The sequence below is a fragment of the Acrocarpospora corrugata genome, assembly GCF_009687845.1.
GTDB classification, from domain to species: domain Bacteria; phylum Actinomycetota; class Actinomycetes; order Streptosporangiales; family Streptosporangiaceae; genus Acrocarpospora; species Acrocarpospora corrugata.
This window is the reverse complement of sequence record NZ_BLAD01000046.1, coordinates 1-56,328: the sequence shown is the minus strand read 5'-3', so window position 1 is coordinate 56,328 and position 56,328 is coordinate 1. Positions and strand designations below refer to the sequence as shown.

The window sequence follows — 56,328 nt, the reverse complement described above, 5'->3', positions numbered from 1 at the left end:
GCGATCGGCACCGGAACCCTGCGGTGCCCGATGCCGAGCGCGTCGAGCCGCTCGACCAGGCCGGGCATCGCGTCGGCCCGGCCGGTCACCACGATCGAGCGGGGCGCGTTGACCGCGGCCAGCGACAGGGACGCGGGCAGCAGTGGGACGACGGTCTCCGCCGCGGCGAAGACCGCCAGCATCGCCCCGCCGCGCACCCGGTCCAGCAGCCGGCCGCGCGCCCCGACCAGCGCCGCCGCGTCCGCCAGGCTCATCGCGCCGGCGACGCACGCCGCCGCGTACTCGCCGAGGCTGTGCCCCAGCAACGCCTTGGGCCGCAGGCCGGTCGAGAGCAGCAGTTTCGCGGTCGCGTACTCCATCGCGAAGACGGACGGCTGGGCGAGGGACATGCCGTCGAGCGCGGCCTGGGCGGCGGCGGGGTCGTCGGGGGTGTCGCACAGCAGCCAGCGGATGTCGGTGCCGGTGCTGACGGAGAACTCCCTGGCGCACTCGTCCATGGCCGCGCGGAAGACGGGGAACCGGTCGTACAGGCCGGTGGCCATCCCGGGGTGCTGGTTGCCCTGGCCGGTGAAGAGGTAGCCGACGCTGACCAGGCTCCGGCTGGGCGTCGGCGGCCCGAACGCCGAGGGCGTGGCGAGTTCGGCGGTGCCGTGCACGACGGCGGCCGAGCGGTGTTCGCGCGGTTCGCGGCCGTGCCGCAGGGTGTGCGCGACGTCGCGGACGTCGGTCTCCGGACGGGAGCGCGCGTGCTCGGCCAGCCGGTCGGTGAGCTGGTTCAGGGCGTGCGGGGTGTGCGCGGAAAGGGGGACGATGACCGGCAGGTCGGGCGCGGGCCGGCTGTCGTCGGCCGGGGGAGCCTGTTCGAGCACGACGTGCGCGTTGGTTCCGCCGACGCCGAACGCGCTCACCGAACCCCGGCGCGGCGTGTCCGTCGCGGGCCAGGGCCGCAGCGTGCGGTTGATGTAGAAGGGGCTCTGGTGGAGGTTGAGGTCGGGGTCCTCCTGCTCGCAGTTGATGCTCGGCGGGAGCTGGCCGTGGTACAGGGCGAGCGAGGCCTTGATCAGCCCGGCGACTCCGGCGGCGATGTCCACGTGCCCGATGTTCGGCTTGAGCGTGCCGAGCGCGCACGAGCCCGGGTCGCCGGGGCCGAACGCGTGGGTCAAAGCCTCGACTTCGATGCGGTCGCCGAGTTCGGTGCCGGTGCCGTGGGTCTCGACGTACTGGATGGTGCCGGGGGTCACGCCCGCCGCGGTGTGCGCGGCGCGGATGACGTCCGCCTGCCCGCGCACGCTCGGGGCGGTGTAGCCGACCTTGCGCCCGCCGTCGTTGTTGATCGCGGAACCCTTGATCACCGCGTAGATCGTGTCCCGGTCGCGGACGGCGTCGCCCAGCCGCTTCAGCACCACGACGCCGACCCCGTTGCCCGGCACCGCGCCCCCGGCGTCCTTCGCGAAGGCCCGGCAGCGCCCGTCCGGCGACAGGATGTCGTGCGGGCTGTAGCGGTAACCGGACTCCTGGGGCAGCGCGATCGAGGCGCCGCCGGCGAGCATCAGGTCCGCCTCGTGCCGGAGCAGGCTCTGCGCCGCCATGTGCACGGCCACCAGGGAGGTCGAGCAGGACGTCTGCATGGCGATGGCGGGGCCGCGCAGACCCAGGCGGTAGGCCGTGCGCGTCGCCACGTGGTCCTTCTCGTGGCCCACCAGCGTCATCATCTCGCCCAGGTTGCGGATGAGGTCGGGGTGCCCGGCCACGTTGCGCGCCAGGTAGTGGTTCTTGCCCGTGCCCGCGAACACGCCGATCGGGCCCGGAGCCGTGTCCTGGGTGTATCCGGCCTGCTCCAGAGCTTCCAGGGCGCACTCTAGGAACAGCCGCTGCTGGGGATCGGTGAACTGGGCCTCGCGTGGCGGCATGCCGAAGAGGCCGGCGTCGAAGTCCTCGACGCCCGGGATGATCCCCCGCACCGGCACGTAGGCCGGATCGGGCTCGGGGTCCAGCCGGGTGAGGCACTCCCGGCCGGCGGCGATGTTGTCCCAGAACTGGGCGGCCGTCTCGGCGCCGGGCAGGCGCAGCCCGAACCCGATGATCGCGACGCTCATCGGTTCGCTCCTCTCAGGTGCTCCGCCAGCTCCTGGACGGTCGGGTACTGGAAGATGTCCACGATGCGGAGCGGATGACCGGGCAGCTTCGTGCGCAGCCGCGCGTGCACCCGACCGGCCAGCAGCGAGTCCCCGCCGACCTCGAAGAAGGGATCCCGGACGCCGAAGTCGGCGGTGCCGAGCACCTCGGTCCAGACGCCCGCGATGACGTCCTCGAACTCCCTCTCGCCGTGGGGAAGGGCCGGTTCGTGATCGCTCGCGGGGGCTGTGACCCGCCGTTCGAGCTCGGCGACGTCCACCTTGCCGTTCGAGGTGTACGGCAGGCGGTCGGTCACCACCCAGAGCGGCGGCACCATGTAATGCGGCAGCTCCCGGCGGAGCTCGTCCCGCAGGCGGGCCACCAGGCCGTCCGCCGAGTCCGCCACGACCGCGGCGAGCAGCCGTTTGGACCCGGCGTCCGCGCCCACCACCACGACGGCGACGTCCCGCACCTCCTCGCGCCGGCCCAGCCGGTCCTCGATCTCGGCGAGCTCGATCCGGTAGCCGCGCACCTTCACCTGGCGGTCCAGCCGGCCGTCGAAGTGCAGCCGCCCGCTCGTGTCCCAGTGCACCAGGTCGCCGGTCCGGTAGAAACGCTCCCGCTGCCCCCCGGGGACCACGAACGCCCGCGCGGTCTCCTCCGGCGCGCCCAGGTAGTCCACCGCCAGTCCGCTGCCGCCGAGACACAGCTCGCCGGTCCTGCCCGGCCCGACCGGCTCGCCGTCCTCGCCGAGAACCAGGGCGGACGTGCCCGCGATCGGCCGGCCGATCGGCACCGGCGTTTCCACCTCGGCCGGGCTCGTCATGGGATGCACGGTGGAGAAGGTGGTGTTCTCCGTCGGCCCGTACGCGCTGACGACGGTCAGTCCCGGATGGCGGGCCAGCAGGGCGCGGACCGCGTCGGCGGGCACGACGTCGCCGCCGGTGAACACCTGCCGGACGCCCGCGAACCCCTCGATCGCCTCGCCCGCCACGACCCGGAAGAGCCCCGCGGTCAGGAACGCGACGGTCACCCCGGCCTCGCGCAGGAACGCGGCCAGCTCGCCCGGCGAGACCGGCCCGTCGGGGTAGACCTCCACCGTCGCGCCGGTGGCCAGCGCGCAGAAGATCTCCAGCGTCGAGGCGTCGAAGGACAGCGGGGCCAGCCGCAGGATTCGCTCGCCTGGCCCCGTCCGCAGGTAGCCGGCGCCGCGTACCAGGCGGACGACCCCTCGGTGCGGAATACGAACGGCCTTCGGCACGCCGGTCGAGCCCGAGGTGAACGTGATGTACGCGATGTCGCCGGGGTCCCGGTGTGCCCACACCCGGGCGGATCCGGTGGCGGGCCCGTCGGTGACGGTGATCGGCTGGACGGGCGCGCACGGGGCGGGGGCCGCCCGGACGACGGCGCGGGCCGAGGCGAAGTCACCGATCACGGCCTTCGGCCGTACCCTGTCCAGCATCGAGGTGAGTCGCGCGGCCGGAAGCGTGCCGTCCACGGGGACGTAGACGGCGCCCACGCTGAGTACGGCGAGGACGGCGACGATCTCCTCCACCGAGCGCGGCACCGCCACGACCACGTGGTCGCCGGCCCCGACCCCGGCGGCCAGCAGCCGACCGGCCTGCGCCTCGACCTGGCCGAGAAGCTGCGCGTAGGTCAGGGTCAGGCCGCGACCCACATCCCGGACCGCGGGCAGACCGGAGAAGTCGGCGCCCGCCTTGACGATCAGCTCGCCCACCGAGGCTTCGGCGTCCACCTCGGGCCCCCACGTCGACAATTCCTTCATCGCTCCACCCCCGGAGTCCAAATGCCGTTCATCGCCTGCACGATGTGGTGCCTGTTGTCCGGGTCGCGCAGGTAGAAATGTCCACCCGGAAGGAAATCCATGGAGAACGCGCCGGTGACGTGCTTCTCCCAGCCGGCCAGCCGGTCGTGCAGGTCGTGCTCGTCCGCGCCGCTCAGCACGCGCAGGTCGCAGGGCAGCGGTTCGCGGTCCCGGAAGCCGTGGGTCTCCATGGCCGTGTAGTCGGCCCGCATGTAGGCCGCCACGATTTCGAGCAGTTCAGGGTTGTCCAGCACCTCGGCGGGAATCGCGTCATGCCGCCGGTGCAGGGTGCGCAGCAGGTCGGCGTCCGGCAGCTGCCGCGCGTCCGGCTCCCGCCTGGCGAGGTCCGGGCTGGGAAAGGAGGACACCCACAGCCAGTCGGGCGTCCTGAGTCCGCGAGCGCGCAGCGTGTGCGCGATCTCGAAGACGAGCAGCGCGCCGAAGCTGTGGCCGAACAGGCCGAAGGGCAGGTCCAGCGCCAGGGAGTCCGCCTGCTCGGCGACCAGGGCCGTCAGCTCGGTCAAGGCCGGTTCCGCGAACCTGGTGCCGCGTCCCGGCCGCTCCACGCCGGCGATCCGCACGTTCTCCGCCAGGCCGGCCCACTCGCGGAACTCCCCGGCCGAGCCCCCGGCGTGCGCGAAGCAGTAGACCCGCGCGGTCATGCCCGGTCAATCAGCTGGAAGATCTTCTGGCGGGCCGCCGGGCTCCGCAGCAACTCGCCCGACGGCACCTCCACGCGGACGGGCGAGCACTGGGCCGCCGTCCACCCCGGAGCAGGTCCCCGGTCGCTGTCACCGCCGACGACGAGCGAGACCGGCGTCACGGGCATCGGGACGGCCGCCTTCTCGGTCGCGAAGAGGAAACCGAACCAGGCGTCGTACCGCAGGGTCAGCATCGAGACGCAGGTCTCCACCTCGGCCTCGGACATGCCCTCGGCCGCGAGCTTCCCGGTGAGGTCGCCGGTGAGCGTGCCGAGCACGGAGGCGGGGGAGATCTCGGCGGGCGGTTCGCCGCTCGTGCCGAGCCCCGCGCGCAGGTTCGCCAGCTCCTGGCCGATCATGTCGGTGGTGAGCCAGGTCGGCTCGACCAGGATCACCTCGGGCCGCTCCCCGAGCCGGTCCGCCAGCGCCAGCGCCAGCGTCGCCGCGCTGCAGTAGCCGAGCACGGCGGCGGGCGGGCTCGCCAGCTTCCCGATCTCCCCGGCGTACAGGGCGGCCAGCTCGGCGATGCTCAGGGCACCGTGAATCTCCAGGTCCTGTACGGCGTCGACGCGGTAGACCGCCCGTCCCGACCCCGGAACACCCATCAGGCCGGTCATCGTGTCGGCGACGGAGAACATGGCGAAATCCACCACTATGACCGGCGGAAGATCGCCCTCTACTATCTTCTCCAGCATCCGATTTCCTCCCGTAGCGCTATGCCGGGGCCTCGGCAGCGCGAGAGCGTCGGAGGTCGGCGCGGACACTGTCGCACCGGGCGCTGAAGCACTGCTGAAACGCCGCTTCAGCCGCGTTCCAGGGCGCGGTGCGAGATTCATCCCCCCGCCCGCTTTCGTTGGAGGATGCTTCCTTGCCGCGCGAGTTCGACACGATCGTCATCGGCGCTGGATTCGCCGGGATGTACATGCTGCACCGGCTGCGCGCCCTCGGCTTCACGGCCCTCGTCGTGGAAGCCGGCGAGGACGTGGGAGGAACCTGGTACTGGAACCGGTACCCCGGCGCTCGCTGCGACGTGCAGAGCCTGGAGTACTCCTACTCCTTCTCTCCAGAAATCACCCGGGAGTGGAGTTGGAGCGAGCGTTACGCCGCCCAACCGGAAATCCTGCGCTACGCCAGGTACGTCGCCGACCGGCTGAACCTGATCGAGGACATCCGGTTCGGCACGCGGGTGACGGCCGCCGGCTACGACGACGGCCGCTGGACGGTGACCACCGACGACGGCGACGTCCTGCGCGCGACATACCTGATCACCGCCGTCGGCTGCCTGTCCGCGGCCAACGTGCCCGGCCTGCCCGGCCTGGACACCTTCGACGGCCACTGGCACCACACCGGCCGCTGGCCCCACGAGGGCGTCGACTTCACCGGCAAGCGGGTCGCCGTGGTGGGCACGGGCTCCTCCGGTATCCAGGTCATTCCGGCCATCGCCGAACAGGCCGCCCACCTGACGGTGTTCCAGCGCACGCCCAGCTTCAGCACCCCGGCGGTCAACGGACCCCTGGACCCGGCCCAGGAACGCTGGTTCCACGACAACCGGGGGCGGGCCCGGACCTCACCCGGCGGATTCCTGATCGAGTACGGCGACCGGTCGGCCTTCGACGTGAGCCCGCAGGAGCGCCAGGCCGAGTTCGAGCGCAGGTGGACCCAGGGCGGAGTCGGCTTCCTGGCCGGCTTCTACGATCTCCTGCTGACGGAGGAGGCCAACCAGCTGGCCGCCGACTTCGTCCGGGACAAGATCCGCGCCCTGGTGACCGACCCGGCGACGGCCGAACGCCTGATCCCCACCGGCTACCCCATCGGGCTCAAACGACTGTGCCTGGACACCGGCTACTACCCGACCTACAACCGCCCCAACGTCACCCTGGTGGATCTTCCCGTCACGGAGGTCGTTCCCACCGGGATCCGCACCGCCGAGGCCGCGCACGAGGCCGAGGTCATCGTCTTCGCCACCGGTTACGACGCCATCACCGGAGCCCTGCTGGCCATGGACATCCGGGGCCGGGACGGGCTGAGCCTGCGGGACGCGTGGGCGGCCGGGCCGGGCAGCTACCTGGGCCTGATGAGCGCCGGGTTCCCCAACCTGTTCACCATCACCGGCCCCGGCAGCCCTTCCGTGCTCACCAACATGATCGTCTCGATCGAGCAGCATGTGGAGTGGATCGCCGCCTGCCTCGGCGACCTGCGGCGCGACCTCGGCCCGCGAGCCGTGATCGAAGCCGGAGCCGGGGCCGAGGCGGCCTGGATGGAGCACGTCAGGGAAATGGCCGAGTTCACCCTCTACGCCAAGTCCGAGAGCTGGTACTCCGGCGCGAACATCCCCGGCAAGCCGAGGGTGTTCCTGCCCTACGTGGGCGGCCTGGGCAACTACCGGGCCAAGTGCGACGACGTCGCCGCCCGTGGCTACGAGGGGTTCATCCGCACGTGAAAGATCCCCGGTGGGCCGGAAGGATCCGGCCCACCGGGGCGGGTCTTACGGGACCGCCGGGTAGTCCGTGATGTACACCGGCGCACCGATCTTGGTCGTGTCGGCCGCTTCGCCCACGCCGTTGACGACGTGGTCGATGATTCCGGCGCTCAGGTTGACGGTCATGATGTGGTGCAGCTTCACGCCCGGCGTCTGCGGGACCTCGAAGCCGTTCTCGGTGTGGATCGACGGGTTGTTCTGGTTGAAGACGTAGACCCCACCGCCGTAGAGGAGGTGCCTCTTCACGTTCCTGGCCACCTTGTAGGCGGCATAGCCCTCGACGTCGCCGTCCATCCAGTCGGCCTGGGTCGGCGGGTCGTACGGCAGCTCGTTCTGGTAAAGGATCGTCGTGCCGTCCTCACCGTTCCAGATGGTGTTGTGCCGCTGGAAGTGCTCGACGAACAGGCCGGTCGCGGTCACGTGGTCGCCGTTGATTATCACGCCGTTGCGGCCGTCGTTGGTGTTCCACCGCTGGGTGTCGGTGAAGCCTTCGACACCGTGGTCGGCGCGCCACACCCAGGTGTGGTCGATGAGCACGTGGTCGCTGTTGACCTCGAGCGCGGTGTTGGTCCTGCCGACGTGCGGTCCGCCAACGCGGAAGTACACGTCGGCCAGAGTCGTCGGGTTGTCCGCCGAGCTGTGGCTCCTCTTGTCCTTCTTGCCCACCTTCAGCAGAACCTGCGACTTCTTGAGACCCGCGTCGATGGTCACGCCGGCGACGATCACGCCGGGGACGTCGTCGACCTCGATCGGGGTCGAGGCGTTGACGGCGGTGAGCGTGGCGTGCCCGATGCCGAGGACGACCGTGTTCGGGCGCTCGATATCGATGCTCTTCTCGATGTCGTACACGCCGGGCGTGAGCAGCAGGTGCTTGCCGCGTTCGAGCTCCTTGTTGATGTCCTTCACCGAGTCCGACGGCTTCGCGATGAAGAAGTCGCTGATCGGCAGCGTGTAACCCGGGGTCATGCCGTTGGCCCACGTGATGCCACGTGTGCCCGTCTGGGCGGCGGGTACGCGGACGTTGTAGTTGCCCTGCGCGTCAACGAACAGGTAGGGCTTCTCGCGGCTGACGGGAGTGGTCTCGAGGGTGGTGTACGGCGGGCTCGGGAAGGCGGTCTCGGCCGGGGCGCCGACGACGCCCGCGAAGACCTGGTTCCAGACGGCGTTCGACCAGCCGGCGACCTCGCTGTTGCGGGTCAGCCACTGCTGCTGCGATCCGTTCGTGACGGAGGGCAGCTTGGAGTCGGCGATGAAGCCGCCGCTGGCGTACTGCGGGCCGGCGGTGCAGTAGTCCATCAGCGACAGGTTGCCGCCGCTGATGTTGAGACGGCGCAGCGAGACCGCCTGGGAGACGGCCCAGAAGTTGGCCGAGGAGCGGCAGCCGTCCTGGCCGGCCGCGTTGACGTTGATCGACAGGTTGGACAGGGTGCGCCAGAAGTTGACGAGCGCCAGGCAGTTGCCGGTGCCGCCGTCCGCCAGGCAGCGGTTGTAGACCTCGACCTTGCCGTTGATGACGACGTCGGTGGGGGAGGCGCCCAGGCCGGAGATCTCGGTGTAGTAGCCGACCTTGATCTGGAGCGGCTGCGCCGCGGTGCCGTACGTGCCGGGCTTGAAGAGGTAGGCGTGGCGGGTGGTGCCCATCTCGTTGTTGACCTGGGCGGTGTGCGCCGCGTCGAGCGTCGCCTGGATCGTGCCGACGGGCATGCTCGGGTCGAAGATGGTGACGTTCGGCCCGAAACTCGGCGCGCCGTCGTTCGCCGTCGCGGCGGTGGCGGGGATTCCCGCCGTCATGACGGCGGCCGCCAGGACGACACCGAACGTGAACGCCCTACTGACCTGCAGGCGGCGCGGGTGCCGCCTCATAACACTGTCGTCGCCGGGTGACTGGGTCGTCATACGGTTCGTCCTTTCCGCTGCGGGCGCAGCAGGGGCCAATCGGGGGGTGAGAACCTGCGACCGGCGGCCGACATCGCCGGAACATTGAGAGCGCTCTCTTACAGGTGGCAAGGCTTGTTTCAAGGATTGAAGTATTGTCAGACGTTTCTATCGCGTGAACTGGCCGGAGCACAAGGGCACGGACGGGAACGGTTCAACCCTTCCGGAAACGTCAGATGAACTGTGGATATATCGGGCCAAAAGTCCTATGCAGTAGGGACATCGAGTCTCGGGACGTGGACGTTCCGGCGGAATCGGGTGAGTGGCGGCTAGGGTTGCAAGGGCCGGTAACCCATGGTGAGAGTGGACGATGACGACCTTCGATGAGCTTTACTCGCTGCTGTCCGAGAGGGCGGTCACCCGGCCGGAAGGCTCGGGGACCGTGGCCGCTTTGGACGCCGGCGTCCATGCCATCGGGAAGAAGATCGTGGAAGAGGCCGCCGAGGTGTGGATGGCGGCCGAGTACGAATCCGCCGATCGCGCCGCCGAGGAGATCTCGCAGCTGCTGTATCACCTGCAGGTGCTGATGGTGGCGCGCGGGATCGGGCTGGACCAGGTCTACAAGCATCTGTAGGACTCCACCCGGAGTCCGGCAACCAGGTGGACCAGGTCAAGACCATTCCGAAGGGCCAAGCCAATGCTGCGTCTAGCCGTACCGAACAAGGGTGCTCTCACCGAGGCCGCCCAGACCATACTCAGAGAAGCCGGCTACCGGCCGCGGAAGGACAGCAAGGAGCTGGTGGTCGTCGACCCCGACAACTCCACCGAGCTGTTCTTCCTGCGCCCGCGCGACATCGCCGTGTACGTGGGGGAGGGCACCCTCGACGCCGGGATCACCGGCCGGGACATGCTGTTCGACTCGGGCGCGCCGGCGGAGGAGGTCGTGCCGCTGGGGTTCGGGCGCTCGACCTTCCGGTTCGCGTCCACGCCCGGCGTGTACTCCGGGGTCGAGGACCTGATGGGGAAGCGGATCGCCACCTCGTACGCGGGCCTGCTCGGCAAATACCTCGCCGAGAAGGGCGTCGACGCCCGGGTGATCAAGCTGGACGGCGCGGTGGAGACCGCGCTGCGGCTGGGGGTCGCCGACGCCGTCGCCGACGTGGTGGAGACCGGCACGACCCTCAGGAACGTCGGGCTTGAGGTGTTCGGCGAGCCGATCGCCAAGTCCGAGGCGGTGCTGATCAAGCAGGTCGGCGCGGCCGACAACCCCGGCTTCCAGCAGTTCGTCCGGCGCCTGCAGGGCGTCCTGGTGGCCCGCGACTACGTGATGATGGACTACGACATCCGGGCGGAGCGGATCGAGGAAGCGATCGCGATCACGCCGGGGATGGAAGGCCCGACCGTCTCCCCGCTGCACCGGGAGGGCTGGGTCGCGGTGCGCGCGATGGTCCCGCGCAAGGGCCACCAGATGATCATGGATCAGCTCTGGGACCTGGGCGCGAAGGCCATCCTGGTGACCGACATCTACGCCTGCCGCCTGTGACCGGGGTCCGTCAACCAGGTGACACGAGCGGGTAATAGCGCGGACAATCGTCACTGTGAGTAGTGGCGCGGGTGTGAGCCGTAGGCGGGTTCTGTACGGCGGAGCGGTCCTGGCGGGCGGCCTCCTGGCAGGCGCGGGATTCGTCGGCGGCGTCGCCGTCGGATCCAGCGACCGGCCGGAGCTACCGCCGGAGCGCACCCCGCGGACCCCGGAGGAGGCGTGGCGGCTGCTCATGTCCGGCAACGAGCGCTGGGCGTCGGGAGGGTCGATCCACCCCAACCAGGACGTGGCCCGCCGGATCGAGGTGGCCGGCGGGCAGACGCCGTACGCGGTGGTCGTGTCGTGCATCGACTCGCGGGTGCCGCCGGAGATGGTGTTCGACGCGGGCGTGGGCGACGTGCTCGCGGTCCGCACGGCGGCGCACACCGTGGATCCGCTGGTCACGGCCGCCATCGAGTACGGGCCCGAGGATCTCAGGGCGCCCCTGGTGGTGGTGCTCGGGCACCAGCGGTGCGGCGCGGTGACGGCCGCGGCGCAGGCGCTCAGCAAGCAGGACCGGCTGCCCGGCGGCATGCAGCACATCGTGCTGGCGCTGCGGCCCGCCTACCTGCGGATGACCGGGCGCGGGCAGGTGATCGTGGACCCGCTGCTGGTGGAGAGCATGGTGCGCGACCACACGGTGACCGTGGCCCGGCGGCTCAGCCGCGATCCGCTGCTCGCGCCGCGGATCCGGGCCGGCGGGCTGCGGGTGGTGGGGGCGTACTACTCGCTGGAGACCGGGCGGGTGTCCCGGATCGTCTGAGCGGTCACACCTTCGCGGGCTGGGTGTTGGCGACGTGGCGGATCAGGTCGCTGACGTGGACGATGCCCAGGCAGCGGCCGACCTCGTCGACCACCACCAGGTCGTCGTAGACGCGTTCGGACTCCCGGCCCGCGAGTTGCATGGCGGCGATGGCGGGGGTGGTCTTGGGGACCAGGCGGGCGCTGTCGGCGATCCGGTGGGCGGGTTTCCTGGCGTGCAGGGCGTGGCCGTACGCGCCGGCCATGAAGAGCAGGAAGCGGCTGCGGTCGATCATGCTCTGCGGGCGCTGGTACTCGTCCACCAGGACGACGCTGGTGATCGACGATTCCGAGCCGAACGCGTTGACGACGTCTTCGGCGCTGGCGCTCTGGGCCAGGGTCATGGCCGGGAGCAGGAACTCCTGGACGCGCGGGCCGAGCAGGGCCGCCATCGGGGTGGCCTCCGGGATGGGGACCGGGACGTGCACGCGGCCGTGGGACGGCTTCCAGTCGTGCGGGGCCAGCAGCGGCCCCTGGGCGAGGCGGATGCCCCAGCCCCGGATGGCGCCGAGCTGCGATTCGTCCCGGATGCCGGGGGCGAGGACGTGGGCGCCGATGCCGCGGGCCATCGTGACCATGGATTCGGCCAGCGCGCCGCGGCGGTTGTCGCGGGGGATGCGGTCGACGAGCTGCGGCGAGATCACGATCACGTACGGCGAGGTGTCGGCCAGGATGTCGAGCGGCAGGTGGGTCACGCCCAGGCTGCCGAAGGCCATCAGGTAGCCGGCGGCGCGCAGGCCGTCGACGCCGGCCATGAGGTGGCCGCGGTCCGCCACGTGCAGATCGCCCTCGATGACCAGGATGACCTCGCGGGGCCGCCGCCCGCCGGCGCGCATGGCCTCGTGCAGCGGCGCGAGCCCGCCCGACCCCGCGACCACGGCGGCGGCCGGGATGGACAGCACGAGCGGCAGCCGCGCCTCCTCGTCGGTGGCGGCCTGCACGGCGTTCACGGTGGCCGTGATGTCGGCGGGATCCGCGCCGTACCGGCCTTCGGCGGTGACCTGAACCGCGATCACACCACCGGAGTCGAGGTCGACGACGGGGGTGAAGGAGACCGCGGGGCCACTGGGAACGCGAGTCTGGGCGTCCTCGTAGCCGGGGGACCCGGCCGCCGGCACGGCGGACCAGGCGGGGATGTACCCCGACACGGTGAACGGCCCGGAGGGCGAGTGTTCCGCCGACGGCGGAGAGGTCGCGACCGGCGCCGAGAGGGGTATGGGAACCGACACGCTTGAATTCTGGTCTCCTGGCAGGTACGGAACCCGCTCTGTGAATTGAAGTTCACCGACATTTCCCCATTTGTTGCGATGAAACCCCAGCTGGCCTTTGACCAGTTTGAGCCTGCGGCTGCCATGGCTGTGCTCGTGTCTCGCGTGCGCTGGATAATGGCTCGCAGTCGTCGGCGCCGTCCTCGTAGGATCCTCGCCATGCCAGCCTTCGCCGCGGACGATGGAACCGCTCTCGCCTACCACGTCCTCGGAGAGGGCTCCCCGGTGATCTGCCTGCCGGGCGGCCCGATGCAGGACTCCGGCTACCTCGGTGAACTCGGGGGCCTTTCCGCGCATCGGCAGCTGGTCATGCTGGACCCCCGGGGCACCGGCCAGTCCGCGACCCCGGCGGACACCGCCTCCTACCGCTGCGACCGGCTCGTCGACGACGTCGAGGCCCTGCGCGAACACCTCGGCCTCGACCGGCTGGACCTGCTCGCACACTCCGGCGGCACGAACCTCGCGGTGCTGTACGCGGCCCGGCACCCGGAGCGCGTCAGCAAGCTCGTCCTGGTCACCCCGAGCGCCGCGGCGGCCGGCATCGCGGTCACGGGGGAGGCGCGGCTCGAAGTCGCCCGGCTCCGCAAGGGCGAACCCTGGTTCGAACCCGCCTTCGCCGCGCTTGAGGCGATCGTGGCCGGCACCGCCACCGAAGCCAGCTGGACGGCCGTCGACCCGTTCTTCTACGGCCGATGGGACGAGGCGGCCCAGGCCTACCAGGCGGGCCACGACGCCCACCGCAACGACGAAGCCGCCGCCGTGTACGGCTCCGAGGGCGCGTTCGACCCGGCCGCCACCCGGGCGGCGCTGGCCGTTTTCAACGCGCCGGTGCTGGTCCTCGCCGGAGCGGTCGACCTGAACACGCCGCCGAGTGTCGCGGCCGAATTCGCCGCGCTGTTCCCGAATGCCGAGTTCGCCGTCCAGCCGGAAGCAGGCCATTTCCCCTGGCTCGACGACGCGGACCGCTTCGTGGCGGCGACCGCGACGTTCCTCGGATAGAAGACCGAGCGCCCTCGCGCGAGCGCATTCGGCCGTTTCGGTCCGTGGAGCTCGCCCCATATTCGCCACTCGCGCGGTATGGCAAGGTCGCGGCGCCGGGTCGCTAGGCTGGCTTCTCATGACGGCGAGGCCCGCGGCGGGCGGTGGCAGATGGGTCTCCGTCGGGCCGGAACGAGTCCACCGGTGGATCCGCGGCTTCGCCGACCGCCACGGGGAGCCGTCGGTGGCGGCTTCGCCGGAGCTCGTGACCTTGTCCGCGCCGGACGGCTCGGTCGCCGAATGCCATGTCCCGTTCCCGCCGCTCGCCCATGACGGTGACGCGATCGCCGGACTCGTCGCGCACGCGAACCAGCCGAGGCGCGTGGGCGTCCTGCTCGTCAGGCTCGGCGGATACGCGGCGGGCGTGTTCGAAGGCGATCGGCTGCTGGTCTCGAAAGTGGGCGCGCGCCTGGTCCACGGCCGGAGCGCGGCCGGTGGCTGGTCGCAGCACCGGTTCGCCCGGCGGCGCGAGAAGCAGTCCACCGAGGCGCTCCAGGCCGCCGCCGACGTCGCCGCGCGGGTCCTGCTGCCGCACGCGGGCAGCCTGGACGCGCTCGTCGTCGGCGGGGACAAACGGGCCATCGACGAACTCCGCGAGGATCGCCGGCTGGCCGCGCTGTTCACGCTGGAGCGGGAACCGTTCCTCACCGTCCCCGACCCGAAGCTCGCCGTCCTGACCGAGACCCCGGCCCTATTCCGGGCGGTCCGAATCAGGATCATCGACGGCCCCGCGTAGTCACAGCACGAACCGGAAACTTCACTATTGACCCATTCCGCAGTTGTCTGACATCTTACAACACATGCCGAATGGCTCACCCTCCATCCCCCCAGGACAGCGGCTGCCTCTCTCCGGGGAAGTGCGGAGTCTGCTCGTGGCGCAGATCGCCGACGGATGGCTGCAACCCGGGCAGCGCCTGCCCTCGGAACCGGCGCTGGCCACCCAGTACGGAATCAGCCGCCCCACGCTGCGGGAGATCCTCAGCGGCCTGGAAGCGGACGGACTGGTACGGCGGAGGCACGGAGTGGGGACTTTCGTGGCACAGCGCCACCCCCAGGTGGAAAGCTCCCTCGACCTGGACATCGGCGTCACCGAAGCCGTCCTGGCCGCCAACGCGACCCTGGGCATAGAGGTGGTGAGCGCGCACGAGGAGACCGCACCCGGCTGGCTGGCAGAGGCGCTGAACCTCAAACCCGACGACCGGGTCCTCTCGGTCGAACGGATCATCCGCGTGGACGGCGTCCCCGCGGCCCACGGCCTGGACGTCATACCGCTGGAGGTCCTGGAGCGCTCCGGCTCCCCGGCGTACGACGGCGGGTCGATCTACCGATTCCTGGAACGCGACTGCGCAATCCACCTGCTCGGCGGTGTCGCGGCCGTGTCGGCCACGGTGGCCGGCACCCGGCTGGCCGCCGCGCTCGGATGCCGTCGCAACAGCCCGCTGCTCCGTCTCGACCAGGTCGAGAAGTCGGCGGACGGGCACCCGGTGCTGGCCTCCCGCGAGCACTACGTCCCCGGCGTTTTCCACCTCACCGTACGGCGACTGCGCCACGGCAGGCAGGACCTGTTCGACCACGGCTCCGGCGGGCGGAACGCCGGCCGGAGCGGCACTTAGCCGGGAGACCCTCACCCGGCCTGCACATCCGAGAAAGGGTGATTACATGATTCCGAAAAGTGACGATCGGGGGCTTCAGGATGGATTGACGGACGACGAGGAACTCCGGTCCTTCGGCTATGAGCCGCAGCTGGACCGAACCATGGGCCTCATGAGTTCGCCCTCCATCTCGATCTCCTGCATGTGCATCACCGCGGGAATCTTCACCACCTACGCCTACTCACTGGGGATGATCGGACCGGTCTTCGACTGGACCTTCCTCGTCGCCGCCGGGCAGATCCTGGTCGCGCTGGTGCTGGCCGAACTCGCCGGGCGCATGCCGATCAGCGGATACGCCTTCCAGTGGACCAGCCGCCTGATCAACTCCCACTACGGATGGTTTCGTCGGCTGGGCCGGTCTGATGGCCTTCATCCCGGGTTTCACCGGCCTGAACTTCGGCCTGGCGCCGATCCTTCAGGAGCGGCTGGGCCTGGAGATCAACCCCACCAGCACCCTGATCGTCGTCGTGCTGGTCACCTTCACCCAGCTCGTCATCAACCTGGTCGGCGTGAAGATCGCCGCCAAGATCAACAACGCCGCCGCGTTCGTCGCGGAGCTCGGCTTGTCCATCGTGCTCACGATCATCCTGCTGGTCGTCGGGTTCGTCACCAACCCCGTGCAGGATCTCAGCTTCCTGACCACGTCCTCGGTGCAGGGATCCGGCTTCACCGGCGCCCTGCTGATGTCGGGACTGCTGGCGATCTGGGTGCTGACCGGCTTCGAGGGCGCGGCCGACCTGGCCGAAGAGACGAAGCTGGCCAAGAAGCAGGTGCCACGGGCGGTGATCGCCGCCCTGATCGTGTCGCTGACCATCGGCTTCTTCATGATCGTCGCGCTGACCATCAACATCGGCAGCCTGCGGGAGGCCACCGGCGCGGAGGTCCCGATCACGCACATCCTGCGCGGCGCCCTCACCATCGGCGCGGTCATCTACGCGTCGGCGCACAACCGGCTTTCGACGACGACCTCGTTCAGCCTCGGGGCCTGGGCCACGCCGGTCCGGTGGACGGCGTTCCTGTGGTCGCTGTTCGTGGTCGGCGAGCTGGTGATCCCGGAGGCCAACCGGCAGACGGCCCTGATGGCCGGGATCTTCTTCGTGATCGCCGCGATCTGGTACGCGACGGTCCTGCGCGCCGGATCAGGCGGGGCCAGGCGGGGATTCCGGCGGCCGTCGCCGGCCGGGAAACGCCACCACAACGATGACGCACGTGGGGCGGCGGCCCCCCGCCGCCGCCCCGGACCGAAAGGTTAGATTGTGACTCGCTCCATCCAGAGCTTCGTCCGGCCCGGCTTCGCCGACGCGGCGCCGTACAACGCGACCCACCACGACTTCGCCTGGCGGCGCCGGGAGCTCGCCCGGATGATGTCCAACGAGTGCCCGATCCCGCCGTCGCCGGCCGTGCTGCGCGCGGTCGCGGACGCGATGGCGGTCGGGCATCTGTATCCGTACTCGGGGCAGGACCTGCGGGCCGCGGTCGCGGCGCACTGCGGGGCGCCGGTCGAGTCGGTGGTGCTGGGCAACGGTTCCACCGAGATCCTCGACGTGCTGACCCGGGTGCTGACCGGCCCGGGGGACGAGACCATCATCCCGACTCCCACGTACGCGTTCTTCGAGACGCAGTCCCGGTTGTGCGGGAGCACGCCGGTGTTCGTCCCGCTGACGGAGGCGTGGGAGCTGGACGTGGACGCCGTGCTGCGGGCGATCACCCCGCGCACGAAGATCATTTTTCTGTGCAGTCCGAACAACCCGACCGGGAAGGGCTGGACGGTCGAGCAGGTCGAGCGGCTCGCGGCGACCGGGATCCCGGTCATCATCGACCAGGCGTACCTGGAGTGCGGCTACGGCCAGTCCTTCGCCCACCTGGTCGCGGACCATCCGAACCTGGTGACCACGCGGACGATGTCCAAGGGCTTCGGCCTGGCCGCGCTCCGGGTCGGGTACGCGATCGCGGACCCGTGGCTGGCTGACGTCGTCGAGCGGGTACGGATCCCGTTCAGCGTCAGCCTGATGGCGATCTGGGGCTGCCTGGCGGCCTTCGCCGAACCCGACGAGCTGGAACGACGCCGCCGCCACATCAGCGGCGAGGCCGACCGCCTCTACAAGGGCCTCCAGGCGATGGACGGGGTCACCGCCTACCCGTCCGAGGGAAACTTCGTGCTCGCCGACATCTCCGGCACCGGCCGGGAAGTCCTGCCCGTCGTCGACGCAGTCCTGTCGCAGCGCATCCTGATCAGGGCGATGAGCGCGCACCGGCTCCGCGGCTCGCACCTGCGCGTCACCGTCGGCACCGAGGAACAGAACGACCGCTTCCTCGACATCCTCCCCGCCATCCTCGGGACCGGCTCATGAGGATCCTCGCGTTCGACGTCGGCACCAGCGGGGTCAAAGCGGTCGTCACCGACACCGAGGGCCGCCTGCTCGACAGCGCCTTCTGCTCGTACGGCCTCCGCGCCAAGGAGAACGGCTGGGTCGACCAGGACCTGGACGACATCCTCACCGCAACCCGCCACGTCGGCCGCACCCTGGCCGACCGCAACGCCGGCATCGGCGGGGTGAGCGTGACCGCGCAGATGTTCAACCTGGTCCCGGTCGACCCGGCCGGGCGGCCGCTGCTGCCGATGCTCAGCTGGCTGGACCAGCGCTCAGCCGGCGAGGCCGCCGCGCTGGCGGCGCGCATGCCGCCGGACCTGCAGTTCGAGCGGCTCGGCGCGGTGGTGTCGGCCAAGGACATCCTGCCCAAGATCCTCTGGCTGCGGGACCGGGAACCGGAGGTCTTCGGCCGCGCCTTCAAACTGCTGGACTGCAAGGAAGCCGTGGTCATGTGGCTGACCGGCCGGGCGGTGGTCGACCACGCCGGGGCGTCGGCGTACCGCCTGTACGACCAGGTCCGGCGCGACTGGGACTGGCCGCTCTGCCAGGAACTCGGCATCCCGGTCCAGCTGCTCCCCGAGATCAGAAGGGCCACCGACCTCGCCGGAACGATCCTCGACCCCGTCGCCGAACAACTCGGGCTGCCTCCGGGCGTGCCGGTGGTGGTGGGCGCGGGCGACGTCCCCGCCAGCCAGGCCGGCTCCGGCGCGGTCGGCTCCGGCGACGTGCACGTCAGCCTGGGCACCGCCATCTACTTCGGCGTCACCATGGACCAGCCCGGCCGCGACCCCGCCCGCCGGCTCGGCGCGCTCGCCCACGTCGACTCCGGCCGGTGGATCCTCTGGCTGGAGATCGCCACCGGCGGCGCCGCCCTGGCCTGGATCGCCCGCACCCTCGGCCTCGACCCCGAGGGCCGGGTCGACTACGACCGGGTGGACCGCCTGGTGGCCGGCTGCCAGGACCAGATGCAGGACCTGATCTTCGCCCCCTGGCTGAGCGGCGAACGCGTCCCCGTCTTCGACGACCACGCCCGCGCCGCCTTCGTCGGCCTCGGCCTCGCCCACGGCCCCGCCCACCTGCTCCGCGCCGTCATGGAGGGAGTGGCCTTCCAGATGCGCTGGGCCCTCGAATACGGCCACCAATTCGGCCAGGACCTGGCCACCATCCGCGCCGTCGGCGGCGGCACCATCGGCACCCAGTGGCTCCAGATCATCGCCGACATCCTCGGCCGCCCCCTCCACACCATCACCAACCCCCAGGACGCGGGCGCCATCGGCGCCGCCGCCTGCGCCCTGGTCGCCCTCGGCCACTGGCCCGACTTCACCCCCCTGAAAGCCCGCGCCACCATCGACACCACCTACCAGCCGGACCCTGCCCGCGCTGAGACCTACACCCGCCGCTACGCCACCTACCTCCGCTTATACGAGGCCCTCCACCCCCTCTACCACCGGGAGACGCCATGAAGCCGCGCCCTCACCAACCGGCGCCGCGCCGCCTCATCCACCCCCTCTACCACCGGGAGACGCCGTGAAGCCGCGCCCCTCCAACCGGCTAGCGCTGTGCGGCTGCCTCGTCATCCATCGGGAGGCGTGATGGGTGGGCGTGGTGTGATCTTCGATCTGGATGGCGTGCTGGTGATGTCGGAGTTCTTGTGGGAGGAGGGCTGGACGTCGTTCGCGGCTGAGCACGGGTATGCCTGGACGCCGGATGACACCCGCTCCTGCCAAGGGATGAGTGTCCCGGAGTGGGGGGCCTACCTGGGCGGACGGGCTGGGGCCGATCCTCGGCTGGCAGCTGACGCGGTTGTCGCGTTCGTCGCCGGGGCCTATGACTCGGGCCGGGTGAGCCTGCTGCCGGGGGCGGAGAAGATGGTCGCCGCGGTCGCCGGGCGGGTGCCGATCGCGCTGGCCTCGTCCGCGCCGCGCACGATCATCGACACCGTGATGGGCACGATGGGCCTGGGCCGCTACTTCCGGGTCACCGTCTCCAGCGCCGAGGTGCGGGCCGGCAAACCCGCTCCCGACGTGTACGCCGAGGCGGCCCGCAGGCTTGGTATCGATCCCACGGCCAGCTACGCCGTCGAGGACTCCAGTAACGGGGTTCGTTCCGCCGTCGCGGCCGGGCTCACCGTCCTGGCCATCGAACACGCGCGATATCCGCTGGCCGAGGACGCCGCCGCGCTGGCCGCCGCCGTCTGCCACTCCCTCGACCAGGTCCTGGACCAGCTCACCGCACTGCTGGAGGTCGATCCATGACATATGTCTTCAATTCCGAAGCCGGGTTCAAAGACGAGTTCCTCGCCGGACTCACCGCCGCATATGGCCGCTACCTGCGAAAAGTCCCCTCGGCCTCGGGCGTGATGTCGGTGTCGGCCCCCGTCCGGGGCCGGGCGTCGGTGCTCATCGGCGGCGGATCCGGTCACTATCCCGCTTTCGCCGGACTCGTCGGCCCCGGCCTGTGCGACGGCGCGGTCGTCGGAGACGTGTTCACCAGCCCTTCCGCCGAACACGTGTACCGGTGCGTCAAGGCGTTGGACGGCGGCGCGGGCGTCCTGCTGTCCTTTGGCAACTACTCCGGCGACGTCATGCACTTCGGCACGGCCGTCGAACGCGCCAGACGGGAAGGCGTGGACGCCCGGATCGTCCTGGTAACCGACGACGTGGCCAGCGCGCCCGGCGACCGGCGGCAATCACGCCGGGGACTCCCTGACCCTGTGCTGGCTCGACGACACCATCGAGCCCTACCTGAACACCCCCGCCACCGCACCCGGCTACCGAACCGGACAGAGCACACCAACCGACCTCACTGGGCTCGCGGCCCACGCCGCGCTCGGCCCAGGCACGGCGCTGACCACATCCGGCTACGAGGATGACCGAGCTCTCGGCGGCGGCTTCGCCGCACCTGCCGGCCCCGCCGACCTCGCCACACCCGCCCTTGCCAACTATGCCGCGCCCGGAATCCCTGCCTCATCGGCCGGGAGGGTGGACGCCGAATTGGCCGCGAGAGCGAACGCCGATCCGCCGCGTACGGGCTGCGCCGAAGTGGTCACCGCCATGATCACCGAGATGGCGGCGGCGATCGAGGCCATCGAACCCGAACTGGGCCGCCTGGACGCCGTCGCCGGGGACGGCGATCACGGAGCCGGGATGGTCCGCGGCTTCCGCGCGGCTGTCGCCGCCGCCACGACGGCGGGTCTGATGGCGGTGACGTGCTCGCCGCCGCCGGAGCCGCGTTCAGCGAGGCGGCCGGTGGCGCCAGCGGCGCGCTGTGGGGGGCGGGGCTGTCCGCAGCCGGGGAAGAGCTCGCTGCGCGCACCGCCCCGGAGGCCGCGCCGGGTGTCCGGCGTCCAGAGAGTCCGGAGTTCGGAAAGGTAACGGTCGCCGACGTGCATGCCGCTTTGGAGGCCGCGCCGGGAGCCCGGCTTCTGGAGGGTCCTGAGTTCGGAGGCGCAACGGTCGCTGACGTTCACGCTGCCCTGGAGGCCGCGCTGGCCGCCGTCACCACTCTCGGCGGTGCGGTGGCCGGGGACAAGACGATGGTGGACGCGCTTGCCCCGTTCGTGGCCGCGTTCGGGCGGTCCCGCCACACTTCCCTGACCGCGGTCTGGCGGGAGGCCGCGGACGTCGCCGCCGAAGCCGCCGCCGGCACGGCCGGGCTGGCGGGCCGGAAGGGCAGGGCGGCTGTGCACGGAGTGCGGAGTGTGGGCACTCCGGATCCGGGGGCGGTGTCGCTGGCGGCGGCGCTGGGGGCCGGGGGAAAGGTGCTGGAACGTGTTCTGGAGGAGGGCCGGTGAAGATCGCGATGGGGGCCGACCATCTGGGGTTCGCGCTGAAGGAGACCATCAAGGCGCATTTGGGCGCGCTCGGGCACGAGGTCGTGGACTTCGGCGTCCCGGACGTGCAGGAGGTGGATTATCCGGATATCGCGGTTGAGGTCGCGCGGGAGGTGGCGGCGGCGGCCTTTGACCGGGCGGTGCTGGTGTGCGGGACCGGGATCGGCATGGCGATCACGGCCAACAAGGTGCCGGGGGTCCGCGCGGCCTCGGTCAGCGATCCGTACTCGGCGGAACGGGCGCGGAAGTCGAACGACGCGCAGGTGCTCTGCCTGGGGGCGCGGGTGGTCGGCGCGGAGGTGGCGCTGCTGCTGGTCGACCACTGGCTGGCGGCCGAGTTCCAGGCCTGCGGCTCGGCCGCAAAGTGGCCAAAATGAACGCGCTGGACGCCGAACGCGCGTCCTGAACACCCCTCCGTCACGGTCCACGATGTGGCTGATCTTCGGGGTGGGCTCCGGTCTGCCCCTACAATTGCCCCATGGGCACTCCCGATTGATCGACCCCCGCCATCGGGTTCCTCAGCCACGTCTCACCGGAGTGTTCCTTTCATCATGATCATTGCTACTGACGTCGAACTACGCGCGGGCTCACGCCTGCTCATCGAGAAGGCCAGCTTCCGGGTCAACTCGGGGGACAAGATCGGTCTGGTCGGCCGGAACGGGGCCGGGAAGACCACGCTGACCCGGGTGCTCGCGGGTGAGGGCATGCCCGCCGCCGGGTCCGTCGCCATCACCGGGAACGTCGGCTACCTGCCGCAGGACCCCCGCACCGGCGACCTGGAGGTGCTGGCCAGGGACCGGATCCTGGCCGCGCGCGGCCTGGACGAGGTCATCCGCGACCTGCGCGCCGCCGAACTCGGCATGTCCTCTGCCGACACCCGCGTCAGGGACAAGGCGGTGCGCGCCTACGGCCGGCTGGAGGACCGCCTGCACGTGCTCGGCGGCTACGCGGCAGAGTCGGAGGCCGCCTCGATCGCGTCCAGCCTCGGGCTGCCGGACCGGGTGCTCAAGCAGCCGCTGGAAACGCTCTCCGGCGGCCAGCGCAGGCGGGTGGAACTGGCCAGGATTTTGTTCAGCGGAGCGGAGACTCTCCTGCTTGACGAGCCGACAAACCACCTCGATGCGGACTCAATCGGGTGGCTTCGTGATTTTTTACGATCACACCAGGGCGGCTTGATCATTATCAGCCACGATGTTGGTCTACTTGAAGCGACGGTAAACCGCGTTCTGCACCTGGACGCCAATCGCTGCGTGATCGACACGTACAACGTCGGCTGGAAAGCGTATTTGGCGCAGCGGGAGACCGACGAGAAGCGCCGCAAGCGCGAGCGGGCGAACGCGGAGAAGCAGGCGTCGGTGCTGATGTCGCAGGCCGACAAGATGCGGGCCAAGGCGACCAAGGCCAAGGCGGCGCAGGACATGACCCGCCGGGCCGAGCGCCTGCTGTCGGGCCTGGAGTCGGAGCGCCGCTCCGACAAGGTGGCCAAGCTGCGCTTCCCCGCGCCCGCGCCGTGCGGCCGGACGCCGCTCACGGCCGTCGACCTGTCCAAGTCCTACGGCTCGCTGGAGGTCTTCACGGACGTGGACGCGGCCGTGGACCGGGGCACCCGGGTGGTCATCCTGGGCCTGAACGGCGCCGGCAAGACCACGCTGCTGCGCATCCTCGGCGGCCTGGAGAAGCCCGACACCGGCGAGGTCCGTCCAGGTCACGGGCTCAAGATCGGCTACTACGCGCAGGAGCACGAGACGCTCGACCCGGAGCGGACCGTGCTGGAGAACATGCGGTCGGCGGGGCCGGACCTGGCCGACGTGGACCTGCGCAGCACGCTCGGCTCGTTCCTGTTCACCGGCGACGACGTGAACAAGCCCGCCGGGGTGCTGTCCGGCGGGGAGAAGACCCGGCTGGCGCTGGCCACCCTGGTGCTGTCGAGCGCCAACGTGCTGCTGCTCGACGAGCCCACCAACAACCTCGATCCGGCCTCCCGGGAACAAGTGTTGTCGGCGTTAAGGTCCTATTCTGGGGCGATTGTGCTAGTCACGCATGATGAAGGGGCGGTTGAGGCCCTGCAACCGGATAGGGTGATCTTGCTACCTGACGGAATCGAAGACGCGTGGAGCGCCGAATTTTCCGATCTTGTGGCACTCGCCTGATCTTAATTTTGTCGGGTACGGATCTTTTCCCTGGGAGTAGGTAGCCGATCCCGCCGAAATGACTGATCATGGCGTGAGTAACGCTGCGGAAGTCTGGCACTACAGGAGGTACTCGTGGCCGAGACTCTGAAGAAGGGCACCCGGGTGACCGGGGCCGACCGTGAAAAACTGGCCAGCGATCTCAAGAAGCGCTATGCCGCGGGTGAGAGCATCCGGGCACTGGCCGCTTCCACCGGCCGGTCGTACGGGTTCATCCACCGCATCCTCTCCGAGTCCGGTGTGACTCTGCGCGGACGCGGCGGGGCGACCCGAGGCAAGTCCAAGCGCTAGATCCGCCTCACAGTAGCGACCGCAGCCGCTCAGCCCCGTAGGTCCAAGAGCGGCCGCGTCTGAGAAGCCGAACTATGTTCGGTAAACTCGGACGCGACCGCAGGGAAGGGGATGTCGGTGACTGTGGACGCGAGTCTTGGGGGGAGTGCGGAGACCGTCTCGGCGAGGGAGCTCGCGGAGATCGGACTGCGCTATGAGGTGGACGGCGAGATCGCGACGATCACGCTGGACCGGCCGGAGAGGCGAAACGCGCAGACTTTCGCCACTTGGTCGGCCCTGGCCCGGATAGGGGAGAACCTTCCGGATCAGGTGCGGATCGTCGTCGTGAAAGGCGAGGGGCCGTCCTTCTCAGCGGGCATCGACCTGCGCATGTTCACGCCGGAGGGGGTGCCCGGGCAGGGCTCGTTCGCCTCGGCCGCGTCTCTTGAGGAAACCACCTTCGAGAGACGGATAGCGGACGCTCAGCGCGGCTTCCTGTGGCTGCGCCGCCCGGACATCGTCTCGATCGCGGCCGTGCACGGCCACGCGATCGGCGCGGGCTTCCAGCTCGCGCTCGCCTGCGACCTGCGGGTCGTGGCCGATGACGTGAAATTCTGTATGAAGGAGCCCGCTCTCGGGCTCGTTCCCGACCTGACCGGCACCAAGCCGCTGGTCGATCTGGTCGGGCTGCCCCGGGCCATCGAGCTGTGCCTGACCGCGCGGGTGGTCGGGGCCGACGAGGCGGTCCGGCTCGGCCTGGCCGAACTGGCGGTCCCGCCCGGGGATCTGGCGCGGGCGGTGCGGGATCTGGCGGACGCGCTGCTGGCGACCGACCGCGGCGCCGCGACGGCGACCAAGCGGTTGCTGCAGGGCGCCCAGGGGCGGAGCCTGGAGGAGCAGGCCGCCGCCGAGCGGAAGGAACAGGTCATACGACTCAGAACACTGTTCGCTCCAAGCTGAGCCGGAATCAGGGAACCCCTCAGCAGGTTGTCTGATTACGTGATTACAACGCTGGGGCGGCGACTATGGCGATGATGGGCGGGGGCTATGGGCCCTCGGTGATGCGGTCCATGCGCCGCGACAAGTCCGTGATGCAGGAACGCCTCAAGCCGGGCACTGTCCGCCGGATCGGCCGGTACGCCGGCGCGTTCCGCCTGCAGATCGCGGCTTTTCTCGCGTTCGTGGTGGTGGACTCGATGATCGTGATCGCCAACCCGCTGCTGGTGAAGACGATCATCGACACCGGCATCCCGCAGAAGCGGGTCGACCTGGTGATCTGGCTGGCCCTGGCCATCGCCGGCCTGGCCGTCCTGGACGCGGCCCTGAGCATGGGCGAACGCTGGTTCTCCGCGCGGATCGGCGAGGGCCTGATCTACAAACTGCGCACCGAGGTCTTCGACCACGTGCAGCGCATGCCGGTGGCCTTCTTCATGCGCGCCCAGACCGGCGCGCTGGTGTCCCGCCTCAACTCGGACGTGATCGGCGCCCAGCGGGCGATCACCAGCACCCTGTCGTCGGTCGTCTCCAACGTGATCGGCCTGATCATCGTGATGATCACGATGCTCATCCTGTCCTGGCAGATCACCCTGGTCGCGCTGGCCATGCTGCCGATCTTCGTGATCCCGGCCAAGCTGGTCGGCCGCCGCATGTCGATCCTGACCCGCGAGCAGATGCAGCTGGACGCCGAGATGGGCTCGGTCATGACCGAGCGCTTCAACGTGGCCGGCGCCATGGTCGCCAAGCTGTACGGCCGCCCCGACGAGGACGCCGTCTACTTCGGCGAGCGCGCCGCCCGGGTCCGCGACCTCGGCATCACCGTCGCGATGGCCGGCACCGTCTTCCGGATCGCGCTCGGCCTGATCGCCGCCCTGGCCACCGCCCTGGTGTACGGTTTCGGCGGCGTCCTGGCCATCGGCGACACCTTCCAGCTGGGCACCCTGGTCGCCATGTCCGCCCTGCTGATGCGCCTGTACGGCCCGCTGACCAGCCTCTCCAACGTGCACGTGGACGTGATGACGGCCCTGGTCAGCTTCGACCGGGTGTTCGAGGTGCTGGACCTCAAGCCGATGGTCGCCGAGAAGCCCGAAGCCCGCGCGATCCCGGCAGGACCGGTCACCATCGAGTTCGACGACGTGCGCTTCCACTACCCGGCCGCCGCCGAGGTCTCGCTGGCCTCGCTGGAGACAGTGGCCAGGCCCGAGTCCGGCGAGCCCGCCCAGGTGCTGAACGGCGTCTCCTTCACCGCCCGCCCCGGCGAGCTGATCGCCCTGGTCGGGCACTCCGGCGCGGGCAAGACGACCACCACCTCGCTGGTCTCCCGGCTGTACGACGTGAACGAGGGCGCGGTCCGCCTCAACGGCGTCGACGTCAGGGACGCCACGCTGGCCAGCCTGCGCGACACCGTCGGCGTGGTCATGCAGGACGCCCACCTGTTCCACGACACGATCGGCAACAACCTGCGCTACGCGCGGCCGGACGCCAGTGACGAGGAGGTCTGGGAAGCGCTGCGGGCGGCCCAGATCGCGGATCTGATCCACAGCCTGCCCGACGAGCTGGAGACCGTGGTCGGCGACCGGGGCTACCGGCTGTCGGGCGGTGAGAAGCAGCGCATCGCGCTGGCCCGGCTGCTGCTGAAGGCCCCGGCCGTGGTGGTGCTCGACGAGGCCACCGCGCACCTGGACTCGGAGTCGGAGGCCGCCGTGCAGAAGGCGCTCAAGATCGCGCTGCGCGGCCGGACCTCGCTGGTGATCGCGCACCGGCTGTCCACCATCAGGGAGGCGGACACGATCCTGGTCATGCAGGACGGCCGGGTCGCCGAGCGGGGCGCGCACGAGGAACTGCTGGCCAGAGGCGGGCTCTACGCGGAGCTCTACCGGACCCAGTTCACTGTTGCGGTCAACGAGAAAGCCGTCCCATAGACAGCCGCGTGGTCGCCGATCGGCCGACGCGCCGCTGCGGCTGCCCAGATCACGACTTTCTCATTGATACCCCAGCCGCTTGAGCTCCTCCCTGGCCACCTTCTCCACGATCTTCACGTCGGCCGGGCCGAGGCGGCGTCGCCAGGTGCCGACGTTGGGGGCGCGGGTGCCGTACAGGGCGATGGTGGAGATCTTGGTGTCCAGGAATTCGGAGACCGTGTCGATCGAGCCGGCGGGGGAGCGGTGCAGGTCCTCGTAGCGGATGGTGAGGAGCTGGCCTGCCGGGAGTTCCTTGCGCAGGACGGCGCTGAGCCGGATGGCGGCGCGCCAGCGCAGCGCGCTCTTGCCGGCCGTGGTCATCTCCTTCCAGCGGTCCCGGTGCGCGGCCGCGTTCACGCCCAGGAACGGGTTGGGGAACTCGGTGTCCTCGGCCAGCATGTGCGGCTTGAACCAGGCCATCGCGGCCGGGTCGGCGAGCATGTCGGCGACCACGTCCCTGCCGTCCCTGATCAGCTGCACGAACCGGGCGTCGGGGAAGGCCTGCAGCAGCACCGGCGCGCTGTACAGCAGGTCGGGGCTGGCGTCGCCGAACCTGGCCAGGGTGCCCGAGCCGATCTCCTCCAGCGCGCACGGCCCGGCGCCGACGATGCCGCCCGCCTCCCGGCACGGCGCCGCGCATTCGGCGCAGGCGCCCGGGATGATCTGCCACGCCTCGGCGAGCACGTCGCGGAGCACGCGGGGAGCGCCGCCGCTCCTGGCGATGGACGGCTTGCGGGCGAAGGCGTACACCACGCGCGCCACCGGCGCGCGGCCCATCGTGAGATGGAAGCCCGGCGAACGTTTCAGGGCGCGGGCGAGCAGGTCCGCGCCGGAGTGCGGGGCGCCGAGCACGAAGACCGGCTGTCGGACCTTTACGCCGTTTACCACCAAGATGTGGGTCGGATGTCGCATAGGTGAGCCCTAGTCTGACACCCTTTGGGGGGTGCACGAACGCACCCCGCCGCGGCTGGCTCCCGGCGACACCGTAGCCCTGGTCGCGCCCTCCGGGCCGATCGATCCCGAGCGCCTCTGGCGCGGCCGCCGCGTCCTCACCGACCTGGGGCTGAACGTGGTGCTCGGCGCCCGGATCTTCACCCGGCGCGGGTACCTGGCCGGGCCGGACGTGGCCCGCGCCGCCGATCTCCAGGAGGCCTGGTGCGACACCGAGGTCGCCGCCGTGATCTGCGCCCGCGGCGGGTACGGCGCCGGCCGCCTGCTCGACCTGATCGACTGGGACGCGATGAAGTCGGCCGGATCCAAGATCCTGGTCGGCTCCAGCGACATCACCGCCCTGCACCTGGCGTTCGCCCGGCGGCTCGGCCTGGCCACCGTGTTCGGGCCGATGCCGGCCTGCGCCACGCTGGCCGACCCGGAGGGGCCGGAGCCGTACTCGCTCGGGCATCTGCACACGACGCTGTTCCACGGGCACACGCCGACGGCGGTCGCCGGGGACCATGTGATGGTGCCGGGACGGGCGGTCGGGCCGATGATCGGCGGCAATCTGACGCTGCTGGCGGCGATGTGCGGAACGCCGTACGAGATGCGGGCGGAAGGGCATATCGTGCTGCTTGAGGATGTGGGGGAGGATCCGTACCGGGTTGACCGCATGCTCACCCAGCTGGCGCAGAACGGGGCGTTCGACGGGGTCAAGGGCTTCGCGCTCGGGTCCTGGGTGGACTGTGGGAACGTGCTACCGGTCCTGGCCGAACGGCTGATGCCGCTGGGAGTGCCGATCATCGCGGGGCTGCCGATCGGGCACGGATCACCACAGTTCAGTGTGTGGCTGGGGACGGATGGGGTTATTGATACCGAATCGTGCTCTCTGACTGGCCTCATTAGCGACATCGACAAGGCACCCTGAAGCTGGCTTTTCCAACAAGCCCTTTTCAACTGAAACGCGGAGGGATGGGTGCCTTGGGTCTGTTGCGGCGGCTGCGTGGTCGGATCCGGCCAGGACAGCCCGAGCAGCCCGTGCGGCCCGAACCCCGGGCAGCCGAGGACGTGGACCTCGACTCGCTGCTCGGACTCGTCGTGGAGACGATGGGCTACACGTGCGCCTTCGAGAATGACGGCACCTCGCTGCTCATGGGCGACCGTGCCGGGGACGGCTCTGGACCCGTCCGCACCGTCAACCTGGTCGGGCTGCGCCGTGAGGCCGCCCGGCGGTCCCGCGAGGACTGGCCGGTGCTGGTCTCCGAGCACCTGTCCCGGGCGATCTCCGGCGAGCCGTTCGACGCCTGCAACCTGCCGCGGATCAAACCGCTGCTGCGCACCCGGGTGCACGCCGCCGACGACCCGTCGATCCCGGACCCGTCCAGGATCATCGGCCGCCACCTGAGCGCCGACCTGATCGAGGTGCTCACCATCGGCGGCAGGCCGGTCCGGCCGGAGGAGGCGTTCTGCTGGCCGATCCCGCCCGCCGAGGCCCTCGACGTCGCGCTGGACAACGCCCTCGCCGACGAGCGCCTCACCGCCGAGCACCTGAACCTCGGCGGCGTCAACGTCCGCCTGCTGACCGCGCCGACCGCCGTCGCCCACCTGCGCCGCCTGCCCGCCCCCGCCGACGGGGTGCTGGTCGTGCTGCCGCACGCGGGCGCGATCGCGGTCCACCCGGTCGAGGGCATCGGCGTGGTACGGGCGCTGGAACGGCTCCGCGTCTACGCCCAGCGCGAGTTCGACGAGCGGCGCGCCCACGGGCTCAGCCCGCACGTCTACTGGTGGTACCAGGACCGGCTCACCCGCATCCAGGCCGACCTGGTCGCCCAGGACGGCCAGGTCCGGCTGGTGGTCACGCCCCCGGCCGAGTTCGCCCGGCTGCTGGCCCGGCTGGCCGGCGGGGCTAACTGAGCGCCTGCGCGGTGTGGATCAGCGGGACGTGGCTGAACGCCTGCGGGAAGTTGCCGACCAGGCGGCCGTAACGCGGGTCGTACTCCTCCGCGAGCAGGCCGACGTCGTTGCGGAGCGACAGCAGGCGTTCGAACAGCTCGATCGCCTCCTCCTTGCGGCCGATCCTGGCCTTCGCCTCGGCCAGCCAGAAGCTGCAGGCCAGGAAGGCGCCCTCGCCGCCGGGCAGGCCGTCCACGGCGTTGGCCTCGGCGATCGGGTAGCGCAGGATGAAACCGTCGCTGCTCAGCTCGCGCTCCACGGCCTCGATGGTGCCGACCACCCGGGGATCCTCCGGCGGCAGGAAGCCCATCATCGGGATCAGCAGCAGCGCCGCGTCCAGCTCGCGGGAGCCGTAGGACTGGGTGAAGGTGTTGCGGCCGGGGTCGAAGCCCTTGCGCAGCACCTCGGCGTGGATCCGGTCGGCCAGGGCACGCCAGCGGCCGGACGGGCCTGACCGGCTCAGCTCCTCGACCAGGCGGACGGCGCGGTCGGCGGCCACCCAGGCCATCACCTTGGAGTGCACGAAGTGCCGCCGGGGGCCGCGGACCTCCCACAGGCCCTCGTCGGGCTGGTCCCAGCCGGATTCCAGGAAGTCCATCATCTTGCGGGTGAGCTGCCAGGCGTGCTCGTTGGGGGGCAGGCCGTGGCGGCGGGACTGGTAGAGGCTGTTGATCACCTCGCCGTAGACGTCGAGCTGGAGCTGGTCGACCGCGCCGTTGCCGATCCTGACCGGGCGGGAGGCCTCGTAGCCGGGCAGCCAGTCCAGGGTGGTCTCGGGGAGGCGGCGTTCGCCCGCCACGCCGTACATGATCTGGAGGTCCTGCGGGCGGCCCGCGATGGCGCGGAGCAGCCATTCGCGCCAGGCGCCGGCTTCCTCCAGGTAGCCGGACTGGATCAGGGCGTCCAGGGTCATCGAGGCGTCGCGGAGCCAGCAGTAGCGGTAGTCCCAGTTGCGGACGCCGCCGACGTCCTCGGGCAGGGAGGTGGTGGGGGCGGCCACGATGCCGCCGGTCGGCGCGTAGGTGAGGGCCTTGAGGGTGACCATGGAGCGGACCACGGCGTCCCGCCAGGGGCCGCCGTGGCTGCCGGAGGCCACCCATTCGGTCCAGAACGCCTCGGTCTGGCCGAGCTGGTCGATCGGGTCGATCCCCTCCGGGCGGGGCTCGTGCGACGGGTGCCAGGTGAACACGAACGTCTGGCGCTCCCCGGCGGAGACCCGGAAGGTCGCCTTGTGCTTGTAGTCGCCGCCCTTCAGCGGGATGGTGGAGTGCAGCCAGACCGAGTCGGGGCCGCCGATGGCCTGCAGGTGGCCGTCGGTGCGGCGGACCCACGGCACGATCCGGCCGTAGTCGAACCTGATCCGGAGCTCGGTGCTCATCTCCACCGTGCCGGACACGCCCTCCACGACCCGGACCAGGTCGGGGCTGACGTGCCGGGGCGGCATGAAGTCGATCACCTTGACGGTGCCGCCCTGGGTGTCCCAGACGCTCTCCAGGATGAGGGTCTCGCCCCGGTAGGCCCGCCTGGTGGCCGGTCCGCCGGAGCTGGGGCCCAGCCACCAGGAGCCGTGCGACGCGTCGCCGAGCAGTTTGGCGAAGCACGCGGGGGAGTCGAACCGCGGCAGGCACAGCCAGTCGATCGAACCGTCCCGCCCGACCAGGGCAGCCGACTGCATGTCCCCGATGAGGGCGTAATCCTCGATCCGCATGCTCGCTACGCTACACGCTGTAACCGCATGAACAGCTGAGTCAGCGGCCCGATCGCGGCGGCGAACGCCAGCGTGCCGATGCCGACGGTGCCGCCGAGCAGCCACCCGGCGATCAGGACGGTGACCTCGATGAGGGTCCTGGCCAGCCGGATCGACAGGCCCAGCCTGGCCAGGCCGGTCATCAGGCCGTCGCGGGGCCCCGGGCCCATGCCCGCGCCGATGTAGAGGGCGGTCGCGAAGGCCACGGACACGATCGCTGCCACCAGGAACAGCCAGCGCAGGGCCAGGTCGCCTGGGGTGGGCGCGAGCCAGATGGTGGCGTCGGCGAACAGGCCGAGCAGCAGGACGTTGCTGATCGTGCCGACGCCGGGCTTCTGGCGGAGCGGGATCCAGAACACCATGACGAGCGCGCCGACCACGATGATCCAGGTGCCGATCGTCCAGCCGGTCCGTACGGCCAGGCCCTGGTGGAACACGTCCCACGGGTCGTTGCCGAGGGTGGACTCGACCTGGAGGCCGATGCCGGCGCCGTACAGGGCGAGGCCGGAGTAGAGGCGGATCAGCCTGGCCGGCAGGGAAGCGGTGCGAATCGAGAGCTCAGTCATAGTGCCTCGATCCTCCCTGCCCCGGCTTGCCGGTTAAAGGGCCAATTTGGCGAAATGGCCTTACATTGGGCGCATGGAGATGAGCGCGGGGCACCTGGCCCGCCTGGTCGAGGTGCCGCCGGACGCGCGGCCCTACTACCGGGCCCTGGCGGCGGCCGTCCGCGACCGCATCCTGGACGGGCGGCTGCCGGTCCGGGTCCGGATGCCCGCGGAACGCCAGCTGGCCGAGACGCTCGGGGTGAGCCGGACCACCGTGACCACCGCCTACGACCGGCTGCGCGGCCAGGGCTACCTGGAGAGCCGCCAGGGCGCGGGCAGCTGGTCCGCCCTGCCCGACCCCAGCTCCTGCCTGGACAACCCGTGGTCGAAGGCCGACGACGGCGGCCTGCTCCCGCTGCACGCCGCCGCCCTGCCCGCCTCCGGCTTCCTCGGCGAGGCATTCGCGCACGCCGGCGAGAACTACCACCGGTTCACCCTCGGCCTGGGCTACGACCCGGTCGGCCTGCCCGCCCTCCGGGAGGCCGTCGCGAAGCGCTACACGGAGCGCGGCCTGGCCACCAGGCCCGACCAGATCATCGTGACCACCGGCGCGCAGCAGGGCATGCACCTGCTGATGACGCTCCTGGCCGGGCCGGGCGACCCGGTCCTGCTGGAGTCCCCGACCTACCCGCACGCCATCGACCTGGCCCGGCTGCGCTCGGCCAGGATCGTGCCGGTCGGCGTCCCCGCCGACGGCCGCCACCTGGACCTGCTGGTCAGCGCGGTACGGCAGTCGGGGGCCCGGCTCGCCTACCTGATCCCCGACTTCCACAACCCGACCGGCCACCTGATGACCGCCGACGACCGGGCCGGTCTGGTCGCCGCCGCCCGGCGGCACGACGTGACCGTGATCGTGGACGAGACCTGGGCAGAACTCGCCATCGACGACCCCGCGCAGCCCCCGCCCACCGCCGTCTTCGACACCGACGGACGGGTGATCTGCGTCGGCTCCGCCTCCAAGCTCTGGTGGGGCGGCCTGCGGATCGGCTGGGTGCGGGGGAGCGCCGCCCTGGTCCGCCGCCTGGCCACGCTGCGCGCCTCGGTGGACATCGCCAGCGCGCTGTTCGAGCAGCTCGCGGTGGCGCGCCTGTTCGAGCGCATCGAGGAGACCAGGGCGGAACGGCGGCGGATCCTGGCCGCCGCCCGCGCCGCCCTGGTGGCGGCGCTCCGCCGCGAGGTCCCGGAATGGAGTTTCCGGATCCCCGGCGGCGGCGGTTCGCTCTGGGTCCGGCTGGACGCCCCGATCGCCACGCCGCTCGCAGAAGCGGCCGCCGTCGCCGGGGTACGGCTCGCGCCGGGCCCCTGGTTCGGCGTCGACGGCACCCTGGAAGGCCACCTGCGGCTGCCGTTCACCCAGCCGCCGGACGTGCTGGCCGACGCCGTGCGCCGGATCGCCGCGTCCAGGGGGATGGTCGGCCGCCGCCCCCGGGCCTCGCTCATTCCGGCGCTGTGACGCCCCTGGCCAGCGGCGCCCGCCAGGAGTAGCGCATCGCCAGCATGCGCAGCGTGAAGGCCAGCAGGGCGGCGGCCAGGGTGGCGGCGAAGTCGTACACGCCCAGCCGGGACAGCACGGCCATCAGGGCGGCGCCGACCATGGCGGGGACGGCGTAGAGCTGCCGGTCGTACAGCAGCGTCGGGGTCTCGCCGGACAGCAGGTCGCGCAGGATGCCGCCGCCGACCGCGGTGCAGACGCCGAGCAGCACCGCGTGCGGCGCGGACAGGCCGAACAGCAGCGCCTTCTCGGTGCCGACCGCGCAGAACAGGCCGAGCCCGGCCGCGTCGAACACCAGGATGGCGGGCATCAGCCGGGTCACCTGGGGATGCCAGAAGAACACCACGGCCGTCGCCGCCACCGGCACCAGCAAATAGCCGACGTCGCGGAACGCGGCGGGCTGGATGCCGATGAACAGATCCCGCAGCACGCCGCCGCCGACGGCGGTGAAGAACGCCAGGACCGCCATCCCGACCACGTCCAGCCGCTTCCGCACGCCCTGCAGCGCCCCGGAGATGGCGAAGACGAAGATCCCGGCGAGATCGAGTACAGGTGTCACCGGAGAATCATCCCATCACCGGGTCTATGCCGGAAAATTCTCGCCGAAATGGGGGGTTGTCAGGGATTGCTTACACATGATGCGATGCAGGCCACCTGTACGCACACCCGGAGGAGCGGAATGGCGAATCCTCAGGTCCTTGAGGAGCGCGCGGCGATCGAGCGGGACATCGCCGGCCGGACCATCTGTCAGCAGCTCGCGGAGACGGCCGAGCGATATCCCGACTCGCCCGCCTATTCCGACCCGGTGGAGGGCGGCTGGGCCACCCTGACCTTCGCCGAAGCCCGGCAGCGGGCGCTGGAGATCGCGGCCGGCTTCGCGGCCCTCGGCCTGGCGCCCGGCGAGGCCGTCGCGCTGATGATGGTCAACCGCAGCGAGCACGTGCTGGCCGACCTGGGCGCGGTGCACGCCGGCGGCGTCCCGGTCTCGGTCTACAGCACGTTCGCGCCCGACCAGGTCTCCTTCGTGGCGCGGGACGTCGGCGCGAAGATCGTGGTGCTGGGCGGGCCGCGCGAGTTAGCCCGCTGGGAGCCGGTCCTGGCCGAGCTCCCCGGCATCACGAAGATCATCATGCTGGAGGGCGCGACCGGCGACCAGCTGTCCTGGGCCGACTTCCTGGCCCTCGGCGCGGCGGCGCTGGCCGGCGACCCGGACGCCAACGAAGCCCGGTGGCGCGCGGTCGGCCCCGAGGACACGCTGACCGTGCTGTACACCTCCGGCACCACCGGCATGCCGAAGGGCGTGCCGCTGACCCACCGCAACGTGCTGTTCGAGGTGGCCGCCACCGACCGGATGACCTCGCTGCCCAGCCAGGGCACCCAGATCTCCTACCTCACCTACGCGCACATCGCCGAGCGGGCCCTGTCCCTCTACCTGCCCCTGTTCAAGGTCTCCCACGTGCACTTCTGCACCGACCTGGCCAATCTCGGCGCCACCCTCGGCGCGGTCAAGCCGGTCATGTTCTTCGGAGTGCCCAGGGTCTGGGAGAAGATGATGGCCCGGCTCCAGGCGCTGCTGGCCACCCAGCCGGAGGAGCAGCAGGAGAACGTGCGCGCCGCGATGGCCGCCGGGCTCGCCTACGTGGAGGCCGGCCAGCACGGCGGCGTGCTGACCCCCGAGGTCCAGGCCGCCTACGAGCAGGCCGACGCCGCGCTGCTGGCCATCATCCGGATGATGATCGGCTTCGAGAACGCCGGCTGGCTGGCCACCGCCGCCGCCCCGATGCCGCTGGAGGTCCAGCGCTTCTTCGCCGGCCTCGGCCTCAAGGTCCTCGACGTGTACGGCATGACCGAGACCACCGGCGCGTTCACCGCCAACAGCCCCGACAGCTACCGCCTCGGCACGGTCGGCCGCGCCGAGCCCGGCGTCGAGGTCAGGATCGCCGAGGACGGCGAGATCCTCACCCGCAGCCCGCTCAACACCGCCGGCTACCTCAACCGCCCCGAGGCCAGCGCCGAACTGCTGGACGAGGACGGCTGGCTGCACACCGGCGATGTCGGCTCCGTCGACGCGGACGGCTTCGTCCGGATCGTGGACCGCAAGAAGGAACTCATCATCACCGCCGGCGGCGAGAACATCTCCCCCGCCAACATCGAGAACTACCTCAAGGAACACGCCCTCATCGGCCAGGCCCTCGCGTACGGCGACAGCCGCCCCTACCCCGTCGCCATCCTCACCCTGGACGGCGAGGTCGCGCCCGGCTGGGCCCAGGCCAACGGCATCGCGTTCGATTCGCTCGCCGAGCTGGCCGAGCATCCGGACGTGCTCAAGACCGTGGAGGCCGCCATCGAGGCGGCCAACGAGAAGCTCGCCCGGGTGCAGCAGGTGAAGAAGTGGCGGCTGCTGCCGGTGGAGTGGACGGCGGAGACCGAGGAGCTCACCCCGAGCCTGAAGCTCAAGCGCCGGGTGATCCACGCGAAGTACGCGGAGATCATCGACGACATGTACCGGGACTGATCCCGGCGGGGCCGCCCTGCACCAGGGCGGCCCTGTTTGTTTGCCATTCGGGGCGTGTGTCGGGTCCGATCCCATTGCCGGGCGTTGCCTAGCGTTCTGCGCCATGACGAGACGAATGCTCGCGACGCTGACCGCCGTCATGACGCTCGCCTGGCCCGGGGTCCCGGCCGAGGCCACCGAGCCGGAACTGGCGATCAGCTCCATCAGTTTGCGCCCGGACGAGCCGGTGGTCCGGGCCACCGGGTCGGTGCGGCTGGTGATCGACGTGGTGGCGCGGGGGGCGCATGGCGTACGGGGGGTGACGGTCCTGGTCGAGCCGGGGCGCCCGCCGGCCGGCGCGAAGACCGTGACCGCCGCCGAGGCGCCCGCACTGCCACCGGCCAAGCCGGTAGTCCCACCGGCCAAGCCCGCCGTTCCGGTGGTTCCACCGGCCAAACCGGCCGTTCCGGTGGTTCCGGCGGTCAAACCCGCCAAGCCCGTCGTTCCCGCGGTGCCGCCGGTCAAGCCCGCCGCCGGGTACGCCTTCACGGCCTCCGACGCCACCGTGGTCCGGCCGCCGGTGGGGTTCCACCGGTTCCGGCTGGCGGGGGACGGCTGGGAGACCTGGCGGTTCAATCCGCGGGTGGGGCTGTCTCGGTGGTATCCGAGCGGCGTGTGGACGGTCGGGGCGACGGCGGTCGATCGGGCCGGTAACGAGGTCAAGGCGTACACGACGTTCAACCTGCGGCGGGAGACGGCGCTGGAGGGGTTCGCGGTGAGTGAGAAGAAGCGGGTCCGGGTGTCGGGGACGCTGACCCGGCTGGATCCGTACGGGCTGGTCGCGCACCGGCCGTTCGGCCGGCAGCCGCTGCTGATCCGGTTCCGCGAGGAGGAGAGCGAGGGTGAGAGCGAGGGTGAGAGCGAGGGTGAGAGCGAGGGCGAGTGGCGGACGGTCGGGAAGGCCAAGACGCGACCGGACGGTTGGTTCGACCGGAAAGTCCCCAAGGCCGGAGATGGCGTATATCGGGTGGAATTCGCGTCTACCACGCATTATGCGGGCGATGTCAGCCCCGGACGCCGCCCACGGCGTAATTAGACGCACGAGACGCGGATTCCGTTGCCAGATTGTGATCAGTATTTAGGTGTCTTGGACGCAACTTTTCCCTGTCTGGATGCGTCTATGACGTAGGCGCGGTCTACCTCAGATCGCGTGTGTTAACGGGGAGAGGAAGCACCCTCTATGGTCAGACGAATGGCAACCGCCTTAGTGGCGGCCACCGTGGGCGCTGCGGTGCTCTCGGTGGCGGGACCCGCGTACGCGGACCCCGGCCCTAATGATGGGCACCATCCCGGGCCCGACCCGAAGATCACGAGCATCGTGGTCAACCCCAGCGAGGTGGTGCTCACGCGCCACCGCGACTCGGCGACCGTCTCGGTCACCGTCAAGGGCGTGGACCTCAAGTCCGCGCAGGTCTACTTCCTTCCCAAGGGGCACCATTGGGGCGGCGGAGACAACGACGGCGGCCACGGCGGCAACGACGGGCCGTGGGGTCAGAAAGATGACGCCGAGAAGAACGTGATGTACAAGCCGACCTGGTTCTCGGAGACCTACTCCAAGACCATCGGCTGGAACGACACGGTCGGCTCGTGGAGCGTGCGCGTTGTCGCCTGGGGCGTCAACGGCCGGAAGGTTTTCGGCGACAGCTCGTTCTTCGTCAAGCACAACACCTGGACTCCGCCGAGGAGTCCGAAGGGGACCCGGTTCGTGGGCTTCAACGCGAGCCCCGAGCCGGTCAAGCAGGGCCGCAAGCTGACCCTGTCCGGTCGCCTTCAGGTCGCCCAGTGCTACGGCGACCACTACTACAAGTGGGACAGGGCGCGAGTCGAACTCGATGGCAGCAGCAGCTCCGGCTCCTGCTACGAAAGCCGTAAGTACTGGCACGACTGGTACAAGCTCGGCTGGGAAGACATCGATGTCTACTTCCTGCCCAAGGGCTCGCACAAGTGGCGCTACGTCGACACGATCGAGACCAACCCTGACGGCACGTTCTACACCAAGGTCAAGGCGCTCAAGTCTGGCAACTGGGGCGTCCGCTTCGAAGGAAACCGCGACCTCGCGGGCTCCGAGGCGTACGACTACGTGAAGGTCGTGAAGTAAGCGGTCTCGCTTTCCGGCAACAGGACGGCCCGGTCTCCCGTGGGGGGCCGGGCCTTCCTGCTGGGGGGCTGCCGCACGTATATTGAACCCCAAAGTTATAGAACCTAGGGGTTATAAGAGTATGGACCAGCTCGACGCGACCTTCGCGGCCCTGGCCGACCCCACCCGCCGCGCCATCCTGGCCCGGCTGGCGGCCGGGGAGGCCACGGTGACCGAACTGGCCGCGCCGTTCGCGATGAGCCAGCCCGCGATCTCCAAGCACCTGAAGGTGCTGGAACGCGCCGGTCTGATCTCCCGCGGCCGGGACGCCCAGCGCCGCCCGTGCCGGCTGGAGGGCCGCAGGCTCAGGGTCGCCACCGACTGGCTCGCCGACTTCCACTGCGGAGACGCAGGCGACTCAGGCCAGCATTGCGACGGCGGCCCGGAAGACGCCGGGCAGGGCGTGCGCGGCCGGGACGATGAGCTGGGCGGTCGGCCGGGCGGTCCTGGCCGCGAGGAGCGCCGCGGTTAACGCCCGATGCTTGACCGACAGGCGCCGCCAGCGGCGTTCGTAGGCGTCCTGCCTGCCTTCGGTGAGGCAGCCGACCAGCGCGTCGGCCGACCGCAGGGCGAGCGACAGGCCCTCCCCGGTGATGGCGTCCACGTAGCCCGCGGCGTCGCCGACCAGGAGCACCCGCCCGGCCACCCGGGCGGTGGCGCGCTGCCGGAGCGGGCCCGCGCCGCGGACCTGGGTGGAGTCGCACCCGTCCAGGCGGGCGGCCAGGGCGGGGAACTCGGCCAGGTGCTCGTGGTAGGGGCGGCGGAGCGAGCTCAGCACGGCCACGCCGACCAGGTCGGGGCCGACGGGGGTGACGTAGGCCTCGCCTTCCGGGGCCCAGTGCACCTCCACGAAGTCGGTCCACGGTTTGATCGCGTAGTGGCGGCGCAGGCCGTACCTGCGGACTCCGGAGAAGGGGCGGGACAAGCCGGTCATGGTCCGGACGGGGGAGTGCAGGCCGTCGGCCGCGACGAGCCAGCGGCCCGTCAGCCCGGCCGCCGCCACGTGGCCGGGGAACTGCCGTAACTCCTCGATCCGGCCGGTCACCACCTCGACGCCGAGGCCGGCCGCGCGGGCGGCGAGTGCGGCGTGCAGGGTGGTACGGCGCACGCCCAGGCCGCTGCGCCCGCCCGGGAAGCCGGCGGCGACGTCGTGCCGCCCGTCCAGGTAGCGGATGCCGCGCAGCGGGTGGCCGGCCACGGTGACGCCGAGGGCGGCCAGCGCCTCGGCGCCGGTCGGCATCAGGCCCTCCCCGCACGCCTTGTCGATCGGGCCGGTCCGCGGCTCGACCACCACCGCCGTCAGCCCGGCCAGCCTGGCCCTGATTGCCGTGGCCAGCCCGGCGGGGCCGCCGCCCGCCACGATCAGGTCGATCACGTCGCGGCGAGGCGTAGCGCGGCCTCCTCGCACCGGATCCTGACCACCATCAGCACCGCGTTCAGCACGGTGAACACCAGCGCGGTCACCCAGGCGGTGTGCGTCAGCGGCAGCGCCGCCCCCTCCACGGCCACCGCCACATAGTTCGGATGCCGCAGCCACCGGTACGGCCCGCCGGTCACCAGCGGCAGCCCAGGAACCACGATCACCCGCGTGTTCCACTGCCGCCCCAGCGTCCTGATGCACCACCAGCGCAGCCCCTGCGCGGCCACGACCAGGGCCAGCATCGGCCAGCCGAGCCACGGCAGGAACGGCCGGCCGGTCGCGTACACCTCGGCCAGGCAGCCCGCCAGCAGCCCGGTGTGCAGCGCGACCATCCACGGATAGTGCCCCTGACCGGACACGACGGCGCCGCGTCTCCGGCTCCACGCCTCGTTGCGCCGCGCCACCACCAGTTCGGCGACCCGTTCCACCCCGACCAGCAGGACCAGCAGCGTGTACCACATGTCGGCCGTCCTACCAGGTCAGCAATACGAGTTCGGAACAGAAGCCGGGGCCCATCGCGATCAGCAGCCCCGGCGTGCCCGGCGGCGGGCGCAGCGCGATGGTGTCCCTGAGCACGTGCAGCACCGACGCCGAGGACAGGTTGCCGATCGAGGCCAGGGAGCGCCAGGTGACGTCCAGCGCGCCCGGCGGCAGGTCCAGGGTCTCGCTCACCGCCTCCAGCACCTTCGGCCCGCCGGGATGGCACACCCAGGCCGACACGTCCCCGACGGTCAGCCCGTGTTCCCCGAGGAAGCCGCGGACGTCGTCGCCCAGGTAGTCCCTGGCCACGTCGGGCACTCCGGCGTCGAGCACGACCCGGAACCCGGTGTCGGTCACGTCCCAGCCCATCACGTGCTCGGAGCCGGGGTACAGGTGGCTGCGGGTGGACACCACGCCCACCGGGGACGTCCCGGCGCGCGCGTCGCCGACGGCGACCACGGCCGCCGCGCCGTCGCCGAACAGGGCGCCCGCGACCAGGTTGGCGGGGCTGATGTCGCCGCGCTGCAGGGTCAGCGAGCACAGCTCGACCGAGAGCAGCACGGCCACCTGCTCCGGCCAGCCGCGCAGGTAGTCGTGCAGCCGGGCGATCCCGGCGGCCCCGGCCACGCAGCCGAGCCCGAAGACGGGCACCCGTTTCACGTCCGGGCGCAGCCCGAGCCGGCCGGCCAGCCTGGCCTCGATGGACGGCGCGGCGATCCCGGTCACCGAGGTGAACATGATCATGTCGACGTCGGCCGGGGTCAGCCCGGCCTCGGCCAGCGCGCCGGTGACGGCCGCCTCGCCCAGCTCCAGGGCGGCCTCGATGAAGAGGTCGTTGGCCATGCCGAAGCCGGACACCTTGGCGTAGCCGTCCAGCGGCAGCACGAGATGGCGGTGCTCCACTTTCGCGCTGCGGTGCAGGCGCTCCAGGACGCGTCGATCGGCTCCGGGACACATCCGCGCGACCGCGTCGGTGATCTCGGCCTGCGGATAGCGATTCGGCGGCAGAACACCACAAACGGCGGCAATACGGGACATCCGGCTCCCCGTCTCACAGGTACCTGTCGGGTCACTAATGCCCATCTTCACCTCGCCCACCCCCCGTCGGGGGACATGCCCCCCTAATCACGGTGTAAGTGATGCGCAGGGAGGGCATTCCGGGTCTGTGAGCGACCCCGCGCCCCCGGTCATCGTCCGGTTCACGCCCGTGCACGGGCTGGTGGCGGCCTGCCATCCCGGGCCCACCCTGGCCGTCACGGCTCTGGTCACCGCGCTGGTGGCGGGGAGCGGGCGGCCGGTCGCGGACTGCGCGGGGGTGGCGCTGGCCGTGCTGGCGGGGCAGCTGTCGGTCGGGTGGTGCAACGACGCCGTGGACGCGGCCAGGGACACCGCCACCGGGCAGCGCGGCAAGCCGGTCGCGCTCGGGCTGATCAGCCCGGCCGCGGTCGGGATCGCGGCGGCGGTGGCGCTGGTGCTGTGCGTGCCGCTGTCGCTGCTGTCGGGGGTGCCGGCGGCGGCCGTGCACGTCAGCGCGGTGGCGGTGGCGTGGGCGTACAACCTGGGGGTGAAGGCCACCGTGCTGTCCTGGGCGCCGTACACGGTGGCGTTCGGGCTGGTGCCGGTGTTCGTCGCGGCCGGTCTGCCCGGGACTCCCCAGCCGGCCTGGTGGGCGGTGGGGGCGGCGGCGCTGCTGGGGTTCGGGGCGCATCTGGCCAACGTGCTGCCCGACATCGACGCCGACCTGGCCACCGGGGTGCGCGGCCTGCCGCAGCGGCTCGGCGCCCGCCGGGTCCGCGTGCTCGCGCCCGTGCCGCTGCTGCTGGCCGCCGGGCTGCTGGTGATCGGGCCGCCGGGGACGCCGGGAATCGCGGGCTGGGCCGCGCTCGCCGCCGCCTCCCTGCTGACGGCGGCGAGCTGGGTGTTCGGGGCACGGCACCCGCGCGCGCCCTTCCTGACGGCCATCGCCGTGGCCGCCGTCGGCGTCACCCTGCTCCTGGTCCAGGGTGTCTAGATCAGGAGTGTGGCCAGGCTGATCCGGAACGGCGTCTTCCCTTCGAAGGTCAGCCGCCGGGTGGTCAGAGCGGTGTTCACGTCCACCGCGTAGACCTCCGCGCCCGACCAGCGTTTCCACACCAGCACCGTCGCCGCGTCCCGCCAGCCCGCCAGCTCCGGCGGGCCCTCCTCCCGCTGCAGCTGGGTGGGAACGTGCACAGGGCCGACCCGGCCGTCGGCCGTGTCGATCAGGCTCAGCTCCGTGTTCCTGCCGCGGTTGCTCAGCAGGGCGAGCCGCGTCCCGTCCGGGGAGACCCTGGCGTAGGCCGGCAGGTACGGGTACCCCTCCTCTTGCGCGCCCGCCCCCGACGGCACGACGGCGTGGGAGTCGCCGTCCGCCTCGAACATGCGCAGGGGGGCCTGCTCGCTCGGGCGGAAGATCTTCGCGGGCGGCGCCGGGGCCTGTACCGGGTAGGAGCCGTCGTCGGCCACACCGAGCACACAGCAGCCGGCGTCCAGGGTGGTGATGTTCCGGCCCGCGAGGTCCATGACGACGGCCCGCGGGGTCGGGGCGGCGGAATAGACCGGCGTGAAGTCGATCGAGAGCCAGGCGCCGGACGCCGACCAGGTGATGTTCACCATGTCCTTCCCGATCGCGGCCCGGTCGGCGGGGAACGCGGTCAGGGTCTTCCTGCCGGTCGTGACGTCCAGGACGGCCAGCCGCGCGTCCTGGTCGAAGTAGGCGAGTCTGGTCCCGTCCGGCGAGACCGCCAGCGCGCCGAGATGGGCGTACATCCGGGCGCGCGGGTCCGGTTCGAACCCGTCCGCCACCCGGAATTCCGCGCCCTCGGTGGTGCGCACCCGCCACTGGGCGCAGCCCGGCACTCCGCGATGGTCGCACTGCACCGTGTAGGCGAGCACGATCGGCGCGGTGCCACCCCCGGGCAGCGGCCGGGGCGGCTCGGCGGCGACCGTGATCGCCTGGTCCGGCACGCCGAGCACGGCCTCCTGGTCCGCCGGCCGCACCAGCGTCACCACCGCGACCGTCGCCGTCACCAGCGCCGCCGCCAGCAGCGGCGCGAACACCGCGCGCGCCCGCCGCCGCCTGGCCCGCCTGATCGCGCGTTCCGCCATGCCCCCGATCGGCGGACCGCTGTCGGCGATCTCCCGCAAGGTCTCGCGCAAACCTGTCATCTGGCACCTCCCGACCGTGCGGAATCCGTCTCGGCGAGCAGCTCGGCCAGCTCGGGCGCGATGCTCCGCAGCCGCCGCAGCGCGTGATGGGTCTGGCTCTTCACCGTCCCCGCGGAGCACCCGAGCAGCCGGGCCGTCTCCGCCTCGCCGAGGTCCTCGTAGAACCGCAGGACCAGCACCGCCCGCTGCCGGGGCGTCAGCCGCGCCATCGCCCGCTGGAGGACCAGCCGCCGTACCGAGGCGTGGGTGAAATCGTCGGTTCCGGTCGCGTCGGCGATCTCGGCGACGGCCACCTCCCGGTTCCGCCGCACCCGCCACCAGGAGACCGACTCCCGGTAGAGAGCCGTCCTGGCGTACGCCTCCGGGTTGCCGTCCCGCTCGATCCGCTGCCACCGCGCCGCCAGCCTGGACAGCACGATCTGCAGCAGGTCCTCGGCCAGGTGCCGTTCGCCCGTCAGCAGGTACGCGGTCCCCATGAGCGCGGGACCGCGCGCCAGCACGAACTCACGAAACCCCTCATATCCATCCACCACACCCCGTATACGGGATCAACCCCCGGAATGGTTGGCGTCGTCAGCCCTTGTAGTTGAAGACCTGATGCAGGGTGTGCCGGATCTCCACCAGATCCCGCTGGTCGGCCATGACCTTGTCGATGGACTTGTACGCCTTCGGGTGCTCGTCCACCAGCGCCGCCGCCCTGCTCGCGTTCCAGGTACGGCCCCGCATGGCCTCCCGCAGCGACCGCGCCGTCAGCTCCCGCCGCGCCTGCCCCCGCGACATCCGCCGCCCGGCCCCATGCGAGCAGGAGTTGTACGACTCCGGGTTCCCCCGCCCCCGCACGATGTACGACTGCGTCCCCATCGACCCGGGAATGACCCCGTCATCCCCGCGGTCGGCCTTGATCGCGCCCTTCCGGGTGATCCACAGGTCGGTCCCGAAATGCCGCTCCCGCTGCGCGAAATTGTGGTGACAGTTGATCGTCTCCACCATCTCGCCGCGCTTCACCAGGCTGAACAGCGCGTTGTTGAGCACCACGTTCATCCGGGCCCGGGACGCCATCGCGTACGCCTGCGCCCACAGCATGTCCTCGATGTAGGCGGTGAACTCCGGCGTGCCCTGGACCAGGTAGGCCATCGCCGGGTCCTCCAGCGCGATCGCCTGCCGCGCCATCATGTTCTTGGCGTCCACGATGTGCCGGGTCGCCAGCTGGTTGCCGATCCCGCGCGAGCCGGAGTGCAGCACCGTCCAGACCCGGCTCCGCTCGTCCAGGCAGACCTCGACGAAGTGGTTGCCCGAGCCCAGCGTGCCGAACTGCACGGACACGGTGTGCGCCTGCTTGGCGGTCAGCTCGGTGTGCGGGCGGCCCAGCTCGTCCAGCGCCCGGTCGATCGTGCTGTCGTCGTGGCCCTTGCCGACCCCGGCCGGGATGCGGCTCTCCACCAGCGGCATCAGCGCGTCCAGCGACTGCGGCAGGTCCTCGGCCCGCAGCGAGGTCCTGGTCGCGATCATGCCGCAGCCGATGTCCACCCCCACGGCGGACGGGATGATCGCGCCCTCGGTCGGAATGACCGACCCCACGGTGGCGCCGATGCCGACGTGCGCGTCCGGCATGAGCGCGACATGGCCCGCCACGATGCTCATCCTGGCGGCCCGCGCGGCCTGCGCGACCGCGCCCGGGTCCAGGTCACTCGCCCACGAAAGCACGTTCGGGGCGACCTCGTTCGGCATGATGATCCTTTCCGTCGGATCCAGTGTGCCCAGCCACCGGAGGAGATCCCACTGGTTTTACGGCCGGCGAGAATTGGCTCGCATGAGCGGGGCCGGCTTAAATATGCTCGGCGGGTGCCCAGCTCGTGGCCCTTCGCGGGGAGATCGGCGCCGCTGGCGACGCTGAGGTCCGCGGCTCGGGGGATCGTCGTGACCGGACCCGCCGGAGCGGGCAAGAGCCGCCTGGTGGCGCAGGCCGTCCAAGACCTTGAGGGAGTGGCCTGGGTGCGGGCCACCGCGTCGGCGGCCGAGATCCCGCTCGGCGCCTTCGCCCACCTGGTGCCGCAGACGCCGCCGGCGGGCAACCCGCTGAGCTGGGCGGCGGCGGCGATCGACGCGGCCACGCTGGTGGTGGACGACGCGCACCTGCTCGATCCGGTGTCGGCCGCGCTGGTGCACCGGCTGGTCCTGGACGGCCGGGTCCGGGTGCTGGCCACGGTCCGCGCGGGCGCGGCGGCGCCGGACGCGGTGGTCGCGCTCTGGAAGGACGACCTGGTGCCCCGGCTCGATCTGGAGCCGCTCTCACCGGCCGAGACCGAAGACCTGCTCGCCGCCGCCCTCGGCGGCCGGATCGAGACCGGCGCCCTCGCCCGGTTCTGGGAGACCAGCCAGGGAAACCCGCTCTACCTGCGCGAACTCGTGCTCTCCGGAGTGCTGCGGGACGTCGGCGGGCTCTGGCTCTGGCACGGCACGCTCACCCTGACCAGCACGCTGCGCGAGACGATCGCAGCCCGCATCGGCGAACTGACCGCCGAGGAACGCGACACCGTCGAACTCCTCGCCTACGGTGAACCACTCGGCCTGGACTCCCCGGTCCTGGAACGGCTGGAGACCCGGCAGCTGATCACCGTGCAGCCGGACGGCAGGCGCCTCCAGGTCCGGCTCGCGCATCCCCTCTACGGGGAGGTCATCCGGGACTCGTGCGGCACGCTCCGCACCCGCGCCGTGCTCCGGCGGCTGGCCGCCATGATCGAGGCGACCGGCGGGCGGCGCCGCGAGGACGTGCTCAGGATCGCCGTCTGGCGGCTCGACGGCGGCGCGCCCGGCGACCCGGCCCTGCTCGCCCGCGCCGCCGAGCAGGCCAGATCGGTCCGCGACCTGGCGCTGGCCGAGCGGCTGGCCAGGGCCGCCATCGAGGCGGGCGGGGGAGTCGCGGTGCGGCTCAGCCTCGCCACCATCCTCAGCTACCAGGACCGCTATGCCGAGGCCGAAGAGGTGTTCCGGCAGCTGGCGGAGTCCGGCCTGACCGGCGACCGCCGGGTCGACTGCGCGACCACGCGCGCGCTCAACCTGCAGTGGGGACTGGGACGCCTGGACCAGGCGCTCCAGGTGCTGGACGCGGCCGACGACGGCCAGATCAGCGTCGACGGGCGGCAGGGGCTCGGCTTCGTCGCCGGAGCGATCACCGCGTTCGGCGGGGACCTGGACGCCGCCACCGCCCGCCTGGACGCCGCGCAACGGCTCGGGCCGCCCAGCTCGCGCGCAATGCGCGCCGGCGGCGTCACCCGCGCGCTCGTGCTGGCCGCCGCCGGCCGGGCCACCGACTGCCGGGCCTGGATCGAGACCCTGCTGGCCAGGCTCGGACCGGACGCCGACCTCTACCCGAGCATGACCAACTCGCTGACCGAGGCCCGGATCAGGATCGCTCTGTCGACCGGGGACCTGCCGGAGGCCCTGCGCCTCGCCGAGCACGCCCGCCGCCAGGACGACTGGGCCCGCACCAGCGCCCAGTTCGGGGCCTACCGCGCCACGGCGCTCCGGCTGGCTGGGCGGGTCGGCGAGGCCCTGGCCGCCGCCGGGGAAGCGGTCGCGCTGCTGCCGCCGCGAAGCGTCGTGGCCGGAAGCTGCCTGGGCGAACTGGCCCACGCGCAGGCACTGCTCGGCGACGTGGCGGCGGCCGAGGCCACCCTGGCCAGGGCGCAGGACGCGGCCGTGGCCGCCGGGCCCGCCACCGAGGTCCCGCTCCAGCTCGCCCGCGTCTGGACGCTCGCCGCCAGAGGCGACATCACCGGCGCGGTCGAAATCGCCCTGGCGGTCGCCGCCAGCCCCTACCCCACCTACGCCATGGTCGGCCTGCACGACCTCGTCCGCCTCGGCCACCCGGCCGTGGCCGCCGCCCGCCTCGCGGAACTCACCGTGGACGGCCCCCTCCGCGCCCTGCTGGTACGGCACGCCACCGCCGCCACCCCCGGCGACCTGGACGAGGTCTCCCTCGGCTTCGAAGCCTTCGGCATGCTCTTACACGCGGCCGAGGCGTCCGCCACGGCGGCCCTGGCGTACCGGGACCTGGGACTGCTCCGCGGCGCCCGCGCGGCCGAGACGCGGGCCTGGACGCTGACCCGGCGCTGCCAGGGCGCGCACACCCTCGCCCTGCTCGACCTGGAGGTCCCCGGCCTGACCCCGCGCCAGCGCGAGGTGGCCGTCCTGGCCGCCCGCGGCCTCACCAACCGCGAGATCGCGGAACGCCTGGTCCTGTCGATCAGAACCGTGGCCAACACGCTGTACGCGGTGTACGAACGCACCGGCGTCAACGACCGGGCCGCACTGGCGGACCTCCTGGACGCCCGCCGGGAGTGACCCTCGCTTTGGAGCGCCGTTGATCGGAGGCATAGGGTGGAAAGGTCTTTCGCGATGGAGGTATGCCCGTGCTGGTCGACTCGTTTGGGCGGGTGGCGACAGACCTGCGGGTGTCGCTGACCGACCGGTGCAACCTGCGGTGCACATATTGCATGCCGCCGGAGGGGCTGGATTGGCTGCCCAAACCCGAGTTGCTGACCGCTGACGAGATCGTGCGCCTGGTCCGGATCGGGGTGGCCCGGCTCGGCGTCACCGAGGTGCGCTACACCGGCGGGGAGCCGCTGCTCCGCCGCGAACTGCCCGAAATCGTGGCGCGCACCTCGTCGCTCGGCGCGGAGATCTCGCTCACCACCAACGGGATCGGGCTCGCCCGGCTGGCCGGGCCGCTGGCCGAGGCCGGGCTGCACCGGGTCAACGTGTCGCTGGACACCCTCGACCGGGACGTCTTCGTCAAACTCTCGCACCGGGACCGGCTCAAGGACGTGCTGGCCGGCCTGGCGGCGGCCGACGCGGCCGGGCTCACCCCGGTGAAGGTCAACACGGTCCTGATGCGCGGCATCAACGACCACGAGGCGGTCCCGCTGCTCCGCTTCTGCCTCGACCGGGGGTACGAGCTGCGCTTCATCGAGCAGATGCCGCTGGACGCCCAGCACGGCTGGACCAGAGCCGGGATGATCACAGCCGACGAGATGCTCGCCGCGCTCCGCACCGGGTTCGAGCTCACCGACGCCGATCCGGCCGAACGCGGCAGCGCTCCCGCCGAACTGTTCCTGGTCGACGGCGGACCGGCCAAGGTCGGGGTGATCGGCTCGGTGACGCGGCCGTTCTGCGGCGCCTGCGACCGGGTCAGGCTGACGGCCGACGGCCAGGTCCGCAACTGCCTGTTCGCGACCGAGGAGTCCGATCTGCGGGCGGCGATGCGGGGCGGGGCGTCCGACGGCGAACTCGCCGACCGCTGGCTGGCCGCGGTCCGGATCAAGAAGGCCGGGCACGGCATCGACGACCCCAGCTTCCTGCAGCCCGCCCGGCCGATGTCAGCCATCGGCGGCTGACATGCACGTCCCCCGCGCGGACGGGCCGGCCTCCCGGACCCGCTATGACGCACTGGTGCTCACCGGCGGGCGGGCCAGCCGCTTCGGCGGCGGGGACAAACCCGGCGCGCTGGTCGGCGGGCGCTCGCTGCTCGAACGCGTCGTCACGGCCGTCGCCGGGGCGGACCGCCTGATCATCGTGGGCGATCGGCGGGAGATCGACTGGCCGGGAGAGCTGCTGTTCGCCCGCGAGGACCCGCCGGGCGGCGGGCCGGTCCCCGCGCTCCGGGCGGGCCTGGTCCACGCGGCGGCGCCCTGGGTGGCCCTGCTCGCGGGCGACCTGCCCTTCCTCACCGCCCTCGACGTCGAAGCCCTGCTCGCGGCGGCCGGGACGGGAGCCGTGCTGGTGGACGACACCGGGCGCGAGCAGTGGCTCGCCGGGGTGTGGCGGCGCGAGGTGCTGGCCGGCGCGCTCGCTCGTTACGATGGGCGCTCGCTGCACGGCGTGCTCGGGCCCCTCGAACCGGCCCTGGTGGCCGTACGGGACCGGGTGCCGTGGTTCGACTGCGACACCGCAGACGATCTGGCGCAGGCCAACCGACAGGAGACGGCGTGAACGTGCTGGAGGAGTGGACCGCGCGGGTCTGCGCGGAACTGGGCGTGGATCCCGCCAGCCTGGACCGGGACGCGGTCCTCGACCTGACCAGGGACGTCGCGCACGGCGTCGCCCGCCCCGCCGCCCCGCTCACCGCCTACCTGCTGGGCCTCGCCCAGGGCGCGGGCACCGCCCCGCCGGACGCGCTGGCCCGCCTCTCCGCCCTCGCCGAGAACTGGTCCCGCGAATAAGCGTGTCAAGCCGACGGTCAAGGACTTGATCCAGAATTGGGCCGGACGGTGCTGTCACCAGAACTGAGCACGGTCCCAGAAGAGGGCGATGCCGGGTGGTTACGGGGGCAAACCACCCGGCATCGCTTCATCGGCGTTCCGACGGGGGCCCGGAACGCCGGCACCAGCGCTCCGACGGGGGACCAGAGCGCTTGGCTAAACTGTACACCTACCACCCTTGGGATGCGTCAAGACTTAGTCACGACCCGATCTCGCGTCGATGCCGTGGTATCTCGTTTTGGTTAGATTCAGCATCGTCCAAGGGTGAGGGCAGACCCGCGGCCCGTTCGTTCGCCCCGATCACGGCAAGGTACGGCAAAAGAACCGCGCCCGCGATGAACAGTGCACGGATCGGCCACGGAGCGGGCAGCGCGACGGCCAGGATCAGGCAGACCACACGGATGCTCATTTTGATGACGTAGGAGATCTCGCGCTTGCGGATATCCGCGGACAGGCTCGGCTGCGCATCCGTCACCTGATGGACTTCCGGCCGGTTACGGCGTCTGACCTTCATGTTTCCACCCTACGCCGCCGCGATACGATCATTTGAGCTACGAGGAGTGGGGAGGACGTCATGGGGGATCGCACATACCGGGTCACCGAAATCGTCGGCACGTCGGGGGAGAGCGTCGATCAGGCCATCCGCAACGGAGTCCGGCGGGCCGCGCAGACCCTGCGCCACCTCGACTGGTTCGAGGTGCTGGAGGTGCGCGGCCACATCGAGGACGGCGAGGTAGCCCACTTCCAGGTCTCGATGAAAGTGGGCTTCCGCCTGGAGGACTCCGAATAGCCCGCTAGTTCGCCTGGCTGACCGTCGACATGTTGAAGTCGGGCACCCGGACCGGCGGCATCACCGCGCGGGTGAAGTAGTCGTTCCACTCGCGCGGCAGGGTCTGCTCGCTCGCCCCCACCTGGGTGAGCCGCCCGAGCAGGTCCACCGGCGACTCGTTGAACCGGAAGTTGTTGACCTCGCCGACGACCTCGCCGTTCTCCACCAGGTAGACACCGTCCCTGGTGAGGCCGGTGAGCAGCAGCGACTGCGGGTCCACCTCGCGGATGTACCACAGGCAGGTGAGCAGCAGCCCGCGCTCGGTGGCGGCGATCATGTCCTCCAGCGTGCCCGCGCCGGTCGGGCTCTCCATGATCAGGTTGTCGATCTGCGGGGTGGTGGCCAGCCCGGTCAGCTCCGCGGAATGCCGGGTCTGGATCAGGTTGGCCAGCGTGCCGCCGGAGATCCAGTTCGTCTGGTCCAGCGGCAGGCCGTTGTCGAACACCGACTGCTCCCGCCCCGACGCGTGCGCGACCGCGAAGTCCACGCACTCCACGCCCGGGTGACGCGGGTCGCTGAACAGCCGGATCGGCGTGCCGGACAGCTGCTCGCCGACCCGCGTGCCGCCCCCCGGCTTGGCGAAGACGGTACGGCCGTCGGCCGCGTCCCTGGCCCCCGCCGACCAGTAGAGGTAGATCATCAGGTCGGAGACCGCGGTCGGCGGCAGAATCGTCTCGTACCGCCCGGCGGGCAGGTCGATCCGGCGTTTGGCCCAGTCGAGCCGCTTGGCCAGGGTGTCGTCCAGCGCGGCCACGTCCACGTCGGTGAAGTCCTTGGTGGCCACGCCGGCCCAGGCCGAGCGGGACATGTCGGGGGACTTGGCGTTCAGCTCAAGGCGGCCGGTCGGCTGGTCGTAGCGGCGGCGCAGGCCACCGCTGGTGCCGACGAAGACCGAGTTCACCAGGTGCTCGGCGAACCCGTACAGCCGGCGGCCGGAGGATTCTGCGGTGGCGAAGGCCTCGCCCAGGGCCGGGGCGAACGCGGCGAACACCTCGATCGAGGTGGGTTCCGCCGGGGCCGACCAGTCGGCCTGCGCGAAGCCGTCCACCAGCGGGCGGGCGTCCTCGGACGGCTGCGCGTCCCTGGCCGCCGCGTCGGCCGCGGCGACCACGTCGGCCAGCTGGTCGGGCCGGACGGCGGCGCGGGACACCACGCCCACGCCGGCCCCGGCGATCGAGATCACCGTCAGCTGGGACGAGCGGGCCACGCCGTTGGTGGTGAGGGTGTTGCCCGCGAAGCGCAGGTTGGCGCTGGAGCCCTCGTCCACGATGACGACGCGGTCATCCGCCCCCGGTAGCGCCAGAGCGCGTTCGACAGTCTCCTGCGGGGTCACTTGCCGCCCTCCTGCACCGTGTTGAGGATCCGTACATTCCGGAAGCGCGCGGACGGGCAGCCGTGGCTGACCGGCGCGACCTGGCCGGGCTGGCCCTTGCCGCAGTTGAAGGCGCCGCCCAGCACGTAGGTCTGCGGGCCGCCCACCGCGTCCATGGAACGCCAGAAGTCGGTCGTGGTGGCCTGGTAGGCCACGTCGCGCAACTGCCCGGCCAGCGCACCGTTCACGATCTTGAAGAACCGCTGCCCGGTGAACTGGAAGTTGTAGCGCTGCATGTCGATCGACCAGCTCTTGTCGCCGAGCACGTAGATGCCGTTCTCCACCCCGGCGATCAGCTCGTCGGTGGACGGGCCGGCCTCGGCCGGCCGCAGCGAGACGTTGGCCATGCGCTGGATCGGCGGGTGGCCGGGGGAGTCGGCGAAGGCGCAGCCGTTGGAGCGGCCGAAGCCCGTCAGCAGCGCCATCCGGCGGTCCAGCTGGTAGCCGGTCAGGGTGCCGTCGGTGACGATGTCGAAGGACTGGGCCCGCACGCCCTCGTCGTCCCAGCCGACCGTGGCCAGGCCGTGCTCGGCGGTGCGGTCCCCGGTCACGTTCATGATCTTGGAGCCGTAGGTGAGCTCGCCGAGCTGGTCGAAGGTGGCGAACGAGGTGCCCGCGTAGGCGGCCTCGTAGCCGAGCGCCCGGTCCAGCTCGGTGGCGTGGCCGATCGACTCGTGGATCGTCAGCCACAGGTTGGAGGGGTCGACCACCAGGTCATACCGCCCGGACTGGACCGAAGGGGCGGCCAGCTTCTCGGCCAGCAGCGCGGGCAGGGCGGTCAGCTCCGCGGGGAAGTCCCAGCCGGTCCCGGTCAGGTACTCATACCCCCGCCCGGCCGGCGGGGCCAGCGTGCGCATGTCGTCGAAGCGCTCGCCGTCGCTCTTCATCGCGGTCAGCTGCGGATGCACCCTGACCCGCTGCTGGGTGGTCACCGTGCCCACCGAGTCGGCGTAGAACTTCTGCTCCTTGACCTGCATCAGCGACGCCGACACGTGGTCGACCTGGCCGAGCAGGCCGCCCGACCACTCGCCCAGCAGCGCCACCTTGTCGCGCAGCGGCACGTCGAACGGGTCCACGGCGTAGGCCGACACCCAGGTGACATCCGAGTACACCGGCTCGGGGGCCAGCTCGACCGGCTCCCGGTTGATCGGCGCGCTCACCTCGGCCACCTGCACCGCCTGCTCGGCCACCGCCGCCGCGGCCTCGGGGGTGAGCGCGATCCCGGCCGCGAACCCCCAGGTGCCGTTCTTCACCACCCGCACGGCGAAGCCGAGGTCGTCGGCGTCGATGGAGCCCTCCAGCTTGGCGTCGAACAGGCGCAGCGTCTCCGCGCGCACCCGTTCCACACGGAACGCCGCATACTCGGCGCCCAGCTCACGGGCTCGCGCGAGGGCGGCGTCGGCCAGCCGCCGGAGCGGCAGGGCGAGAAAGTCCGGATCGATCTGACGCATGGGTGCGATCCTAGCGGGGCCCTCCGACACGCCCGCCGGAGCCCGAATCCCAGCGGGGCCTCAGCCGCCGGACTGGCCGAACTCCACCATGCCGGACCTGTGATCTTGTCTCGGGCGGACAAGCCGTTACCGCTTGGTAGCCGATAGCGTCGGAGCATGGCTCGTTCTGTACTCGTCACCGGCGGCAACCGTGGCATCGGTCTCGCGATCGCCCGCGAACTCGCGGCGACCGGCGACGCCGTCGCCGTCACCCATCGCTCCGGCGAACCCCCGGAAGGGCTGTTCGGCGTCCGCTGCGACGTCACCAGCCAGGCCGACGTCGACGCGGCCTTCGACAAGGCCGAGGCGGAGCACGGCCCCGTCGAGGTGGTCATCGCCAACGCGGGCATCACCAAGGACACGCTGCTGGCGATGATGAAGGAGGAGACCTTCACCGACGTCATCGACACCAACCTGACCGGGGCCTACCGGGTGGCCAAGCGCGCCGTCCGGCCGATGCTGCGCCTCAAGCGCGGGCGGATCATCCTGATCTCCTCGGTGGTCGGCCTGCTCGGCTCGGCCGGCCAGGCCAACTACGCCGCCTCCAAGGCCGGCCTGGTCGGCTTCGGCCGCTCCCTCGCCCGCGAGCTGGCCTCCCGCAACATCACGGTCAACATCATCGCCCCCGGCTTCGTGGAGAGCGACATGACCGCGGCGCTCACCGAGGAGCAGCAGCAGCTCATCCGCAAGCAGATCCCGCTCGGCCGGCAGGCGCACGCGGCCGAGATCGCGAGGGTCGTCCGGTTCGTGGCCAGCGACGACGCCTCCTACATCACCGGCGCGGTCATCCCCGTCGACGGCGGCCTGGGAATGGGGCACTAGGACATGGGAATTCTCGAAGGCAAGCGCCTGCTCATCAGCGGCGTGCTCACCGACGCGTCCATCGCGTTCAGCGTGGCCAGACTGGCCCAGGAGGAGGGCGCCACCATCGTGCTCACCGGTTTCGGCCGGCTCAGCCTGGTGGAGCGGATCGCCAAACGGCTCCCCAAGCCGCCCCCGGTGATCGAACTCGACGTGCAGAACACCGAGCACCTCGACACCCTCGCCGACCGCGTCAGCGAGCATCTGGACGGCCTGGACGGCGTCGTCCACTCGATCGGCTACGCGCCGCAGAGCTGCCTCGGCGGCAACTTCCTGCACACCCCGTGGGAAGACGTGGCCACCGCCATGCACATCTCCACGTACTCCTACAAGTCTCTCGCCGTCGCCTGCCTCCCCCTCATGAAGGAGGGCGGCGCCGTCGTCGGCCTCGACTTCGACGCCACCAAGGCCTGGCCCGTCTACGACTGGATGGGCGTCGCCAAGGCCGGCCTCGAGTCGACCAACCGCTACCTCGCCCGCGACCTCGGCAAACAGGGCATCCGCGTCAACCTGGTCGCCGCCGGCCCCCTCCGCACCATGGCCGCCAAGAGCATCCCCGGCTTCCAGGAATTCGAGGACAGCTGGCCCGACAAGGCCCCCCTCGGCTGGAACCTCTCCGACACCGTCCCCGCCGCCAAAGCCTGCCTCGCCCTCCTCTCCGACTGGTTCCCCGCCACCACCGGCGAAATAATCCACGTCGACGGCGGCGTCCACGCCATCGGCGCTTGACCACTCCAGATAGGGGGATCCTCATCCCCCTATCTGGCCGGCCCCACCGGACTCAGCACTTCTCGATTGACCCGTGACGTTGGCCCGGGGCTGCCGGGTACGGAGGTAGTCGGCTGCTTCGCGCAGAATGCGCTGCTGCCCTGGCGTCATTCTGAGGCCCTGCGGGGAGCGTGAACCGGGGAGCAGCGGCGACTGGCTGAACCTGAGCGGGTAGGCGTCCTGCTCCGGCCCGCCGAGTGATCCGAGTGATTCGAGTTCCGTCGCGTTCACTGTGACATCGCCCGGGTGCCCGAAGGCCGACAGGGGGCTCTCGCCTTCGCCGACGTCGCGGGCAAGCTGCTGCGCCCTGCGCGCGGCGGCGAACATCCTGTTGGTCACCCGGCGGCCGGACACGGGAGCGGGAATTCCGGCAAGCACTTCCTGCCCGCTGGTCGACTCGGCCGGAACCTCGTCATTGACATCCCGCAGCGGAAGCGCCAGCGAGAGGACGAAACTTCCCGGTCGCGTGGAGACGCGGGTTTGCGATGCGTAGGACTCGGCCCGGAGAGGGCGCCTGGGGGGAAGGACAAGGTCTCCGTGGTCCAATGCGGCCGCCGACGCGACGACGTAGCCTCGCAGCGCGGTCAAAGCCGTGTGAGCGACGAATAGCGGGCCTCGCCCGACGGCGCATCCGGCGTGAGCCGTACCGAAACGGTATCCGCTCCGCCGTATCGCATATCAGTGGCGATTTCCTGAGGCGTTCTCCGCTCCGCGAAAGCCAAGGTCCTGAGCGCCTCATCAATGCGGTCGGAATAGTCCTTTGCTTCCTCTTTGAGAGGGAGAACCACCCGCATATCCGACCTGTCACCGGACTCGGGACGCCAGAGGCTCGTCCGCTCATCGCGGTCTTCCAACACCCAGCCCGCGCCCCGGAGGTGGGCCACGAATCCATCCAGACGCAGGGTCAGGAGACCGGCGGGGGCGGGGACGCCGGGCCCGATGGGCGGATGCTCGTGGGCACCGGCCTGCTGATCATCCTGGCGGCCGGTTTCCGGCGGTGACCGCTTCAAGCCACGCCTTACCGGAATCGCCCTGTGGAGGGTTCATCTCACGTGGGGTTCAGGCGAGGCGGTGGGGGCGGTTGGAGGGCATGGGGAGGCCGGATAAGGGGAGGCCTTCTGGTTCTTTTTCGCGGGCGCGGCGGGAGGCGACGACGCGGGTGGCGAGGACGGCGGAGAGGAGGAGGGAGGCGGTGAGGATGGTGCCGATCGGGTCGTAGGGCTGGCGGGGGCGGGCGCTGCGGGTTTCGCCGGTCAGGGCGGGGACGAGTTGGCCGGGCCAGAGG

General features: G+C 71.1%; 56 protein-coding genes (1 of these 56 only partly in view). 34 read left to right on the top strand and 22 right to left on the bottom strand.

Annotated elements, in window-relative coordinates:
• The 4 genes in view from Acor_RS13665 to Acor_RS13650 are tightly spaced (each overlapping or abutting the next) and all read right to left on the bottom strand, a layout consistent with a single transcriptional unit that may run on beyond the window.
• Positions 1–2,096 carry the 5' portion of a type I polyketide synthase gene (locus Acor_RS13665; RefSeq protein WP_155336995.1) on the bottom strand. The gene continues 748 nt to the left of window position 1, outside the view, so the window shows 2,096 of its 2,844 coding nt (coding positions 1–2,096); the start codon lies at positions 2,094–2,096; its stop codon lies off the left edge, out of view.
• A complete protein-coding gene (locus tag Acor_RS13660; protein ID WP_155336994.1) occupies positions 2,093–3,901 on the bottom strand; it encodes a non-ribosomal peptide synthetase in 1,809 nt (602 codons plus the stop codon). Before Acor_RS13660 ends, Acor_RS13665 begins: the two co-directional genes overlap by 4 nt.
• Complete coding sequence (locus Acor_RS13655; protein WP_155336993.1) at positions 3,898–4,602, bottom strand: thioesterase II family protein; 705 nt, start codon at positions 4,600–4,602, stop codon at positions 3,898–3,900. Before Acor_RS13655 ends, Acor_RS13660 begins: the two co-directional genes overlap by 4 nt.
• The gene (locus tag Acor_RS13650; RefSeq protein WP_155336992.1) at positions 4,599–5,336 is read right to left on the bottom strand and encodes a hypothetical protein; all 738 of its coding nucleotides are present in this window, start codon (positions 5,334–5,336) and stop codon (positions 4,599–4,601) included. Before Acor_RS13650 ends, Acor_RS13655 begins: the two co-directional genes overlap by 4 nt.
• A gap of 173 nt (positions 5,337–5,509) precedes the next feature.
• On the opposite strand from Acor_RS13650, the gene Acor_RS13645 reads away from it, so the two are divergent.
• Positions 5,510–7,081, top strand: a complete 1,572-nt coding sequence (locus Acor_RS13645; RefSeq protein WP_281353215.1) for a flavin-containing monooxygenase — start codon at positions 5,510–5,512, stop codon at positions 7,079–7,081.
• Between the two features lie 45 nt (positions 7,082–7,126).
• Here Acor_RS13645 and Acor_RS13640 read toward each other — a convergent pair whose 3' ends face one another.
• Positions 7,127–9,016, bottom strand: coding sequence for an adenylyl cyclase (locus Acor_RS13640; protein WP_246238630.1), 1,890 nt, complete (start codon positions 9,014–9,016; stop codon positions 7,127–7,129).
• A 349-nt stretch (positions 9,017–9,365) separates the two neighbouring features.
• Here Acor_RS13640 and Acor_RS13635 point away from each other — a divergent pair, with 349 nt between their 5' ends.
• From Acor_RS13635 to Acor_RS13625, 3 genes are all read left to right on the top strand, one after another.
• A complete protein-coding gene (locus tag Acor_RS13635) occupies positions 9,366–9,629 on the top strand; it encodes a phosphoribosyl-ATP diphosphatase (RefSeq protein ID WP_155336991.1) in 264 nt (87 codons plus the stop codon).
• A 63-nt stretch (positions 9,630–9,692) separates the two neighbouring features.
• Positions 9,693–10,538 (top strand): ATP phosphoribosyltransferase, encoded by an 846-nt coding sequence (gene hisG / locus Acor_RS13630; protein ID WP_155336990.1) that lies wholly within the window; start codon positions 9,693–9,695, stop codon positions 10,536–10,538.
• 55 nt (positions 10,539–10,593) lie between these two features.
• Positions 10,594–11,340: a carbonic anhydrase gene (locus Acor_RS13625; RefSeq protein ID WP_155336989.1), complete on the top strand. Its 747-nt coding sequence runs from the start codon at positions 10,594–10,596 to the stop codon at positions 11,338–11,340.
• Positions 11,341–11,344: 4 nt separating this feature from the next.
• Here the strand turns inward: Acor_RS13625 and Acor_RS13620 are convergent, their stop codons facing one another.
• On the bottom strand, positions 11,345–12,607 hold the full coding sequence (locus tag Acor_RS13620; protein ID WP_246238629.1) for an EAL domain-containing protein: 1,263 nt from the start codon (positions 12,605–12,607) through the stop codon (positions 11,345–11,347).
• 198 nt (positions 12,608–12,805) lie between these two features.
• Between Acor_RS13620 and Acor_RS13615 the strand changes: the two genes are divergently transcribed.
• The 3 genes from Acor_RS13615 to Acor_RS13605 all read left to right on the top strand — a co-directional run bounded on the left by Acor_RS13615 (position 12,806) and on the right by Acor_RS13605 (position 15,297).
• The gene (locus tag Acor_RS13615; protein ID WP_155336988.1) at positions 12,806–13,645 is read left to right on the top strand and encodes an alpha/beta fold hydrolase; all 840 of its coding nucleotides are present in this window, start codon (positions 12,806–12,808) and stop codon (positions 13,643–13,645) included.
• A gap of 118 nt (positions 13,646–13,763) precedes the next feature.
• Complete coding sequence (locus tag Acor_RS13610) at positions 13,764–14,420, top strand: acVLRF1 family peptidyl-tRNA hydrolase (RefSeq protein WP_155336987.1); 657 nt, start codon at positions 13,764–13,766, stop codon at positions 14,418–14,420.
• 121 nt (positions 14,421–14,541) lie between these two features.
• Positions 14,542–15,297, top strand: a complete 756-nt coding sequence (locus Acor_RS13605; RefSeq protein WP_170316912.1) for a GntR family transcriptional regulator — start codon at positions 14,542–14,544, stop codon at positions 15,295–15,297.
• Positions 15,298–15,513: 216 nt separating this feature from the next.
• Here the strand turns inward: Acor_RS13605 and Acor_RS13600 are convergent, their stop codons facing one another.
• The gene (locus Acor_RS13600; RefSeq protein ID WP_155336985.1) at positions 15,514–15,660 is read right to left on the bottom strand and encodes a hypothetical protein; all 147 of its coding nucleotides are present in this window, start codon (positions 15,658–15,660) and stop codon (positions 15,514–15,516) included.
• Positions 15,661–15,698: 38 nt separating this feature from the next.
• Here Acor_RS13600 and Acor_RS13595 point away from each other — a divergent pair, with 38 nt between their 5' ends.
• The 11 genes from Acor_RS13595 (at position 15,699) to Acor_RS13545 (ending at position 26,917) form a co-directional block, all read left to right on the top strand.
• Complete coding sequence (locus tag Acor_RS13595) at positions 15,699–16,589, top strand: APC family permease (protein WP_155336984.1); 891 nt, start codon at positions 15,699–15,701, stop codon at positions 16,587–16,589.
• A gap of 3 nt (positions 16,590–16,592) precedes the next feature.
• Positions 16,593–17,687 (top strand): histidinol-phosphate transaminase, encoded by a 1,095-nt coding sequence (gene hisC / locus Acor_RS13590; protein WP_170316911.1) that lies wholly within the window; start codon positions 16,593–16,595, stop codon positions 17,685–17,687.
• A complete protein-coding gene (locus Acor_RS13585) occupies positions 17,684–19,171 on the top strand; it encodes a xylulokinase (protein ID WP_155336982.1) in 1,488 nt (495 codons plus the stop codon). The genes hisC and Acor_RS13585 overlap by 4 nt, the downstream gene beginning before the upstream one ends.
• Positions 19,172–19,300: 129 nt before the next feature.
• Positions 19,301–19,963, top strand: coding sequence for an HAD family hydrolase (locus Acor_RS13580; protein ID WP_155336981.1), 663 nt, complete (start codon positions 19,301–19,303; stop codon positions 19,961–19,963).
• Complete coding sequence (locus Acor_RS13575) at positions 19,960–20,580, top strand: dihydroxyacetone kinase subunit DhaK (protein WP_155336980.1); 621 nt, start codon at positions 19,960–19,962, stop codon at positions 20,578–20,580. The genes Acor_RS13580 and Acor_RS13575 overlap by 4 nt, the downstream gene beginning before the upstream one ends.
• 96 nt (positions 20,581–20,676) lie before the next feature.
• Positions 20,677–21,501 carry a DAK2 domain-containing protein gene (locus Acor_RS13570; protein ID WP_422664805.1) on the top strand — a complete coding sequence of 275 codons (825 nt, stop codon included), beginning with the start codon at positions 20,677–20,679 and terminating at the stop codon, positions 21,499–21,501.
• Complete coding sequence (rpiB, locus tag Acor_RS13565) at positions 21,498–21,917, top strand: ribose 5-phosphate isomerase B (protein ID WP_155336979.1); 420 nt, start codon at positions 21,498–21,500, stop codon at positions 21,915–21,917. Before Acor_RS13570 ends, rpiB begins: the two co-directional genes overlap by 4 nt.
• Positions 21,918–22,091: 174 nt before the next feature.
• Complete coding sequence (locus tag Acor_RS13560; RefSeq protein ID WP_155336978.1) at positions 22,092–23,690, top strand: ABC-F family ATP-binding cassette domain-containing protein; 1,599 nt, start codon at positions 22,092–22,094, stop codon at positions 23,688–23,690.
• A gap of 114 nt (positions 23,691–23,804) precedes the next feature.
• Entirely contained in the window at positions 23,805–24,020 is a 216-nt protein-coding gene (locus tag Acor_RS13555) for a helix-turn-helix domain-containing protein (protein WP_155336977.1), read from the top strand.
• Between the two features lie 111 nt (positions 24,021–24,131).
• Positions 24,132–24,959: an enoyl-CoA hydratase/isomerase family protein gene (locus Acor_RS13550; RefSeq protein WP_155336976.1), complete on the top strand. Its 828-nt coding sequence runs from the start codon at positions 24,132–24,134 to the stop codon at positions 24,957–24,959.
• A 65-nt stretch (positions 24,960–25,024) separates the two neighbouring features.
• Positions 25,025–26,917: an ABC transporter ATP-binding protein gene (locus Acor_RS13545; RefSeq protein ID WP_155336975.1), complete on the top strand. Its 1,893-nt coding sequence runs from the start codon at positions 25,025–25,027 to the stop codon at positions 26,915–26,917.
• Between the two features lie 60 nt (positions 26,918–26,977).
• On the opposite strand, the gene Acor_RS13540 is transcribed toward Acor_RS13545, so the two are convergent.
• Positions 26,978–27,844 (bottom strand): sulfotransferase, encoded by an 867-nt coding sequence (locus Acor_RS13540; RefSeq protein ID WP_308805648.1) that lies wholly within the window; start codon positions 27,842–27,844, stop codon positions 26,978–26,980.
• A gap of 55 nt (positions 27,845–27,899) precedes the next feature.
• Here Acor_RS13540 and Acor_RS13535 point away from each other — a divergent pair, with 55 nt between their 5' ends.
• Positions 27,900–28,817: a S66 peptidase family protein gene (locus tag Acor_RS13535; protein WP_155336973.1), complete on the top strand. Its 918-nt coding sequence runs from the start codon at positions 27,900–27,902 to the stop codon at positions 28,815–28,817.
• Positions 28,818–28,870: 53 nt separating this feature from the next.
• Entirely contained in the window at positions 28,871–29,803 is a 933-nt protein-coding gene (locus Acor_RS13530) for a hypothetical protein (RefSeq protein ID WP_155336972.1), read from the top strand.
• On the opposite strand, the gene Acor_RS13525 is transcribed toward Acor_RS13530, so the two are convergent.
• Positions 29,796–31,550 carry a glycoside hydrolase family 15 protein gene (locus Acor_RS13525; RefSeq protein ID WP_155336971.1) on the bottom strand — a complete coding sequence of 585 codons (1,755 nt, stop codon included), beginning with the start codon at positions 31,548–31,550 and terminating at the stop codon, positions 29,796–29,798. The two genes, Acor_RS13530 and Acor_RS13525, sit on opposite strands and share 8 nt — an antisense overlap.
• Before the next feature lie 5 nt (positions 31,551–31,555).
• Positions 31,556–32,155, bottom strand: a complete 600-nt coding sequence (gene yczE / locus Acor_RS13520; protein ID WP_155336970.1) for a membrane protein YczE — start codon at positions 32,153–32,155, stop codon at positions 31,556–31,558.
• A 73-nt stretch (positions 32,156–32,228) separates the two neighbouring features.
• Between yczE and yczR the strand changes: the two genes are divergently transcribed.
• A complete protein-coding gene (gene yczR, locus Acor_RS13515; RefSeq protein ID WP_308805647.1) occupies positions 32,229–33,647 on the top strand; it encodes a MocR-like transcription factor YczR in 1,419 nt (472 codons plus the stop codon).
• On the opposite strand, the gene Acor_RS13510 is transcribed toward yczR, so the two are convergent.
• A complete protein-coding gene (locus Acor_RS13510) occupies positions 33,631–34,245 on the bottom strand; it encodes a trimeric intracellular cation channel family protein (RefSeq protein ID WP_218034263.1) in 615 nt (204 codons plus the stop codon). The genes yczR and Acor_RS13510 overlap by 17 nt on opposite strands.
• A gap of 120 nt (positions 34,246–34,365) precedes the next feature.
• On the opposite strand from Acor_RS13510, the gene Acor_RS13505 reads away from it, so the two are divergent.
• From Acor_RS13505 to Acor_RS42175, 4 genes are all read left to right on the top strand, one after another.
• Positions 34,366–36,201: an AMP-dependent synthetase/ligase gene (locus Acor_RS13505; protein WP_155336969.1), complete on the top strand. Its 1,836-nt coding sequence runs from the start codon at positions 34,366–34,368 to the stop codon at positions 36,199–36,201.
• A 103-nt stretch (positions 36,202–36,304) separates the two neighbouring features.
• The gene (locus Acor_RS13500) at positions 36,305–37,276 is read left to right on the top strand and encodes a hypothetical protein (RefSeq protein WP_155336968.1); all 972 of its coding nucleotides are present in this window, start codon (positions 36,305–36,307) and stop codon (positions 37,274–37,276) included.
• Between the two features lie 156 nt (positions 37,277–37,432).
• Complete coding sequence (locus Acor_RS13495; protein ID WP_155336967.1) at positions 37,433–38,338, top strand: hypothetical protein; 906 nt, start codon at positions 37,433–37,435, stop codon at positions 38,336–38,338.
• 121 nt (positions 38,339–38,459) lie between these two features.
• Positions 38,460–38,849, top strand: coding sequence for an ArsR/SmtB family transcription factor (locus Acor_RS42175; RefSeq protein ID WP_170316910.1), 390 nt, complete (start codon positions 38,460–38,462; stop codon positions 38,847–38,849).
• On the opposite strand, the gene Acor_RS13485 is transcribed toward Acor_RS42175, so the two are convergent.
• Genes Acor_RS13485 through Acor_RS13475 form a run of 3 tightly spaced genes read right to left on the bottom strand, consistent with a single transcriptional unit; the run spans position 38,736 to position 41,315 of the window.
• Entirely contained in the window at positions 38,736–39,752 is a 1,017-nt protein-coding gene (locus tag Acor_RS13485) for an NAD(P)/FAD-dependent oxidoreductase (protein ID WP_155336966.1), read from the bottom strand. The genes Acor_RS42175 and Acor_RS13485 overlap by 114 nt on opposite strands.
• Positions 39,749–40,258, bottom strand: a complete 510-nt coding sequence (locus Acor_RS13480) for an isoprenylcysteine carboxyl methyltransferase family protein (RefSeq protein WP_155336965.1) — start codon at positions 40,256–40,258, stop codon at positions 39,749–39,751. Before Acor_RS13480 ends, Acor_RS13485 begins: the two co-directional genes overlap by 4 nt.
• 10 nt (positions 40,259–40,268) lie before the next feature.
• Positions 40,269–41,315, bottom strand: a complete 1,047-nt coding sequence (locus tag Acor_RS13475) for a type III polyketide synthase (RefSeq protein WP_155336964.1) — start codon at positions 41,313–41,315, stop codon at positions 40,269–40,271.
• A 127-nt stretch (positions 41,316–41,442) separates the two neighbouring features.
• On the opposite strand from Acor_RS13475, the gene Acor_RS13470 reads away from it, so the two are divergent.
• Positions 41,443–42,288: a UbiA family prenyltransferase gene (locus Acor_RS13470; protein WP_246238628.1), complete on the top strand. Its 846-nt coding sequence runs from the start codon at positions 41,443–41,445 to the stop codon at positions 42,286–42,288.
• Here the strand turns inward: Acor_RS13470 and Acor_RS13465 are convergent.
• From Acor_RS13465 to Acor_RS13455, 3 genes are read right to left on the bottom strand one after another with little or no spacing between them, the layout of a single operon-like run.
• Complete coding sequence (locus tag Acor_RS13465) at positions 42,285–43,463, bottom strand: LpqB family beta-propeller domain-containing protein (protein ID WP_155336962.1); 1,179 nt, start codon at positions 43,461–43,463, stop codon at positions 42,285–42,287. The genes Acor_RS13470 and Acor_RS13465 overlap by 4 nt on opposite strands.
• A complete protein-coding gene (locus Acor_RS13460) occupies positions 43,460–43,993 on the bottom strand; it encodes a SigE family RNA polymerase sigma factor (protein ID WP_155336961.1) in 534 nt (177 codons plus the stop codon). Before Acor_RS13460 ends, Acor_RS13465 begins: the two co-directional genes overlap by 4 nt.
• Before the next feature lie 43 nt (positions 43,994–44,036).
• Positions 44,037–45,191, bottom strand: a complete 1,155-nt coding sequence (locus tag Acor_RS13455) for an RtcB family protein (RefSeq protein ID WP_155336960.1) — start codon at positions 45,189–45,191, stop codon at positions 44,037–44,039.
• A gap of 189 nt (positions 45,192–45,380) precedes the next feature.
• On the opposite strand from Acor_RS13455, the gene Acor_RS13450 reads away from it, so the two are divergent.
• From Acor_RS13450 to Acor_RS13435, 4 genes are all read left to right on the top strand, one after another.
• Positions 45,381–47,807: a helix-turn-helix domain-containing protein gene (locus tag Acor_RS13450; protein WP_155336959.1), complete on the top strand. Its 2,427-nt coding sequence runs from the start codon at positions 45,381–45,383 to the stop codon at positions 47,805–47,807.
• A 68-nt stretch (positions 47,808–47,875) separates the two neighbouring features.
• Positions 47,876–48,859 carry a GTP 3',8-cyclase MoaA gene (gene moaA / locus Acor_RS13445; protein ID WP_155337106.1) on the top strand — a complete coding sequence of 328 codons (984 nt, stop codon included), beginning with the start codon at positions 47,876–47,878 and terminating at the stop codon, positions 48,857–48,859.
• A gap of 1 nt (position 48,860) precedes the next feature.
• On the top strand, positions 48,861–49,454 hold the full coding sequence (gene mobA, locus Acor_RS13440; RefSeq protein WP_155336958.1) for a molybdenum cofactor guanylyltransferase: 594 nt from the start codon (positions 48,861–48,863) through the stop codon (positions 49,452–49,454).
• Positions 49,451–49,684, top strand: coding sequence for a DUF6457 domain-containing protein (locus Acor_RS13435; protein WP_155336957.1), 234 nt, complete (start codon positions 49,451–49,453; stop codon positions 49,682–49,684). The genes mobA and Acor_RS13435 overlap by 4 nt, the downstream gene beginning before the upstream one ends.
• Before the next feature lie 238 nt (positions 49,685–49,922).
• Here the strand turns inward: Acor_RS13435 and Acor_RS13430 are convergent, their stop codons facing one another.
• Positions 49,923–50,237 carry a DUF3099 domain-containing protein gene (locus Acor_RS13430; RefSeq protein ID WP_155336956.1) on the bottom strand — a complete coding sequence of 105 codons (315 nt, stop codon included), beginning with the start codon at positions 50,235–50,237 and terminating at the stop codon, positions 49,923–49,925.
• Between the two features lie 60 nt (positions 50,238–50,297).
• On the opposite strand from Acor_RS13430, the gene Acor_RS13425 reads away from it, so the two are divergent.
• A complete protein-coding gene (locus Acor_RS13425) occupies positions 50,298–50,513 on the top strand; it encodes a dodecin (RefSeq protein WP_155336955.1) in 216 nt (71 codons plus the stop codon).
• A 4-nt stretch (positions 50,514–50,517) separates the two neighbouring features.
• Here the strand turns inward: Acor_RS13425 and Acor_RS13420 are convergent, their stop codons facing one another.
• Both Acor_RS13420 and Acor_RS13415 read right to left on the bottom strand, forming a co-directional pair.
• Entirely contained in the window at positions 50,518–51,885 is a 1,368-nt protein-coding gene (locus Acor_RS13420; RefSeq protein WP_155336954.1) for a metallopeptidase TldD-related protein, read from the bottom strand.
• Positions 51,882–53,375: a TldD/PmbA family protein gene (locus tag Acor_RS13415; RefSeq protein WP_155336953.1), complete on the bottom strand. Its 1,494-nt coding sequence runs from the start codon at positions 53,373–53,375 to the stop codon at positions 51,882–51,884. The genes Acor_RS13420 and Acor_RS13415 overlap by 4 nt, the downstream gene beginning before the upstream one ends.
• A gap of 156 nt (positions 53,376–53,531) precedes the next feature.
• Between Acor_RS13415 and fabG the strand changes: the two genes are divergently transcribed.
• Both fabG and fabI read left to right on the top strand, forming a co-directional pair.
• Positions 53,532–54,236 (top strand): beta-ketoacyl-ACP reductase, encoded by a 705-nt coding sequence (gene fabG, locus Acor_RS13410; RefSeq protein ID WP_155336952.1) that lies wholly within the window; start codon positions 53,532–53,534, stop codon positions 54,234–54,236.
• Positions 54,237–54,239: 3 nt separating this feature from the next.
• A complete protein-coding gene (fabI, locus tag Acor_RS13405; protein ID WP_155336951.1) occupies positions 54,240–55,004 on the top strand; it encodes an enoyl-ACP reductase FabI in 765 nt (254 codons plus the stop codon).
• Between the two features lie 21 nt (positions 55,005–55,025).
• Here fabI and Acor_RS13400 read toward each other — a convergent pair whose 3' ends face one another.
• The gene (locus Acor_RS13400; RefSeq protein WP_155336950.1) at positions 55,026–55,382 is read right to left on the bottom strand and encodes a hypothetical protein; all 357 of its coding nucleotides are present in this window, start codon (positions 55,380–55,382) and stop codon (positions 55,026–55,028) included.
• Between the two features lie 536 nt (positions 55,383–55,918).
• On the opposite strand from Acor_RS13400, the gene Acor_RS45400 reads away from it, so the two are divergent.
• Positions 55,919–56,044: a hypothetical protein gene (locus Acor_RS45400; protein WP_281353214.1), complete on the top strand. Its 126-nt coding sequence runs from the start codon at positions 55,919–55,921 to the stop codon at positions 56,042–56,044.
• A gap of 58 nt (positions 56,045–56,102) precedes the next feature.
• On the opposite strand, the gene Acor_RS42170 is transcribed toward Acor_RS45400, so the two are convergent.
• Positions 56,103–56,328 (bottom strand): hypothetical protein (locus Acor_RS42170; protein ID WP_170316909.1); only part of this gene is annotated, 226 nt, incomplete at its 5' end.

What these genes read in the sequence shown, in the direction of transcription:
- Acor_RS13660 (WP_155336994.1), bottom strand. Translation starts at nt 3,901, where the DNA reads ATGAAGGAATTGTCGACGTGGGGGCCCGAGGTGGACGCCGAAGCCTCG.
- Acor_RS13655 (WP_155336993.1), bottom strand. Translation starts at nt 4,602, where the DNA reads ATGACCGCGCGGGTCTACTGCTTCGCGCACGCCGGGGGCTCGGCCGGG.
- Acor_RS13650 (WP_155336992.1), bottom strand. Translation starts at nt 5,336, where the DNA reads ATGCTGGAGAAGATAGTAGAGGGCGATCTTCCGCCGGTCATAGTGGTG.
- Acor_RS13640 (WP_246238630.1), bottom strand. Translation starts at nt 9,016, where the DNA reads ATGACGACCCAGTCACCCGGCGACGACAGTGTTATGAGGCGGCACCCG.
- Acor_RS13635 (WP_155336991.1), top strand. Translation starts at nt 9,366, where the DNA reads ATGACGACCTTCGATGAGCTTTACTCGCTGCTGTCCGAGAGGGCGGTC.
- hisG (WP_155336990.1), top strand. Translation starts at nt 9,693, where the DNA reads ATGCTGCGTCTAGCCGTACCGAACAAGGGTGCTCTCACCGAGGCCGCC.
- Acor_RS13615 (WP_155336988.1), top strand. Translation starts at nt 12,806, where the DNA reads ATGCCAGCCTTCGCCGCGGACGATGGAACCGCTCTCGCCTACCACGTC.
- Acor_RS13610 (WP_155336987.1), top strand. Translation starts at nt 13,764, where the DNA reads ATGACGGCGAGGCCCGCGGCGGGCGGTGGCAGATGGGTCTCCGTCGGG.
- Acor_RS13595 (WP_155336984.1), top strand. Translation starts at nt 15,699, where the DNA reads ATGGCCTTCATCCCGGGTTTCACCGGCCTGAACTTCGGCCTGGCGCCG.
- Acor_RS13585 (WP_155336982.1), top strand. Translation starts at nt 17,684, where the DNA reads ATGAGGATCCTCGCGTTCGACGTCGGCACCAGCGGGGTCAAAGCGGTC.
- Acor_RS13580 (WP_155336981.1), top strand. Translation starts at nt 19,301, where the DNA reads ATGGGTGGGCGTGGTGTGATCTTCGATCTGGATGGCGTGCTGGTGATG.
- Acor_RS13575 (WP_155336980.1), top strand. Translation starts at nt 19,960, where the DNA reads ATGACATATGTCTTCAATTCCGAAGCCGGGTTCAAAGACGAGTTCCTC.
- Acor_RS13560 (WP_155336978.1), top strand. Translation starts at nt 22,092, where the DNA reads ATGATCATTGCTACTGACGTCGAACTACGCGCGGGCTCACGCCTGCTC.
- Acor_RS13550 (WP_155336976.1), top strand. Translation starts at nt 24,132, where the DNA reads ATGTCGGTGACTGTGGACGCGAGTCTTGGGGGGAGTGCGGAGACCGTC.
- Acor_RS13545 (WP_155336975.1), top strand. Translation starts at nt 25,025, where the DNA reads ATGGCGATGATGGGCGGGGGCTATGGGCCCTCGGTGATGCGGTCCATG.
- Acor_RS13525 (WP_155336971.1), bottom strand. Translation starts at nt 31,550, where the DNA reads ATGCGGATCGAGGATTACGCCCTCATCGGGGACATGCAGTCGGCTGCC.
- yczE (WP_155336970.1), bottom strand. Translation starts at nt 32,155, where the DNA reads ATGACTGAGCTCTCGATTCGCACCGCTTCCCTGCCGGCCAGGCTGATC.
- yczR (WP_308805647.1), top strand. Translation starts at nt 32,229, where the DNA reads ATGGAGATGAGCGCGGGGCACCTGGCCCGCCTGGTCGAGGTGCCGCCG.
- Acor_RS13505 (WP_155336969.1), top strand. Translation starts at nt 34,366, where the DNA reads ATGGCGAATCCTCAGGTCCTTGAGGAGCGCGCGGCGATCGAGCGGGAC.
- Acor_RS13500 (WP_155336968.1), top strand. Translation starts at nt 36,305, where the DNA reads ATGACGAGACGAATGCTCGCGACGCTGACCGCCGTCATGACGCTCGCC.
- Acor_RS13495 (WP_155336967.1), top strand. Translation starts at nt 37,433, where the DNA reads ATGGCAACCGCCTTAGTGGCGGCCACCGTGGGCGCTGCGGTGCTCTCG.
- Acor_RS42175 (WP_170316910.1), top strand. Translation starts at nt 38,460, where the DNA reads ATGGACCAGCTCGACGCGACCTTCGCGGCCCTGGCCGACCCCACCCGC.
- Acor_RS13480 (WP_155336965.1), bottom strand. Translation starts at nt 40,258, where the DNA reads ATGTGGTACACGCTGCTGGTCCTGCTGGTCGGGGTGGAACGGGTCGCC.
- Acor_RS13475 (WP_155336964.1), bottom strand. Translation starts at nt 41,315, where the DNA reads ATGTCCCGTATTGCCGCCGTTTGTGGTGTTCTGCCGCCGAATCGCTAT.
- Acor_RS13465 (WP_155336962.1), bottom strand. Translation starts at nt 43,463, where the DNA reads ATGACAGGTTTGCGCGAGACCTTGCGGGAGATCGCCGACAGCGGTCCG.
- Acor_RS13455 (WP_155336960.1), bottom strand. Translation starts at nt 45,191, where the DNA reads ATGCCGAACGAGGTCGCCCCGAACGTGCTTTCGTGGGCGAGTGACCTG.
- mobA (WP_155336958.1), top strand. Translation starts at nt 48,861, where the DNA reads ATGCACGTCCCCCGCGCGGACGGGCCGGCCTCCCGGACCCGCTATGAC.
- Acor_RS13430 (WP_155336956.1), bottom strand. Translation starts at nt 50,237, where the DNA reads ATGAAGGTCAGACGCCGTAACCGGCCGGAAGTCCATCAGGTGACGGAT.
- Acor_RS13425 (WP_155336955.1), top strand. Translation starts at nt 50,298, where the DNA reads ATGGGGGATCGCACATACCGGGTCACCGAAATCGTCGGCACGTCGGGG.
- Acor_RS13415 (WP_155336953.1), bottom strand. Translation starts at nt 53,375, where the DNA reads ATGCGTCAGATCGATCCGGACTTTCTCGCCCTGCCGCTCCGGCGGCTG.
- fabG (WP_155336952.1), top strand. Translation starts at nt 53,532, where the DNA reads ATGGCTCGTTCTGTACTCGTCACCGGCGGCAACCGTGGCATCGGTCTC.
- fabI (WP_155336951.1), top strand. Translation starts at nt 54,240, where the DNA reads ATGGGAATTCTCGAAGGCAAGCGCCTGCTCATCAGCGGCGTGCTCACC.